Annotated in this window: 59 protein-coding genes (1 of these 59 only partly in view); 27 read left to right on the forward strand and 32 right to left on the reverse strand. The window is 68.7% G+C overall.

Annotated features, from left to right (window positions below):
* Positions 1-220: 220 nt before the first annotated feature.
* From D3218_RS00010 to rfbA, 4 genes are all read right to left on the reverse strand, one after another.
* A complete protein-coding gene (locus D3218_RS00010; protein ID WP_168990364.1) occupies positions 221-2,119 on the reverse strand; it encodes a glycosyltransferase family 2 protein in 1,899 nt (632 codons plus the stop codon).
* Positions 2,120-2,196: 77 nt separating this feature from the next.
* The gene (locus D3218_RS00015) at positions 2,197-2,949 is read right to left on the reverse strand and encodes an ABC transporter ATP-binding protein (RefSeq protein ID WP_119538432.1); all 753 of its coding nucleotides are present in this window, start codon (positions 2,947-2,949) and stop codon (positions 2,197-2,199) included.
* A gap of 5 nt (positions 2,950-2,954) precedes the next feature.
* Entirely contained in the window at positions 2,955-3,797 is an 843-nt protein-coding gene (locus D3218_RS00020; RefSeq protein WP_245414848.1) for an ABC transporter permease, read from the reverse strand.
* A gap of 152 nt (positions 3,798-3,949) precedes the next feature.
* Positions 3,950-4,825 carry a glucose-1-phosphate thymidylyltransferase RfbA gene (gene rfbA, locus D3218_RS00025; protein WP_119537862.1) on the reverse strand — a complete coding sequence of 292 codons (876 nt, stop codon included), beginning with the start codon at positions 4,823-4,825 and terminating at the stop codon, positions 3,950-3,952.
* 169 nt (positions 4,826-4,994) lie between these two features.
* Between rfbA and rfbC the strand changes: the two genes are divergently transcribed.
* Genes rfbC through D3218_RS00040 form a run of 3 tightly spaced genes read left to right on the forward strand, consistent with a single transcriptional unit; the run spans position 4,995 to position 7,595 of the window.
* Positions 4,995-5,570 carry a dTDP-4-dehydrorhamnose 3,5-epimerase gene (gene rfbC, locus D3218_RS00030; RefSeq protein WP_119537863.1) on the forward strand — a complete coding sequence of 192 codons (576 nt, stop codon included), beginning with the start codon at positions 4,995-4,997 and terminating at the stop codon, positions 5,568-5,570.
* On the forward strand, positions 5,567-6,628 hold the full coding sequence (rfbB, locus tag D3218_RS00035; RefSeq protein ID WP_119537864.1) for a dTDP-glucose 4,6-dehydratase: 1,062 nt from the start codon (positions 5,567-5,569) through the stop codon (positions 6,626-6,628). The genes rfbC and rfbB overlap by 4 nt, the downstream gene beginning before the upstream one ends.
* 49 nt (positions 6,629-6,677) lie before the next feature.
* The gene (locus tag D3218_RS00040; RefSeq protein ID WP_168990365.1) at positions 6,678-7,595 is read left to right on the forward strand and encodes a rhamnan synthesis F family protein; all 918 of its coding nucleotides are present in this window, start codon (positions 6,678-6,680) and stop codon (positions 7,593-7,595) included.
* On the opposite strand, the gene D3218_RS00045 is transcribed toward D3218_RS00040, so the two are convergent.
* The 7 genes from D3218_RS00045 to metC all read right to left on the reverse strand — a co-directional run bounded on the left by D3218_RS00045 (position 7,579) and on the right by metC (position 13,476).
* Entirely contained in the window at positions 7,579-8,658 is a 1,080-nt protein-coding gene (locus D3218_RS00045; protein WP_119537866.1) for a Gfo/Idh/MocA family protein, read from the reverse strand. The two genes, D3218_RS00040 and D3218_RS00045, sit on opposite strands and share 17 nt — an antisense overlap.
* A 16-nt stretch (positions 8,659-8,674) precedes the next feature.
* A complete protein-coding gene (locus D3218_RS00050) occupies positions 8,675-9,340 on the reverse strand; it encodes a DedA family protein (RefSeq protein WP_119537867.1) in 666 nt (221 codons plus the stop codon).
* A gap of 141 nt (positions 9,341-9,481) precedes the next feature.
* Positions 9,482-10,102, reverse strand: a complete 621-nt coding sequence (locus tag D3218_RS00055; protein WP_119537868.1) for a DUF2076 domain-containing protein — start codon at positions 10,100-10,102, stop codon at positions 9,482-9,484.
* Positions 10,103-10,152: 50 nt separating this feature from the next.
* Positions 10,153-10,875 (reverse strand): Bax inhibitor-1/YccA family protein, encoded by a 723-nt coding sequence (locus D3218_RS00060; RefSeq protein ID WP_119537869.1) that lies wholly within the window; start codon positions 10,873-10,875, stop codon positions 10,153-10,155.
* 26 nt (positions 10,876-10,901) lie between these two features.
* Complete coding sequence (locus D3218_RS00065) at positions 10,902-11,678, reverse strand: anti-sigma factor family protein (protein WP_119537870.1); 777 nt, start codon at positions 11,676-11,678, stop codon at positions 10,902-10,904.
* Positions 11,662-12,204 (reverse strand): sigma-70 family RNA polymerase sigma factor, encoded by a 543-nt coding sequence (locus D3218_RS00070; RefSeq protein ID WP_119537871.1) that lies wholly within the window; start codon positions 12,202-12,204, stop codon positions 11,662-11,664. Before D3218_RS00070 ends, D3218_RS00065 begins: the two co-directional genes overlap by 17 nt.
* A gap of 87 nt (positions 12,205-12,291) precedes the next feature.
* On the reverse strand, positions 12,292-13,476 hold the full coding sequence (gene metC / locus D3218_RS00075; RefSeq protein ID WP_119537872.1) for a cystathionine beta-lyase: 1,185 nt from the start codon (positions 13,474-13,476) through the stop codon (positions 12,292-12,294).
* A 212-nt stretch (positions 13,477-13,688) separates the two neighbouring features.
* On the opposite strand from metC, the gene D3218_RS00080 reads away from it, so the two are divergent.
* The 5 genes from D3218_RS00080 (at position 13,689) to D3218_RS00100 (ending at position 19,594) form a co-directional block, all read left to right on the forward strand.
* Positions 13,689-14,708 (forward strand): amino acid ABC transporter substrate-binding protein, encoded by a 1,020-nt coding sequence (locus tag D3218_RS00080; RefSeq protein ID WP_119537873.1) that lies wholly within the window; start codon positions 13,689-13,691, stop codon positions 14,706-14,708.
* Positions 14,709-14,787: 79 nt separating this feature from the next.
* Positions 14,788-15,978, forward strand: a complete 1,191-nt coding sequence (locus D3218_RS00085) for an amino acid ABC transporter permease (RefSeq protein ID WP_119537874.1) — start codon at positions 14,788-14,790, stop codon at positions 15,976-15,978.
* Positions 15,979-15,989: 11 nt separating this feature from the next.
* A complete protein-coding gene (locus D3218_RS00090; protein ID WP_119537875.1) occupies positions 15,990-17,489 on the forward strand; it encodes an amino acid ABC transporter permease in 1,500 nt (499 codons plus the stop codon).
* 123 nt (positions 17,490-17,612) lie between these two features.
* Positions 17,613-18,329, forward strand: a complete 717-nt coding sequence (locus D3218_RS00095; protein ID WP_210209624.1) for an amino acid ABC transporter ATP-binding protein — start codon at positions 17,613-17,615, stop codon at positions 18,327-18,329.
* Positions 18,330-18,430: 101 nt separating this feature from the next.
* Entirely contained in the window at positions 18,431-19,594 is a 1,164-nt protein-coding gene (locus D3218_RS00100) for an AI-2E family transporter (RefSeq protein ID WP_119537877.1), read from the forward strand.
* 60 nt (positions 19,595-19,654) lie between these two features.
* Here the strand turns inward: D3218_RS00100 and D3218_RS00105 are convergent, their stop codons facing one another.
* The 3 genes from D3218_RS00105 to D3218_RS00115 form a co-directional block, all read right to left on the reverse strand.
* Entirely contained in the window at positions 19,655-21,625 is a 1,971-nt protein-coding gene (locus D3218_RS00105) for an OmpA family protein (RefSeq protein ID WP_245414850.1), read from the reverse strand.
* Positions 21,626-21,864: 239 nt separating this feature from the next.
* Positions 21,865-22,989, reverse strand: coding sequence for an FAD-dependent monooxygenase (locus tag D3218_RS00110; RefSeq protein WP_119537878.1), 1,125 nt, complete (start codon positions 22,987-22,989; stop codon positions 21,865-21,867).
* Positions 22,990-23,002: 13 nt separating this feature from the next.
* Complete coding sequence (locus D3218_RS00115; protein ID WP_119537879.1) at positions 23,003-23,248, reverse strand: zinc-finger domain-containing protein; 246 nt, start codon at positions 23,246-23,248, stop codon at positions 23,003-23,005.
* A 132-nt stretch (positions 23,249-23,380) separates the two neighbouring features.
* Between D3218_RS00115 and D3218_RS00120 the strand changes: the two genes are divergently transcribed.
* From D3218_RS00120 to D3218_RS00130, 3 genes are all read left to right on the forward strand, one after another.
* A complete protein-coding gene (locus D3218_RS00120) occupies positions 23,381-24,154 on the forward strand; it encodes an alpha/beta fold hydrolase (RefSeq protein ID WP_119537880.1) in 774 nt (257 codons plus the stop codon).
* Positions 24,155-24,325: 171 nt separating this feature from the next.
* The gene (gene cysE, locus D3218_RS00125; RefSeq protein WP_119537881.1) at positions 24,326-25,147 is read left to right on the forward strand and encodes a serine O-acetyltransferase; all 822 of its coding nucleotides are present in this window, start codon (positions 24,326-24,328) and stop codon (positions 25,145-25,147) included.
* Between the two features lie 76 nt (positions 25,148-25,223).
* Positions 25,224-25,433 (forward strand): DUF3126 family protein, encoded by a 210-nt coding sequence (locus tag D3218_RS00130; RefSeq protein ID WP_119537882.1) that lies wholly within the window; start codon positions 25,224-25,226, stop codon positions 25,431-25,433.
* 82 nt (positions 25,434-25,515) lie between these two features.
* Here D3218_RS00130 and D3218_RS00135 read toward each other — a convergent pair whose 3' ends face one another.
* Positions 25,516-26,109 carry a transglutaminase-like cysteine peptidase gene (locus D3218_RS00135; protein ID WP_245414851.1) on the reverse strand — a complete coding sequence of 198 codons (594 nt, stop codon included), beginning with the start codon at positions 26,107-26,109 and terminating at the stop codon, positions 25,516-25,518.
* 439 nt (positions 26,110-26,548) lie between these two features.
* On the reverse strand, positions 26,549-27,154 hold the full coding sequence (locus tag D3218_RS00140) for a PilZ domain-containing protein (RefSeq protein WP_119537883.1): 606 nt from the start codon (positions 27,152-27,154) through the stop codon (positions 26,549-26,551).
* A 198-nt stretch (positions 27,155-27,352) separates the two neighbouring features.
* Here D3218_RS00140 and D3218_RS00145 point away from each other — a divergent pair, with 198 nt between their 5' ends.
* Positions 27,353-28,090 (forward strand): rhomboid family intramembrane serine protease, encoded by a 738-nt coding sequence (locus D3218_RS00145; RefSeq protein ID WP_245414852.1) that lies wholly within the window; start codon positions 27,353-27,355, stop codon positions 28,088-28,090.
* A 66-nt stretch (positions 28,091-28,156) separates the two neighbouring features.
* A complete protein-coding gene (locus D3218_RS00150; protein ID WP_119537885.1) occupies positions 28,157-28,594 on the forward strand; it encodes a CBS domain-containing protein in 438 nt (145 codons plus the stop codon).
* Between the two features lie 10 nt (positions 28,595-28,604).
* On the opposite strand, the gene D3218_RS00155 is transcribed toward D3218_RS00150, so the two are convergent.
* The 3 genes from D3218_RS00155 to folE form a co-directional block, all read right to left on the reverse strand.
* Positions 28,605-29,591, reverse strand: a complete 987-nt coding sequence (locus D3218_RS00155; RefSeq protein WP_425359280.1) for a patatin-like phospholipase family protein — start codon at positions 29,589-29,591, stop codon at positions 28,605-28,607.
* Positions 29,592-29,708: 117 nt separating this feature from the next.
* Positions 29,709-30,122, reverse strand: a complete 414-nt coding sequence (hisI, locus tag D3218_RS00160; RefSeq protein WP_119537887.1) for a phosphoribosyl-AMP cyclohydrolase — start codon at positions 30,120-30,122, stop codon at positions 29,709-29,711.
* Positions 30,119-30,739 carry a GTP cyclohydrolase I FolE gene (gene folE / locus D3218_RS00165; RefSeq protein ID WP_119537888.1) on the reverse strand — a complete coding sequence of 207 codons (621 nt, stop codon included), beginning with the start codon at positions 30,737-30,739 and terminating at the stop codon, positions 30,119-30,121. Before folE ends, hisI begins: the two co-directional genes overlap by 4 nt.
* Before the next feature lie 223 nt (positions 30,740-30,962).
* On the opposite strand from folE, the gene D3218_RS00170 reads away from it, so the two are divergent.
* From D3218_RS00170 to thrS, 3 genes are all read left to right on the forward strand, one after another.
* Positions 30,963-31,406, forward strand: coding sequence for an iron-sulfur cluster assembly scaffold protein (locus tag D3218_RS00170; protein WP_119537889.1), 444 nt, complete (start codon positions 30,963-30,965; stop codon positions 31,404-31,406).
* Complete coding sequence (gene yidD / locus D3218_RS00175; RefSeq protein ID WP_119537890.1) at positions 31,346-31,699, forward strand: membrane protein insertion efficiency factor YidD; 354 nt, start codon at positions 31,346-31,348, stop codon at positions 31,697-31,699. Before D3218_RS00170 ends, yidD begins: the two co-directional genes overlap by 61 nt.
* Before the next feature lie 135 nt (positions 31,700-31,834).
* Positions 31,835-33,796, forward strand: coding sequence for a threonine--tRNA ligase (gene thrS, locus D3218_RS00180; RefSeq protein ID WP_119537891.1), 1,962 nt, complete (start codon positions 31,835-31,837; stop codon positions 33,794-33,796).
* Between the two features lie 28 nt (positions 33,797-33,824).
* Here thrS and D3218_RS00185 read toward each other — a convergent pair whose 3' ends face one another.
* On the reverse strand, positions 33,825-34,937 hold the full coding sequence (locus D3218_RS00185) for a hypothetical protein (RefSeq protein ID WP_245414854.1): 1,113 nt from the start codon (positions 34,935-34,937) through the stop codon (positions 33,825-33,827).
* 152 nt (positions 34,938-35,089) lie between these two features.
* On the opposite strand from D3218_RS00185, the gene D3218_RS00190 reads away from it, so the two are divergent.
* From D3218_RS00190 to D3218_RS00200, 3 genes are all read left to right on the forward strand, one after another.
* The gene (locus tag D3218_RS00190; protein WP_119537892.1) at positions 35,090-35,671 is read left to right on the forward strand and encodes a nitroreductase family protein; all 582 of its coding nucleotides are present in this window, start codon (positions 35,090-35,092) and stop codon (positions 35,669-35,671) included.
* 2 nt (positions 35,672-35,673) lie between these two features.
* A complete protein-coding gene (locus D3218_RS00195; RefSeq protein ID WP_119538436.1) occupies positions 35,674-36,297 on the forward strand; it encodes a flavin reductase family protein in 624 nt (207 codons plus the stop codon).
* An 87-nt stretch (positions 36,298-36,384) separates the two neighbouring features.
* Positions 36,385-37,524, forward strand: coding sequence for a DUF2336 domain-containing protein (locus D3218_RS00200; RefSeq protein ID WP_168990366.1), 1,140 nt, complete (start codon positions 36,385-36,387; stop codon positions 37,522-37,524).
* 2 nt (positions 37,525-37,526) lie between these two features.
* On the opposite strand, the gene D3218_RS00205 is transcribed toward D3218_RS00200, so the two are convergent.
* The 3 genes from D3218_RS00205 to D3218_RS00215 form a co-directional block, all read right to left on the reverse strand.
* A complete protein-coding gene (locus D3218_RS00205; protein ID WP_119537894.1) occupies positions 37,527-38,300 on the reverse strand; it encodes an NAD kinase in 774 nt (257 codons plus the stop codon).
* 88 nt (positions 38,301-38,388) lie between these two features.
* Positions 38,389-39,528 carry a Gfo/Idh/MocA family protein gene (locus tag D3218_RS00210; RefSeq protein ID WP_119537895.1) on the reverse strand — a complete coding sequence of 380 codons (1,140 nt, stop codon included), beginning with the start codon at positions 39,526-39,528 and terminating at the stop codon, positions 38,389-38,391.
* An 83-nt stretch (positions 39,529-39,611) separates the two neighbouring features.
* Positions 39,612-40,958: an MFS transporter gene (locus tag D3218_RS00215; protein WP_245414855.1), complete on the reverse strand. Its 1,347-nt coding sequence runs from the start codon at positions 40,956-40,958 to the stop codon at positions 39,612-39,614.
* Between the two features lie 163 nt (positions 40,959-41,121).
* Between D3218_RS00215 and D3218_RS00220 the strand changes: the two genes are divergently transcribed.
* Entirely contained in the window at positions 41,122-41,805 is a 684-nt protein-coding gene (locus tag D3218_RS00220; RefSeq protein WP_119537897.1) for an SOS response-associated peptidase, read from the forward strand.
* A 3-nt stretch (positions 41,806-41,808) separates the two neighbouring features.
* On the opposite strand, the gene D3218_RS00225 is transcribed toward D3218_RS00220, so the two are convergent.
* Together D3218_RS00225 and D3218_RS00230 are read right to left on the reverse strand one after the other, a co-directional pair.
* Complete coding sequence (locus D3218_RS00225; RefSeq protein ID WP_119537898.1) at positions 41,809-42,147, reverse strand: hypothetical protein; 339 nt, start codon at positions 42,145-42,147, stop codon at positions 41,809-41,811.
* 23 nt (positions 42,148-42,170) lie between these two features.
* A complete protein-coding gene (locus tag D3218_RS00230) occupies positions 42,171-42,509 on the reverse strand; it encodes a DUF2934 domain-containing protein (RefSeq protein WP_119537899.1) in 339 nt (112 codons plus the stop codon).
* A 134-nt stretch (positions 42,510-42,643) separates the two neighbouring features.
* Here D3218_RS00230 and D3218_RS00235 point away from each other — a divergent pair, with 134 nt between their 5' ends.
* Positions 42,644-43,726, forward strand: a complete 1,083-nt coding sequence (locus D3218_RS00235) for an enoyl-CoA hydratase/isomerase family protein (protein ID WP_119537900.1) — start codon at positions 42,644-42,646, stop codon at positions 43,724-43,726.
* A gap of 10 nt (positions 43,727-43,736) precedes the next feature.
* Here the strand turns inward: D3218_RS00235 and D3218_RS00240 are convergent, their stop codons facing one another.
* On the reverse strand, positions 43,737-43,919 hold the full coding sequence (locus D3218_RS00240) for a hypothetical protein (protein ID WP_119537901.1): 183 nt from the start codon (positions 43,917-43,919) through the stop codon (positions 43,737-43,739).
* Between the two features lie 129 nt (positions 43,920-44,048).
* On the opposite strand from D3218_RS00240, the gene D3218_RS00245 reads away from it, so the two are divergent.
* The 3 genes from D3218_RS00245 (at position 44,049) to D3218_RS00255 (ending at position 46,598) form a co-directional block, all read left to right on the forward strand.
* Entirely contained in the window at positions 44,049-44,243 is a 195-nt protein-coding gene (locus D3218_RS00245; RefSeq protein WP_119537902.1) for a hypothetical protein, read from the forward strand.
* Positions 44,244-44,387: 144 nt separating this feature from the next.
* A complete protein-coding gene (locus D3218_RS00250; protein ID WP_119537903.1) occupies positions 44,388-45,587 on the forward strand; it encodes an MFS transporter in 1,200 nt (399 codons plus the stop codon).
* Between the two features lie 30 nt (positions 45,588-45,617).
* Entirely contained in the window at positions 45,618-46,598 is a 981-nt protein-coding gene (locus D3218_RS00255; protein ID WP_119537904.1) for an asparaginase, read from the forward strand.
* A gap of 7 nt (positions 46,599-46,605) precedes the next feature.
* Here the strand turns inward: D3218_RS00255 and D3218_RS00260 are convergent, their stop codons facing one another.
* Positions 46,606-47,355 (reverse strand): Crp/Fnr family transcriptional regulator, encoded by a 750-nt coding sequence (locus tag D3218_RS00260; protein WP_119537905.1) that lies wholly within the window; start codon positions 47,353-47,355, stop codon positions 46,606-46,608.
* A 372-nt stretch (positions 47,356-47,727) separates the two neighbouring features.
* Here D3218_RS00260 and D3218_RS00265 point away from each other — a divergent pair, with 372 nt between their 5' ends.
* The 3 genes from D3218_RS00265 (at position 47,728) to D3218_RS00275 (ending at position 50,302) form a co-directional block, all read left to right on the forward strand.
* On the forward strand, positions 47,728-48,669 hold the full coding sequence (locus D3218_RS00265) for an ABC transporter substrate-binding protein (RefSeq protein ID WP_119537906.1): 942 nt from the start codon (positions 47,728-47,730) through the stop codon (positions 48,667-48,669).
* Between the two features lie 74 nt (positions 48,670-48,743).
* Positions 48,744-49,520 (forward strand): ABC transporter permease, encoded by a 777-nt coding sequence (locus D3218_RS00270; RefSeq protein WP_168990367.1) that lies wholly within the window; start codon positions 48,744-48,746, stop codon positions 49,518-49,520.
* Entirely contained in the window at positions 49,517-50,302 is a 786-nt protein-coding gene (locus tag D3218_RS00275) for an ABC transporter ATP-binding protein (protein WP_119537907.1), read from the forward strand. Before D3218_RS00270 ends, D3218_RS00275 begins: the two co-directional genes overlap by 4 nt.
* A gap of 4 nt (positions 50,303-50,306) precedes the next feature.
* Here the strand turns inward: D3218_RS00275 and D3218_RS00280 are convergent, their stop codons facing one another.
* The 5 genes from D3218_RS00280 to D3218_RS00300 form a co-directional block, all read right to left on the reverse strand.
* Positions 50,307-51,008 carry a histidine utilization transcriptional repressor HutC gene (locus D3218_RS00280; protein WP_119537908.1) on the reverse strand — a complete coding sequence of 234 codons (702 nt, stop codon included), beginning with the start codon at positions 51,006-51,008 and terminating at the stop codon, positions 50,307-50,309.
* A gap of 171 nt (positions 51,009-51,179) precedes the next feature.
* Positions 51,180-52,091, reverse strand: a complete 912-nt coding sequence (locus D3218_RS00285; RefSeq protein WP_119537909.1) for a phosphorylase family protein — start codon at positions 52,089-52,091, stop codon at positions 51,180-51,182.
* 64 nt (positions 52,092-52,155) lie between these two features.
* Complete coding sequence (locus tag D3218_RS00290; RefSeq protein ID WP_119537910.1) at positions 52,156-52,947, reverse strand: ABC transporter permease; 792 nt, start codon at positions 52,945-52,947, stop codon at positions 52,156-52,158.
* A 4-nt stretch (positions 52,948-52,951) separates the two neighbouring features.
* A complete protein-coding gene (locus D3218_RS00295; RefSeq protein ID WP_245414856.1) occupies positions 52,952-53,860 on the reverse strand; it encodes an ABC transporter permease in 909 nt (302 codons plus the stop codon).
* A protein-coding gene (locus D3218_RS00300) for an ABC transporter ATP-binding protein (RefSeq protein ID WP_119537911.1) crosses the window boundary here: on the reverse strand, positions 53,857-54,657 show its 3' portion. It continues 243 nt past the right edge of the window; 801 of the gene's 1,044 nt are visible here — the last part of the coding sequence; its start codon lies off the right edge, out of view; it ends in the stop codon at positions 53,857-53,859. The genes D3218_RS00295 and D3218_RS00300 overlap by 4 nt, the downstream gene beginning before the upstream one ends.

Below are 54,657 nucleotides of genomic sequence, written 5' to 3' on the forward strand. Positions count from 1 at the left end.
GTTCGTCCACGTCAAGCTCGATACCGGCGAGACGATCACCGCCCGCTCGCCCGGCGACTTCCGCGTTCGGCATGGCGATCCCGTCTGGCTCACCCCGGAGGACGGTCGGATGCACAGATTCGACGCGAACGGTGCGGCGCTGCGATAGCAGCGCCCCGGGCGACGAGCCTTAGTGACACGCACCGACGCGTCCGCGAGTAGGGCCTACGGCCCCACCTTCTCAGGCGACACGGGCCACGTCCCGCGATGGCCTGTGGCGCCAGGGTTTGGTCATGGCGTCGCTATCGCGCAGTCGGAAGTTGCCGTTCTCGCGCGAGAAGTTTCCGTTGTAGAATGGATCGTTCCGTATCTGGGTCCGCCAGTTGCGGACCATGTACTCGCATTCGCGCCGGAAGCGAGCCGCCTTCTCGGGCGAGAAGTCGTCACCGCGTGACTGCGACTCGTAATGGTAGAGCTGCGCGAACGGCGTCCACAAGACCTTCAGGCCGCGCTCCCGTATGCGCAGGCACAGGTCCACGTCGTTGAACGCGACCGGAAGGTCGATCTCGTTCAACCCTCCGACCGAATCGAACGTTTCGCGACGCATCGCGAGGCAGGCGCCCGTCACGGCGGACATCTCGCGCGTCAGGATGTACTGGCCGAAATAGCCGTTGTCGTTCCGGTTGGCGGACATGCCTGCATGGCCCGCAATCCCGCCGTCCTCGTTGAACTGGCCGATACCCATGATGACGCCGGCATGCTGAACTTCGTCATTCGCGTAGAGAAGCTTGGCACCGACCGCGCCGACGTCGGGACGGATCGCGAGCGACACGAGCTCCGATAGCCAATCCGCACCGATGACGTCGATATCGTTGTTGAGAAGCACGATGATCTCGGAGCTGCATTCCGCAACCGCCAGGTTGTTCAATCGGGAGTAGTTGAACGGGCCCGGTATCTCCATGATGCGGACGTTCGCTGCCTGCCGAAGCTGGGCGAAAAGCTCGTGCGTTTCCGGCTCCCGGCTTTCGTTGTCGACGATGACGATCTCGAAATCGTCGTAGTCCGTCCGTTCCCGGAGTCCCCTGACGCACGTGGCGAGAAGGTCTGCGCGATCGCGCGTCGGTATCACGACCGAAACCGATGGCCGAGGAGAGGGCAGGGGCCAGAGGGTTCGCAGGCAATCCGGATTCAGCGGGTTGGTCACGACGCGCGGGGTCGGCGCCGGCCCCAACAGGCCCTTCAGGTGATCCTCGACGGCGCGCTTCCCTGCCACGCGACAGCGCTCGAGCTGTCGCTGCGAGAACGACTCACCGTCGATGCGCCGCCAATGGTACAGGACTGTGGGGATGTGGCGGATCGTACCCCGCGGTGCCGCAGCCACCGCGCGCAAGGCCAGATCGTGATCCTGGCTGCCTTCGAGCCCGGTCCGGAATCCGCCGATCTCGAGCACGAGGTCCCTGCGATAGACTCCGAGGTGGCTGATCACGTTGTGGCCGAGGAGGAGGTCGAGGTTCCAGTCCGGCTTGAAGTACGGCGTATGTCTGCGCCCCGAGCGGTCGATCTGGTCTTCGTCGGAATACACGATGCGAAGTTCGGGATCATGGACGATCTCGCGGGCGACCATGTAGAGCGCGTGTTCGGACAGGACGTCGTCGTGATCCATCAGCACCACGAAATCGCCCGTCGCGAGTTCGAGCGCGGTGTTGGATGAACGGGATATATTCCCGTTGACGGCGCGGACCTGCCATTTGATGCGAGGCTCCTCCGCCGCCAGCTTGCGCAACAGCTCCGGCACGTCCCCGTTCGGCGACGCGTCGTCCGCGATGCACAGCTCCCAGTCGGGATAGAGCTGGTTCCGAACGGAGCGGATCGCGAGTTCGAGAAGCTCGAGATCCGAATTGTAGGTCGGCATGACGATCGAGAATGTCGGCCGTGCGGAGAAGGCCGCGATGTCCTCCCGGATCGCCCGGCGATCGTCCGCATCCAGCGTGTCGTATTGCGCCACCCAGCTTTCGTAGGCGCTCGGTCCGATCGACCGCGCCGCCTTCCAAGCCCGGTATCGTTCCGGCATCTGGAAGGTCAGCGTCCAGAAGATGACCTTGGCCAGTCTCGGCAGGAACCTGCGGGGGAGGAGCGTCATGCGAACAGTCTTTCTCGGTCGGCGTATCGTCCCGATAGGGCAAACGATGATGGCTGGCCTATGTTGGACCCGACGGGTCAGGCCGAGACGGACGCCTGGTAGGCTTTCAGGACCTCGTCGATGTCGCCGTGCATGCGCATGCGTCCGTGCTCCATCCAGAGCGCGGTGGTGCACCATTGGCGCAGGAGGTCGTTGGAGTGCGAGGCGATCACCAAGAGGCCCGCCTCGCCGATGAAGCGCTGCATGCGCTCCTTCGCCTGCTGGAGGAACGCGGCGTCTCCCGCGCCGATACCCTCGTCGATCAGGAGGATGTCCGGCCGGATCGAGGTGGAGACGGCGAAGGCAAGGCGCGTCGCCATGCCGCTCGAATAGGTGCGCAGCGGCATGTCGAGGAAGGCGCCGAGATCGCTGACGGCCCCGATCTCGTCCATGCGCCGGCGGATCTCGGACTTAGAGAAGCCGAGGAGGCGACCGCGCAGGATGATGTTGTCCCAGCCCGTGGCGTCCGGATCCATGCCGAAGGCAAGGTCGAACATCGGCGCGACGTCGCCGTCCACCGCGACGCGTCCGCCCGTCGGGGTGTAGATGCCCGCCATCACGCGCAGCATCGTGGACTTGCCGGCGCCGTTGTGGCCGACCAGCCCGACGCGCGTCCCGTGCTCAAGGTTGAGCGTCAGCCCGTCGATCGCGCGCACGCTGATGCGCCGTGTGTCACGCGGCGAGATCTGGCCGCCGGTGGCTGCCGAGATGATGTTGTTCTTGAGCGAGCGATTGGTCGCGTTGAAGACCGGGATGTCGACGCTGACGTCGTGAAACGCGATGGAGGCCATGTCGATCAGGCCCAATACGCGATGCGGGCGCGATAGCGCGAGAAGAACAGAATCGCCACCGTCCCCATGACGATGGTCATGGCGATGCAGGCGATCCAGTTCATCGGCAGCGCCGGGTTGCCGAGGAGCGGATCGCGCAGGATCTCGATCAGGTGGTAGAACGGGTTGACCGCCAGCAGCACGGCCCGGTCGGGCAGCATGTGCGCGCTCCACAGGATCGGGGTCATAAAGAACACGACCTGGACGACGCTGGCGACGATGAGCGGGATGTCGCGGAAGCGGGCGCACAGGGGGCCGAGGATCATGCCGGCGAACACGCCGTTGAGGAGCAGGATCGCGAGCGCGGGAAAGAACAGGAGCCCGGTCACCCCCGGCCAGATGTCGAAGATGAACGCCACCAGGATGTAGATGACGAAGTTGTGGCCGAACGTCAGGAACTGGCGCCACACGAACTGGAAGATGTAGACGCTGAGCGGCATGCGGACCTGTCGCACCGACGCCGCTGCCGCTGAGTAGATGTCGCAGGCGCCGATGATGATGCCGGAGATCAGGCCCCACATGATGAAGCCGATGGCCAGGAACGGCAGGTAGGAGCTGATGTCCTGCCGGAAGATCTGCGAGTAGAGGACGCCGAGGCCCGCCACCATCACGCCCATCGAGAGCGTCAGCCAGAGCGGCCCGAGGATAGAGCGGCTGTAGTGCTTCTTCACGTCGCGCCAGCCGAGAAACAGCCAGAGCTCGTGCAGCCGCAGACCGGCCACGAAGTCTTCTCGGGCCGCGCGGAGCATCGCCGCGCGATCCTGATGACCGTCGGTGACCCAGGAGCGGGCGCTGATCGCTGCTTTCACTCTGTCCTGTCCTTCAACGTCGCATGGCTCGGCGAGCCGGCCGCGCGGATCTCCCGCGCAGTGCCGGCCAGCCTTCGCCGAGGCGGGTCCTGATACCTCGCGGGCCCGCCGGCGCACAAGCGGGATCGCATGAGGCGCCCCGCCGGCGCGACCTAGTCGCGCGACTGCTGCGCGAGCTTCTGGAGGTAGATGCCATAGGTGCTCTTGCCCAGCTCCCGGCCGAGGCGCTCGAGCTGGTCGGCGTCGATGAAGCCGAGGTTGAACGCGATCTCCTCCGGGCAGGCGATCTTGAAACCCTGGCGGTGCTCCAGCGTGCGCACGAACTCGGAGGCTTCGAGCAGCGAGTCCGGCGTGCCGGTGTCGAGCCAGGCAAAGCCTCGCCCCATGCACTGCACGCTGAGCGAACCTTCCTCCAGGTAGATCCGGTTCAGGTCCGTGATCTCGAGTTCGCCGCGCGGCGACGGCTTCAGCGTACGGGCGAGATCCGAGGCGCGCCCGTCATAGAAGTAGAGGCCGGTGACCGCCCAGTTGGACGCCGGATTGGACGGCTTTTCCTCGATCGTGGTGGCGCGCCCCTGCCGGTCGAAGGCGACGACTCCGTAACGCTCGGGATCGTTCACGTGGTAGGCGAAGACGCTGGCTCCGTCGCCTTTGGTCGCGGCGGCGCGCAGGAGTTCGGGCAGGCCGTGGCCGTAAAACAGGTTGTCGCCCAGCACCAGCGCCGAGGGCTCGCCCGCGACGAAGCCTTCACCGATCAGATAGGCCTGGGCAAGCCCGTCCGGGCTCGGCTGCTCGGCATAGGTGAAGGACACGCCCCAACGCTCCCCGGAGCCGAGCAGCGCCCGGAAGCGCGGCAGGTCGTGCGGCGTGGAGATGATGAGGATGTCGCGGATGCCCGCCAGCATCAGGGTCGACAGCGGATAGTAGATCATCGGCTTGTCGTAGACCGGCAGGAGCTGCTTGGAGGCCGTCAGCGTCATCGGATGCAGCCGCGTGCCGCTGCCACCTGCCAGGATGATTCCCTTCATCGCGGATTGCCTTCCTCGGGTGCGAACAGTCAAATCTCGTGCGGCTGTCTATCGCCTGCGGCGCGAACTTGCCAGTTCGTTCTCCGGTCGTGCCCGGTCGCGTCCCTTGCGGGCGGCTCTGCGATGACGCAAAAGCGTGCCGACCGAACCGACGCGTGAAGGGTGCGCCATGCTCGAAGTCCGCAAGCTGGACATTCCAGAGGTTCTCGAGATCACGCCGCGCAGGTTCGGCGACGACCGAGGCTTCTTCTCCGAGACCTTCAACCGAATGCGTCTCGCCGAGAACGACGTCGCCGTCGACTGGATGCAGGACAACCAGTCCTATTCGGCCGAGGCCTTCACCCTGCGCGGCCTGCACTATCAGGAGCCGCCCTTCGCGCAGGACAAGCTTGTACGCGTCCTGCGCGGGCGGATCTTGGACGTCGCGGTGGATATCCGCGCCGGGTCGCCGACCTTCCGCCGCTGGGTGGCGCTGGAGCTGTCGGCCGATGCCTTCAACCAGATCCTCGTGCCCGCCGGCTTCGCGCACGGCTTCCTGACCCTCGAGCCGCATACCGAGGTCTTCTACAAGGTGTCGGCACCCTATAGCGGCCAGCACGACCGTTCGATCCGTTTCGACGACCCGGACATCGCCATCGCGTGGCCGCTCGAAGGGCACACGCCGGTGCTTTCGGCCAAGGACGAGGCCGCGCCGCGCCTCGCCGACATTCAAACGCCCTTCGTCTTCGGGGAGACCGCAGCGTGAAGATTCTCGTCACCGGCGGCGCCGGCTTCATTGGTTCCGCCGTCTGCCGTCACCTGATCCGGGATACGGACCACAGCGTGGTCAATCTCGACAAGCTCACTTATGCGGCGAGCCTGTCCTCGCTCGCGTCCGTCGAGGACGACCCGCGCTACCGCTTCGTGAAAGGCGACATCCTCGACCGCGCCTTCGTCGCCGAGCTCCTGGCGAGCGAGGGGGTCGACGCGATCATGCATCTAGCCGCCGAGAGCCACGTCGACCGATCGATCGACGGGCCGGGCGACTTCATCCAGACCAACATCGTGGGCACCTACGAGCTCTTGGAGGCGGCGCGCGCCTACTGGTCGTCGCTGTCGGGCGAGAAGCGGGAGGGTTTCCGCTTCCACCACATCTCCACCGACGAGGTCTACGGAGACCTGCCGCTCGACGACGGCCTCTTCACCGAGGAGACGCCCTATGCGCCGTCCTCGCCCTATTCGGCGTCGAAGGCCGCGTCCGACCATCTGGCGATGGCTTGGTTCCACACCTACCACATGCCGGTGGTGCTCTCGAACTGCTCCAACAACTACGGGCCCTACCACTTCCCCGAGAAGCTGATCCCGCTGATCGTCCTGAACGGGCTGGAGGGCAAGCGGCTGCCGGTCTACGGCAAGGGCGAGAACGTGCGCGACTGGCTCTACGTGGACGACCACGCGCGGGCGCTCGCGCTCGTCGCGACGGAGGGCGAGCCCGGCCGGTCCTACAATATTGGCGGGCGCAACGAGCGCTCGAACCTCGCCGTCGTGGAGACGATCTGCGACACGTTGGATCGTCTGTCGCCGCTGCCGGACGGCCGCCCGCGCCGCGAACTGATCGACTTCGTCACCGATCGGCCGGGCCACGACCTGCGCTACGCGATCGATGCCTCGCGCATCGAGGGCGAGCTCGGCTGGCGGGCGCAGGAGACCTTCGAGACGGGCCTCGAGAAGACCATTCGCTGGTACCTCGACAATGCCGACTGGTGGCGCCCGATCCGCGAGAAGCGCTACGCCGGCCAGCGCCTCGGAGCGGCCAAGGGTTGAGCGACGTGCGCGCAGGACCCGCGCGGACCGCGAACGGCGTGGCCGAGGCATGAACGGCGTCCCCGTCGTCTTCGTCCACGTCCACCATCCCGACGTCTGGGCCGAGATGGCGCGCGACATCGCCGCCGCCCTCTCACGCCCCTTCGGCCTCGTCATCACGTGCCGCGACGCGGACATGGCGCTGGCTCCGGTCGAGAGCCCGCATCTCGTCTTCTCGCGTCGGCTCACGGTCGAGAACCGCGGGCGCGACGTCCTGCCCTTCATGAAGGCGCTGCGAGCCGAGGGCGACGGGTTCGAGATCGGCCTGAAGCTTCACACCAAGCGCTCGGTCCACCGGGCGGACGGCGACCAATGGCGCCGTTTCCTTACCGGGTCACTTCTGGCGGGGGAGGACGGAACGCCGGACGCGCTGGTTGCCATGGAGCGCGTGCCGACGCTCGGGCTCGTGGCGCCCGAGGCGCACCTCCTGGCGCTGCGCTCGCGGATCGTGCTGAACGGCCGCATCACGCGCCGCATGATCGAGGCGATGGGCCTCGGCCTGACCCTTGCCGAGTTGGAGGGGCGCCGCTTCGCGGCCGGGTCGATGTTCTGGTTCCGGCGCGAGGCCCTTACGTCCTTCGCCGACCCGGCGCTCGAACCCTTGTTCGCGCCCGAGCGCGGCCAACTCGACGGAACTGCGGCGCATGCGGCCGAGCGCCTATTCGCAGCGGTCGCCGAGCGGCAGGGCTTCGTCGCGGCCGGCGCCGAGGCGCTGCCCGCGCTGCGCGACGCCCCGCCGGACCGGATGGCGGCAGTCGCCGAGGCCGCCGCGGCCGAGGCGCGCAACCCGTTCGTGCTGCCGCTCGGCCAGTTCTGGCAACGCTATCCGGCGGCGCTGGTGGCAGCGCACTACCTCTATCTCTATTCGCCGCAGCCTGTCTGGCGCGCGGCGCGGGCGCTGTTCCGCCGCTTCACCGTGGATCGCTGAGCGTCTCCGAAAACCGATCGAGGATCGCCAGGATCTCGATCGACTGCGCGATCGGCATCACGTCGCTGTCCTGCTTTCCCGCCCCGAGAAGGTCGGCGAAGTGGTCGACTTGATACTGGAGGCCCGATCCCACGTAGAGCGTCGGGATCGGCCGTTCGCGCATGGGCCGAGCCAGCGCCTTGAGCGCGGGCAGGGCGCCACGGAGCCCTTTTCGCGCAAGGGGAATGGAAACGTCGTCCGGCTGGTCACCCGCCCGCACGGGCGGCGACGGGGCCCATGTCTTCAGGGACAGCGACGGTGGGCAGAGGAAGGGCGCGCGGAGCCGCAAGCGTCCGGCCGAGCCCGAGACGGCGGCGTCGTTGGGGCCTTCCGAGAGGAAGCCGAAGCCGAGGGTCGCCACCGCGCGCGGGTAGGCGAGCACCAGGCCGCCCGCGACCGGTACGCCGTTGGGGGCTCGAACGGCGGTCTGCGCCACTTCGCTCGGGCTGCCGAGGAGGTGGAATGCCAGCGACAGCGGATAGACGCCGAGATCGAGATGCGCGCCTCCGCCGAGGGCCGGGTCGAACAGCCGGCTCTTCGGGTCGAAGGCGTTGGGGTAGGACAGATGCGCGTCCAGGGCGCGAGGCTCGCCGATCCGGCCCCCGTCGATCAGGCGCTTCGCCGCGCGCAGGCCGGGGGTGAAGCGCATCCACATGGCTTCCATGCACAGGAGCCCGGCGCGGGCGGCCGCTTCCGCCATCTCCGTTGCCTCCCCTGCCGAAGCGGCGAGCGGCTTCTCCACCAGCACGGACTTGCCGGCCGCCAGCGCGGCCAGCGCATGCTCGCGGTGTCGTGCGGTGGGGCTGGCAACGTAGACGGCACGCACGGCCGGATCGGCCAGCACCGCGTCTAGAGTGTCGCCCTTGACGCCGGGGCCGACCGCGCCCGCGAGGCGCCGGGCTCGCGCCGCGTCGCGCGAGGCGACGGCGACCACGCGGCTGCCGCGCGAATGGCGCATGTCGGAGCAGAAGCGGCGAGCGATGGCGCCCGTCCCGACGACGGCCCAGGTGACGGGGTCGTTCACGCGCGGGAACGCCCGGTCAGGTCGGACTGCGCAGCGAGGCCCGACGTGCGCCGCGCTCTGCGCGGCGGTCGCGGCTGAAGTGCCGGCCGCCGATCACCGTCGCCACTGCCGTGACGCCCAGAACGGCAACGAGGATCAGCAACCCGTCCGTCGCCGACATGTGGGTGACGCCCTGCGCGCCCTTCATGCCGAGCCAGCCCGGCATGAACATCGCCGGCGCCCAGAGCACGGCGGACAGGACGTTGGCGATCTGGAACCGCTTCTGGTCCATCGCCATCATGCCGGCCACCAGCGGCACGGTGGAGCGGATCGGGCCGAGGAACCGGCCGATGAACACGGCCCAGAACCCGTAGCGCCGGAAGAACAGGCGCGTCTTGGCGACGGCATGCCGGTAGCGGCGCAGGGGCGGGCGATGCACGACCCCCGGACCGAGCCAGCGCCCGAGGAAATAGGAGATGATGTCGCCGACGATGGCTCCGACCGCGGCGGCCGCCAGCGTCACGAACGGATCGATGACGCCGGTTCCCATCAGCCCGCCGATCAGGAGCATCACGGCGGTCGCCGGAATCACCAGCCCGACCAGAACCAGCGACTCGCCCAGACAGATGGCGGCCACGATCAGGGCCGCCCATCCGGGGTTGGCTTGGATCAGTGCGCCGAGTTGGGAGAGATAGGCCTCCATCGCATGCCTGCCGTTCGCGAGTGCCGGGTGGGTGCCGCCGAACCATGCGGTCGCGGCGTGTAGAAAAGATGACGAGGCGCGACCCTACGACGGATCGCGCCTCGAAATCGTAAATGTTTCACACGGGGTTAGACAAAGCGGTCAGATTTCTTCGTCGAAGCCGCCGCCGTCGTCGAAGAAGCCGCCCTCGTCCGCGGTCTCCTCCATCGCCGGCTCGTCGGCCGGAGCTTCGGGTTCGGCGGCCTGGGCTTCACCGCCATCGAACATGCCGGCGATCGCGTTACCCAGGAGCACACCGCCCGCGACGCCCATCGCCGTCTGCGCCGCCCCGGCGAGGAAACCGCCCCCGCCGCGTCCGCCCGTCATGCCCGGCTGGCCCATCGGGGCGCCCGCGCGGCCCTGCGCGCCCCAGGGACCGGCAGCCGCGCCCGGCGCGCCCATGGCCGGGGCGGGACGCGAGCGGGGCGCCTCGCCGCCTCCGAACATGCGCGACAGGAAGCCGCCGCCGCTGCCCTGTGCGGCACCGCCGCCGGCGGGCGCCTGCGCCTGGGCGCGAACCGCTTCGAGCTCGCGCTGCTGGTTCTCGAGCGCCATCTGCTGCATCACGATGGTCTGAGCCATGTAGTAGGGCGAGCCGGGCTGACGGCCGACCTGCTCGGCGATGAAGCGATCGGCCTCGGCGTCGCGCTGGGGCATGTCGCGCTCCAGCGTGCCGAGCTTGCGGAACAGGTCCTCGATGGCCTGACGGTCGTTGGTGTCCATGGGTGTCGTCCTCGATATCGTAACGGGGGAACAGGCAGGCGGACCGCCGGCTATTCGCGCTCGCCCGTGAAGTTCAGAAGAAGCTGAAAGATGTTGATGAAGTTCAGGAACAGCGAGAGCGCGCCGAACACCGCCATCTTCTGGAGAGACTCCGAGCCGTGGTTCTCGGCATACTGCTCCTTGATGTTCTGCGTGTCCCAGGCGGTGAGGCCGACGAACACGATGATGCCGATCACCGAGATGGCGAACTGCAGAGCCGACGAGCCGATGAAGATGTTCACGATGCTCGCGATCACGACGCCGATCAGGCCCATGATGAGGAGCGAGCCGAACTGCGTGAGATCGCGCTTGGTCGTGTAGCCGTAGAGGCTGGTGGCGCCGAACATCGCCGCGGCGATGAAGAACGTGTTGGCGATGCTGGCGCCCGTGAACACCAGGAAGACCGACGACAGCGACAGGCCCATCACCGCGCAGAAGGCCCAGAACAGCGTCTGCGCCGTGGCGGCCGAGATGGCGTGGATGCGGAACGAGAGGAACAGCACGAAGCCAAGGGGCGCCAGCATCACCACCCATTTCAGCGGCGACTGGAAGATGGGCACGTAGAGCGCCGGCGTGTTGCCGACCACGAAGGCGACGAGGCCGGTGACCACGAGGCCGAGGCCCATGTAGTTGAAGACGCGCAGCATGTGCTGGCGCAGACCTTCGTCGAACAGGGCTTGGGACTGGTAGGTGCCGGCGTCGCGGACGCCGAACCCCCGGAAGGGCGTGTTCATGGATTGGGTCTCCGTTGGGATGGGGTTCAGTAGAGGGTGCGCGACAACCGCCCGGCCCATTGGCCGAGATCGGTGCGGTCGGTCCCCGTCGAGACGAGGGCGTAAGCGACCTCGCCGATCTGCCAGTAGGCCGTGTCGGCCTCACCGCCTGCGCCGAGCCGCGCCTCCACCACGTCGAACGTGCCGGGTCGTGCGGCGTAGAGCGACAGCGTGGCCCGGCCCTCGGTGCGCAGCGTCATCTCGACGCTGGACCCGTGCGTGGACGGGAACACCTGGACGTCGCTCACCGTCCAGCCGTCGGGAAGCGTCGGAAGCCGGATCGCGGTGGCCGACAGGATCTCCGCCGGATCGAAGCGCGAGGTCTCGGGCTGCGACGACATGCCGGCACGCAACTGGCTCGTCCGGTGCGCGCGCAACGCGTCCTCCACGAAGGGCGGCGGCTGGACGGAGGCGACGCTTTCGCGCACGCCGAGATGGCCGAGCTGCCCGTGCGCCGCCCATCCGGCCGCGACCAGGAGCCCGAGCGCAGCGACGCGTCCGAGCCGCGGGGCGAGGCGGCGGCGGAGCCGGCTGGCCTGCAACCGGCGCGCGGCGTGCGATACGCGCAGGCCCGCGCCGCCTTCGGGCAGGGGCATGGCGAGCCGCAGCTCGGTGTTGATCCGCAGCTCCGCCATCACCCGCGCAGCCTCGAGCGGGTGGTCGGCCAGGAAGGTCTCCACCGCGAGGCGCCGCGGGCCGGCAAGCTGGCCGTCCACATAGGCCGCGAGGTCGACCTCGGTGATCGGATCAGGATGCGGCGTCATCGAACCCTCCGCGAGCCTTGAAGCGCACGACGTTGGAGCCGTCGTCCTGGTCGATCGCGCGCAGCCGGGCGCGGGCACGCGACACGCGCGACACCAGCGTGCCGACGGGAATATCCAGCGCGGCGGCGGCTTCGTCGTAGGACAGGCCTTCGATCGCCACGAGGTGTAGCGCCTCCCGCTGCTCCTCGGGCAGGTCGAGAAAGGCCCGGCGCACGTCCTGCAGGCGCAGTGACGCGTCCTGCGGGGCCGGCATCGCGACGTCCGCGTCCGGTCGCGCGGCGCTCTCGACGCCGGCGCGCGCCACCTGGGCCCGGCGCCGGTCGACGAAGGTGTTGTGCAGGATGGAGAACAGCCAGGCGCGCGCGTCGCGGCCGGGCCGGAACTGGCGCTCCCGCTCGATCGCCTTCACCAACGCGTCGTGGACGAGGTCCTCGGCGTCGCCGCGATCGCGCGTCAGCGACAGGGCATAGCGTCGAAGCGGGGCAAGCTGTGCGAAGAGATCGTCGGTTCTGGGCGTATCGCGCATACCCGCATATACGGATCAGTCCGACGTTCCATCCGGCGGACTCGTCGGTTTCGCGATCACGAAACGGCGAGCCGCCGGACTGGAGCGTTATCGAAGAGCGCGAACCGCCGCGAAACCCCGCTCCAGGTCGGCCTGGAGATCGGCGACATCCTCCAACCCGACCTGAAGCCGGATCACCGGCCCTTCGGGCGGCGCCGTCGCCAGGCGCCTGTCGGACAGGTCGACCTCGACCGCCAGGCTCTCGAACCCGCCCCACGAATAGCCGAGGCCGAACAGCGACAGAGCATCGAGGAACGCCGCCGCTTCCGTCCGGCCCCCGCCGTCCAGCACGAAGCTGAAGAGGCCGGTGGAGCGACCGATCTGACGCCGCCACAGCTCATGGCCCGGAAAGGAGGGAAGGGCAGGGTGCAGGACGCGGGCGACGTCGGCCCGCTGCTCCAGCCACCGTGCCAGGGTCAGCGCCGAGGCCTCGTGCGCGTTGATGCGCAGGTCCATCGTCTTCAGGCCGCGAAACACCATGTAGGCGTCCTCGGCCGAGACGTTGATGCCGAGCTGCATCTGCGCATCGCGCAGCCGGCCGAAGGTCTCGCGCGTCGCCGAGACGCTTCCCATCAGAAGGTCGGAATGGCCGCCGGGATACTTGGTCAGGGCATGGATCGACAGGTCGACGCCGTGCTCCAACGGGCGGAAGTGGAGCGGCGTCGCCCAGGTGTTGTCGAGCATGCTCACCGCGCCTCCGGAGCGCGCGATGCTCGCCGCCTCGGCCACGTCCATCATCTCGAACGTATTGGAGCCGGGCGCTTCCAGGAACACGACCCGCGTGTTGGGCCGCATCAGGTTCGCCAGGCCCGGGCCGACCGCCGGATCGAAATACTCCGTCTCGATGCCCATGCGCTTCAGCATCGTGTCGCAGAAGAGACGCGTCGGCCCGTAGACGCTGTCCACCACGAGGCAATGGTCGCCGCTCGATAGGAAGGCGAGAAGCGGAAGCGACACGGCCGCAAGGCCGGAGGGCACGAGAACGGTGCCGTGCGAGCCCTCCATCTCGTCGATCACCTCCTCCAGGGCCGAGATCGTCGGCGTGCCGCGCAGGCCGTACGTATATTTTTGCGCGCGGCGACGCATGGTCGAGGTGTCGGGGAACAGGACCGTGGAGCCCCGCACGATCGGCGGGTTCACGAATCCTTGAGAGGAATCGGCGTCGTGGCCGGCATGGAGCCTGCGCGTCGAGGCACCTCGCGGCGATGAATTTTTGGGGTCTTGCGAAGTCAAATTCCGATCATCCTGTGGAATATGTGCCCAGTTGGCGAGCAAATGCCACGCGCGCGTTGGAAAAAAACGTCAGTCGCTTGACCTGCTCATTCCGATGGCATGTGATCCGCAACGAGGTTTCCTCGCGTGGGTCCCGGCATCGGACGGTTTTCGGAAAAGCGCCGTGTCCGACCCACTCATATCAGCAACCGGGCGAACTTGAAGGTAATCGGATGAAACTGAAGCTACTGACCGCCGCGCTCTGCCTTTCCGCGTTCGGCGCCGTGACGAGCCATGCCTCCGCCGCCACGCTGGACGACACCAAGGCCCGCGGCACGGTCCGCTGCGGCGTCAACACCGGCCTTCCGGGCTTCGGCTTCCAGAACGACCAGGGCCAGTGGGCCGGTCTCGACGTCGACTACTGCAAGGCCATCGCCGCCGCGATCTTCAACGACCCCTCCAAGGTCGTCTACTCGCCGCTCTCGGCGGTGCAGCGCTTCCCGGCGCTCCAGAACAGCGAGGTCGACGTCCTCGCGCGCAACACGACCTGGACCATGAGCCGCGACACCTCGCTGGGGCTGAAGTTCGCCGGTATCAACTACTACGACGGCCAGGGCTTCATGGTCCGCAAGGAGCTCAACGTGAACTCCGCGCTGCAGCTCTCGGGCGCCACCGTCTGCGTGCAGAGCGGCACCACGACCGAGCTGAACCTCGCCGACTACTTCGCCGCCAACAACATGCAGTACAACCCGGTGGTCATCGAGGCGCAGTCGGACGTCAACTCCGCCTACGACAGCGGCCGCTGCGACGTGCTCACCACCGACCAGTCGGGTCTCTACGCCTCGCGCCTCGAGCTCGCCACGCCGGACGATCACGTCGTGCTGCCCGAGATCATCTCCAAGGAGCCGCTCGGCCCCGCCGTGCGCCAGGGCGACGACCAGTGGTTCAACGTCGTGAAGTGGACGCATTTCGCGCTGCTCAACGCCGAGGAACTTGGCGTCACGCAGGCCAATGTCGAGGAGATGAAGACCTCCTCGAACCCCGAGATCCGCCGCCTCCTGGGCGTCGAGGGCACGTTCGGCGCCGATGCTGGCCTGACCAACGACTTCGTGGTGAACATCATCAAGGCCGTCGGCAACTACGGCGAGCTCTTCGAGCGCAACGTCGGCACCGGCTCGCCGCTCGGCATCGCGCGCGGCCAGAACGCGCTGTGGACCAAGGGCGGCCTCCAGTACGCGCCGCCGATCCGCTGATCCCGCAAGGCGCTAGACGCTCCCAGACCCGCCGCCAGTCCGGCGGCGGGTCTGAATCCCGATCGGAATAAGGACCTTCATGACGGTAAGCTCCGGCCCGACGCCCCAGGAATACACGCGGGATTCCGCGTTCACCAATCCTGCGGTGCGCAGCATCGTCATCCAGGTGACGCTGATCGTCGCCTTGGCCGCCTTCGCTTGGTGGATCGTCGGCAACACGGCGCAGAACCTTCAGCGGGCCAACATCGCGTCGGGCTTCGGCTTCCTCGACACGCGCGCCGGTTTCGACATCTCGCAGGTGCCGATCGCCTACACCAACAACGCTCCCTATGGGCGCGCCATCATGGTGGGTATCGTCAACACGCTGATCGTCGCGGGCACGGGCATCGTCGCCGCCACGATCTTCGGCTTCCTGGTCGGCATCGGTCGCCTGTCGCACAACTTCCTCGTGCGCGGCCTGTGCACGGTCTACGTCGAGACGTTCCGCAACATCCCGACCCTCCTCGTCATCCTGTTCTGGTATTTCGGCGTGCTTTCGGTGCTGCCGCTGCCGCGCAACGCGATCGAGCTGCCCTTCGACTCCTACATCTCCAACCGCGGTCTGCAGACGCCGAAGGCCATCTTCGAGCCGGCCGCCTGGGCGACCTTCTGGGCGTTCGTGATCGGTATCGTGGCGACGGTCGTCCTCGCCCGCGTTTTCGCGGCGCGCCAGCGCGCGACCGGCCACCGTCCCGGCCTGCTCCTGCCGGCGCTCGGCCTGATCGTCGGGCTCCCCATCGTGGTGTTCGCGCTGTCCGGCTTCCCCGCGACGCTCGACGTGCCGACGCTCGGCACCTTCAACCTGTCCGGCGGCTTCCAGATCCGCCCGGAATTCCTGGCGATCTTCCTGGCGCTGTCCGTCTACACGGCGGCCTTCATCGCCGAGATCGTGCGCGCGGGCATCATGTCGGTCTCCAAGGGCCAGAACGAGGCGGCCGCCGCGCTCGGCCTGCGGCGCGGCCAGGCGCTGCGGCTGGTGATCGTGCCCCAGGCCTTCCGGGTCATCATCCCGCCGCTGACCTCGCAGTACCTCAACCTCATCAAGAACTCCTCGCTCGGGCTGGCCATCGGCTATCCCGACCTCGTCGCCGTCGGCTCCACCGTGCTCAACCAGTCCGGCCAGTCGATCGAAGTCGTGGTGATCTGGATGAGCGTCTATCTCGGCATCAGCGTGACGATCTCGATCCTGATGAACTGGTTCAATCGCCGCATGAAGCTGGTCGAGCGCTGAGGGGCCGGACGATGGAAGAGCAGGTTTCCCGTTTCGTCGCCCGCGGCCAGATCGAGCCGCTTCCGCCCCCGGCCAGCGAGACCGGCGTGTTCGGCACGGTGCGCAAGCACCTGTTCGCCACGCCGTTCGACGCGGTCCTGACCATCGTCTGCGGTCTTCTGGTCGCCTACGTGATCAGCGGGCTCGTGCAGTGGGGCATCGTGAACGCCGTCTTCGACGGTGCGGACCGGACGGCCTGCCTGTCCACCGAGGGGCGGGAGGTCGGCGCGTGCTGGGCCTTCATCGGCGCGAAGTTCGACCAGTTCCTCTATGGCACCTATCCGCTGGACCAGCGCTGGCGGGTCGACCTCGTCTTCTTCCTCCTGGTCGCGCTGATCGTCCCGATCGCCATTCCCAAGGTGCCGTTCAAGCGCCTCAACGCGGCGCTGCTCCTGCTGCTCTTCCCGCTGACCGCCCTGGTCCTCCTGACCGGCGGGCGCTTCGCGATGTCCGGCTCGGCGATCGGCGTCGTCTTCGCCCTCGCGGCGGGCGCCACGATCTTCCTGGCGACCGGACGCAGCACGACCGTGATGCGCGCGCCGCTGATGCGGATCGCGCTGTGGCTGGCCGTGGCCGCCTTCCTCGTGTCGTTCCTGTCGTTCTACGTGAACAGCGGTCGGACCCTGTTCCTGTCGTTCCGCTTCGATACTCTCAGCCTCGTCGCGTTCTTCGCGGCGCTCGCCTCCAGCGTTCTGGCGGTGATCGCCACGGTGCGCACGGCGGAAGCCGGCGCGAGCCTCGTCGGCATCTTTCTGCCGACGGTCGCCGCGCTCGCCTTCGTGCTCATCCTGACCAGCAACTTCGGCCTCCAGTTCGTGCCCACCAATCTGTGGGGCGGCCTGCTGATCACCCTGGTCGTCGCGCTGACGGGCATCACGGCCTCGCTGCCGCTCGGCATCCTCCTGGCGCTCGGACGCATGTCCAAGATGCCGGCGGTTCGCCTCCTGTGCGTGGTGTTCATCGAGTTCTGGCGCGGCGTGCCCCTGATCACCGTGTTGTTCATGGCGAACTTCATGCTGCCGCTGTTCCTGCCGAGCGGGGTGAGCTTCAACCAGCTCCTGCGCGTGCTGGTCGGCGTCTCGCTGTTCGCGGCCGCCTACATGGCGGAGGTGATCCGCGGCGGCCTGCAGGCCATTCCGAAGGGCCAGTACGAGGGCGCCGACGCCATGGCGCTCACCTATTGGCAGAAGATGCGGATGATCATCCTGCCGCAGGCCCTGACGCTGGTGATCCCGGGCATCGTGAACACCTTCATCGGACTCTTCAAGGACACCAGCCTCGTCTACATCATCGGTCTCGCCGATCTCCTGGGCACCATCCGCCGCGGCTTCGGCGATCCGATCTGGATCACGCCGTCGACGCCGGCCACAGGCCTCGTGTTCGGTGCCTTCTGCTTCTGGGTCTTCTGCTTCGGCATGTCGCGCTATTCGCTCTTCATCGAGCGGCGCCTCTCGCGGGGGCACAAGCGTTGACCCGTCCCGTTTCCAGCCCGTCCGCCCGTTCGGCCGGCGTCCCGTCCTTCCAGCGCGCAGGAACCTGACATGAGCTCCGTTTCCGCAACTTCGGTTCCCCAGGCGTCCGGGCCGGCCATCGAAATGTCGGCCGTCAACAAGTGGTACGGCGAGTTCCACGTCCTGCGCGACATCAACCTGCGGGTGCGCCGCGGCGAGAAGATCGTCGTCTGCGGCCCGTCGGGTTCCGGCAAGTCGACCATGATCCGCTGCATCAACCGGCTGGAAGAGCACCAGAAGGGCAAGATCGTCGTGGACGGCGTAGAGCTGACCAACGACCTCAAGAAGATCGACCTGGTGCGCCAGGAGGTCGGCATGGTGTTCCAGCACTTCAACCTCTTCCCGCACCTGACCATCCTCGAGAACTGCACGCTGGCACCGATCTGGGTGCGCAAGATGCCGAAGAAGAAGGCGGAGGAGGTCGCCATGCACTTCCTCAGCCGCGTCCGCATTCCCGAGCAGGCGAACAAGTATCCGGGCCAGCTTTCGGGCGGCCAGCAGCAGCGCGTGGCCATCGCCCGCGCGCTGTGCATGCGCCCGAAGGTCATGCTGTTCGACGAGCCGACCTCGGCGCTCGACCCGGAGATGGTCAAGGAAGTGCTCGACACCATGGTCTCGCTCGCCGAGGAGGGCATGACCATGATCTGCGTCACCCACGAGATGGGCTTCGCGCGGCAGGTCGCAGACCGCGTGATCTTCATGGACGCCGGGCAGATCGTAGAGGAGAACGAGCCGAACGCCTTCTTCTCCAACCCGCAGCACGAGCGCACCAAGCTGTTCCTCAGCCAGATCCTCCACTGACGGATCGCGGATCGCGATCGAGGCCGGCCCTTCCGCATCCGCGCGGCGGAACGTCGCGTCCTGCGCGGCGTTGCAACCGCAGGGCATGCCGGAAGCGATCGATGAACGAGACGAAGCAAGACCCCAGGGAGCCTGCGATCGTCGCGCCGGCGATCGGCCTGGTGAACCGTCAGACGTTCCAGGCCGCGCCGCGACGGGCGATCACCGGCATCTTCCTGATCCTTCTGTTCGGCGCGCTCTACCTTGCGGCGAGCTTCGTGCTGCCGGTGGTCTTCGCGCTCCTGTTCATGCTGGTGCTGAGCCCGGTGGTCCGCTTCGCGCAGCGCAAGTTGCACATCTGGCCGCCGCTCACCGCCGCCGCCTTGGTGTTCGGCACGTTCCTGGTCATCATCGGCGGCTTCTCCTTCCTGACCGGCCCGCTCACCGACCTCGCTTCCAACGTGCCGCGCTACATCGCCGCCGTGAACGAGGAGGTGGAAGCGGTGCGCGAACGGTTGGGCACCCTTCGCGGCGCCCGAATCGAGGCATCGCAGGCCGTGCGCAGCGAAGCCGCGCCACAGGGGCCGCAAAGCGTAATCCTGGACGGGCCCCGGCTTCTCAACAGCGCCGCGCTCCTGGTGCCGCAGATCGCGGCGAGCATCGCCTTCGCGCTGATCTTCCTGTTCTTCCTGCTGTCGTCGGGCAGCCTCTTCTACCAGAAGCTGATCGAATCGCTGCCGAAGCTCTCGGACAAGAAGCTGGCGCTGACCATCGCCCACGAGATCGAGACCGAGCTCTCGCGGTACCTTTTCACGATCACGCTCATCAACGCGGGGCTCGGCGTGGTCATCGGCACCCTGATGTGGGCGATCGACCTGCCGATGGCGCCGGTCTTCGGCGTGCTCGCCTTCGCGCTGAACTTCATCCCCTATCTCGGCGCGATCGCCGGCATGATGCTGGTCGGGCTGGTGGGGCTGGCCGAGCACGGCGAAGTTTCGGGCGCCTTGCTTCCGGTTCTTCTCTATCTGGCGGCTACCACGGTCGAGGGACAGTTCCTGACCCCGATCCTCGTCGGCCGGCGGCTCGCCATGAACGCCGCCGCGATCTTTCTCGCCGTCGCTTTCTGGGGCTGGATCTGGGGCGTGGTGGGCATGTTCCTGGCGGTGCCGATCATGGTCGGCCTGCGCATCGTCGCGGGCTATGTCGACGGCTTGAAGCCGTTGGCGAACTTCCTGTCGGCCGAGCGCCACCCGTCAGAAGGCCACGACGACGCCGAGACCGAATGACGGTGCGACCCGCGAGCCGAAGGCCGGGGTGCGCTGGCACCCCGGCCTTCGGTGGTTTCGTCAGTTGGCCTGCGAGGTTTCCACCGGCTTCACCAGCGCGGTGATGCGGCGCAGCGTGACGCGCCGGTTCTCGCGGTTGGCTTCTTGGGTATCCACCTTCAGGTCTTCCTCGCCGTAGCCCTGGGTCACGAGATTCTCGGGCGGGATCTCGAAATACTCCGTGAGGGCGGAGGCGACGGCTTCGGCACGGCGGTCCGACAGGGCAAGGTTCGCCACGTTGCTGCCCACGGCGTCCGTGTGGCCCTCCAGAAGGAAGACCTCGCCGGGGTTCCTGTCGACAACGCGTTTCACCGCGTCCGCCAGGGCCTGGAGGTTGTCGACTTCGCCCTGCTCGATCTCGGCCGACCCGAAGGCGAAGTTGATCGTGTTGAGGTCGATCCGGCGCACCTTGTCGCGGATGCGCGGGCTGCGGCGAACCTCGTTGAGCGAGTAGATCCGCTCCACCGTCTCGACCGGCGGGGCCACGAGCGTGTCGTAGTAGAGCTGCTCGTCGGGCGCCGAGACGTCGACGATGTAGCGGTCCCGGGGGATCTCCAGCCGGAGGGGCGGCAGATCCGCACCGGCGTCGTAGTAGTAGTCCGGCCGCTGGTCGTCCTCCGCATAGGGGTCGTAGAACAGGACCGTCTCGCGGCCGTCCGGCGCGATCCGCGAACGCTGGATCACGTCGCCGTACTCGTTCTCGATCGTGACGACCTGAACGCCGTTGGGACGGGTGATGACCTGACGCGTCAGCCCCCGCGGAAGCTGCTCGTAGTAGACCTCGCGCGAATTGCCCACCAGCCGGTCGCTGTCGTCCGAACGGATGAAGTAGGCCGCCGCGGCACCGGCCGCCGCGCCCGCGATGCCGGCGCCGACCAGCGAGAGGATATCGCGGTCACCGACGCGCTGGACCACTTCCACGTTGTTGGGCAGCACCGCCTGCGGGGCCGCCTCGAGACGCTGTCCCCGCTCGGAGGTGATCGGGCGAACCTCGACCGGCGCGGCAAGCTGCTGGACGCGCGCGTCGCTGGACGCCACGCCGCCCTCGGGCACGGGCGCGGTCTGGATGTCGGCCGCGACCGGTTGCGGGGTCTCGGCCGGCGGGGGCGCCACGGCGCCCGACTGCTGGGCCGGGGCTGCGCCGGGAGCGGGCTGCTCCGGTGCCGTACCCGGTGGCGGCGTCGGAACCGCACCGGCCGGAGCGGGCGGGGAGGGCGGCGTGCCGGGTGCCACGGGAGCGCCGCCCGGCGCGCGCAGGGCCGGGTCGGTCGGCGCCGTGGGCGGGGCGGTGGGTGCGGCCGGGGTTCCGCCGGGTGCCGGAGGCTCGGCTCCGGGAGCGGGTGGCGTCGCCGGTGCGGCATCGGGCGCCGGCGCGGGGGGCGCGGCGGGCGTCTCGCCGGCTCCGGCCGGAGGCTCCGGCGGCGTCGCGGCGGCAGGCGGGGCCGGAGGCGGCTCCGCGGCCGGGGCGGTCGGAGCCGCGGGCGCTTCCGGCGCGGTCTCTCCGGCGGCGGGCGAACTCGAGCCGTTCGACAGGTCGTTCTGCGTGCCGGCGTCTTCCGGCAGCTCGGCGGGGTTGCCCTCCGGGGCGTCGACCGGCGGGCCGCTGTCCGGCGCGGCCTGCACCGGTGCGGCGGGCGGTTCGGGCGCAGGCGCAGGCGCGGGTTCCGGAGCCGGGGCGGGCGGCGGCGCCTCAGGTTCGGGCGCCGGTGCCGGCTCGGGCGCGGCGGCGGGAGGCTCGGCCGGCGCTTCGGGCTCCGGGGCCGGCGCAGGGGCGGCTTCCGGCTCCGGCGCGGGGGCCGCCTCCGGTTCCGGGGCGGGCGGTGCTTCGGGCGCGGGCGCGCGCTCGGCCGGAACCTCCGGCGGCGCGTCCTGGATCAGCGGCGGCGGGGTGTCCGATTCCTGCGCAAGGGCGGACAGCGGACCCGTCATCGCCGTGGAGGCGGCAAGCGCCGTCACCGTCAGCAGGCGTCCCGTTCGCTTCAGATTCATCATCGATCGGCCTTCTCGTTGCGTCCCTTGCCTTTGCCGGCCGGCCGACGTCCCAGAACGACGCTGGGACGAGCGGAGCCGTAGAGCGGCAAACTAGGCCGGGTCGCGCGCAAGGGAATGAAGTCGGTCGCGCGCAAACGGTAAGAACCGATAAGTGATGGGTTCCGGATTCGCAGCCAAGGCGCTCGTTTCGCTCGCCGATCCGGCGAAGGCTGGCCTAGGTCGATCGGAGAAGGCGTCGTTCAGACGAGGCCGCCGGGCTGCGCGCCGTCCTGCGCGCGCCAGTCGTAGAGCCAGGCGAGATCGCGACGAAGCGAGGCGGGCGAGCGCGCCGCAAGGGCGAGGTCGCGGGCGTAGGAAAGCGGGCGCGGCAGGTGGTAGACGCGGCGATGGAACGCCACGCGGCTCAGCACCCGGCGCAGGCGCGGCGCCCGCAGCGCCTCGTATCGTTCCAGCGCCGCCCCCCGGTCGCCCGCGCCGGCGAGGCAGGCCGCCAGCACGAAGGCGTCCTCGATCGCCATCGCGGCGCCCTGCGCGGCGTAGGGAAGCATGGCATGCGCGGCATCGCCGACGAAGGCGACGGGAAGGGCCGAGCCCGCCCGCCAACGCGGCTCCACCTCGAGAAGCGGCCATGAGCCGAGAGGGCGGCCTTCGGCAAGGCAGGACACCAGGCGCGGATCCCAGCGCGCGACCGGTCCCAGCGTCGGATCGCCGTCCGGCACGATCACCACGAGGTTCTGCGCGCCCGCCGCGTCGATCCGGTAGCGCACGGCATGGCGCCGCGATCCGAGCCAAGCCTCGATCGCGGCCGTCGGCGGATCGGCCGTTGCGGCAAAGCGCAGCGCCGTCGCGCCGGCGGCCTTGGGCGGAGGAAAGCCGAGGAGCCTCGCGGTCTCGGAGCGCACGCCGTCGGCCGCGACCAGGAGCTCGGCCTCGTCCTGGATGGGGCCGGCGAACTCTGCGCGAACGCGCGTCGGCTCTCCCGAGAGGGCGACGAGCGGCTGGCCGAGATGGAGCGAGACCGCCGGCACCGCCTCCACGGCGTCCAGGAGCACGCGCTGGAGGGCGGCCCGGTGAAGCACACGGTAGCCCCGTCCGTCCGAGCTCGACACCGGCACGGAGGCGATCCGTCGGCCGGTCGGTCCGTCGCGCAGCAGCACGCTGTCGGCCGAGACGCCGACGTTGCCCACCGCGACGCCGAGCCGATCCAGGACGTCGAGGGCATTGGGCGAAAGCTGGATGCCGGCGCCCACCGTTTCGAGGCGCGCCGCGCGCTCGTGGATGCGGACCGTCCAGCCGCGACGCGCCAGAGCCAGCGCGGCGGTCAGCCCCGCGATGCCCGCGCCTGCAACGATGGCGCTCGGCACGCCTGCGGTCGGATCAGGCCGCGCGGGTGCGGTAGAGGCAGCCCGGCGGCACGCTCTCGTCGCGCTTCAGCGCGGTGTTCAGCTTGTAGAGCGTCGAGCAGTAGGGGCAGACCTTCTCGCCCTCGTCGCCCATGTCGAGGAACACGTGCGGGTGGTCGTAGGGAGGCGTCGCGCCCACGCACATGAACTCGGCGACGCCGATCTCGATCACCGCATGGCCCCCGTCGTTCTGGAAGTGGGGGGTTCCGTAGTCGGCCATCCTGCCGTCTCCATTCGCTCAACTCGAAGCGGGCGGAACTTATCGACCCTCGGTCAAAAAGAACAGGGTGGTTCTGGCGCCCGACTTCGCGCTATCGGGGACCCGATGTCCCCAAGCGGAGCGGCGTGCCCGATGCCCGAGTTCCAGAACGATGGCCTGCGCCTCGACTACCTCGACGAAGGGGAGGCGTCGGCGCCCGCCATCGTGCTGGTGCACGGCTTCGCTTCCAACATGCGGGTGAACTGGATCGACCCGGGCTGGGTCGACACGCTGACGCGCGCTGGCTACCGCGTGCTCGCCTTCGACCACCGCGGCCATGGCGGCAGCGACAAGCCGCACGACGCGGCCGCCTACACGCCCGAAGCCATGGTGGGAGATCTCGTGGCCCTGATGGACTGGCTCGAAGTCGAGCGCGCTGCCCTCTTCGGCTATTCCATGGGGGCGCGCGTGTCCGCCTTCGCGGGACGTCTTCATCCCGAACGGTTTCCGCTCCTCGTGTTCGGCGGGCTCGGGATCGGCCTGGTGGAGGGCGTCGGTGACTGGGATCCGATCGCCGAGGCGCTTCTCGCGCCCTCGCTGGATGACGTGACGCACGAGCGCGGCCGCATGTTCCGCAGCTTCGCGGACCGGACCGGCAGCGACCGGCTCGCGCTGGCCGCCTGCATCGCCACCTCGCGCCGCGAGCTGACCGAGGCGCAGGTCGGCACCCTCGCCCAGCCGACGCTGATCGGCGTCGGCACGCGCGACGACATCGCCGGCTCGCCCGAGCGGCTCGGCGCGTTGATGCGCGATGCGGAGGTCTTCGAGATCGTGAACCGCGACCACATGCTGGCCGTCGGCGATCGGACCTTCAAGGCCGCCGTTCTCGACTTCCTCGCCCGGCACCGGGATGCCCTGGCCGGCTGAGGTCTTTCGGGGAGCATTTGCAAACCCGGCGCGTTCGGCTAGACGCTGCGGCGACCCTTCGGTCCGATCGCGGAGCGGGGGAGCCTTTCACAGGGCGGGCTGGTGAAGCGCGTCGACGTGCTTATGTTTCACCGAAGGCGCGGAACCCGAGCGAACGAAGGCAGGATCACCATGACCGTCTTGATGAAGGCCGCGACCGAGCGCGTGCAGGCGGTGGACCCGATCTGGGCCCGCGCGCGAGACGAGGCGCTGACCGCCAGCGAGCGCGAGCCCGCGCTCAGCGGCTTCCTCTATGCTGCGGTGCTCAACCACCGCACGCTGGAGGCGGCGATCGCCCATCGGATCGGCCAGCGGCTCGACCATGCCGACCTGCCTGCCTGCCACATCGAGCAGGCCTTCGCCGAGATGAACGCCTCGCGGCCCGAATGGGGAGGGATCGTGCGCACCGATCTCCAGGCCGTGTTCGACCGCGACCCCGCCTGCGAGCGGATGATCGAGCCCCTCCTGTACTTCAAGGGCTTCCACGCCATCCAGACCCACCGGCTGGCCCACTGGCTCTGGAACGAGGGGCGGCGCGACTTCGCACTCTACCTCCAGTCGCGCTCCTCGTCCGTGTTCCAGACCGACATCCATCCCGCCTCGCGCATGGGACGGGGCATCTTCCTCGACCACGCCACCGGGCTGGTGGTCGGCTTCACGGCGACGATCGGCGACAATGTCTCGATCCTGCAGGACGTGACGCTCGGCGGCACCGGCAAGGAGTTCGGCGACCGGCATCCCAAGATCGGCAACGGCGTCCTGATTGGCGCTGGGGCGAAGATCCTCGGCAACATCAAGGTCGGCGACTGCTCCAAGATCGCCTCCGGCTCCGTGGTGCTCGCCGAAGTCCCGCCCAACTCGACGGTTGCGGGCGTTCCAGCGCGCATCGTCGGCAGTTCCGGTTGCGCCGAACCGGCGCGTGCCATGGACCAGAACTTTTCCCGCGACGACTGAGCGCGGACCATCCGTTCGGCCGTCCCGGCCGTTGTACCCCCTCGACGCGCAGGACGCGCCCAAGGAGACTGACCTCGTGAAGCCCGACGAAATCCGCAAGCTCGAAGCCTACCTGAACCGCACCTTCAAGACGTCCGGCGTCCAAGTGAAGGCGATGCCGCGCAAGAAGGATACGGCCGAGGTCTATGTCGGCGAGGACTTCATCGGAACGGTCGGCAAGGATACGGAGGAGGGCGAGACCTCCTACCACGTCACCATCACGGTGCTCGACATCGACCTCGACTGACATTGGCCGAACGGCGGCCATCCCGACGCGAACGAAGAAGGCCGGCTCGAAGCCGGCCTTTTTCGTTCGGAGGCTTGGGCGATCAGCGCACGCTGCCGACCAGCATGTCCCGTCCGTCCTCGATCGCCACCCACTTGGCGGAATTCTGCTCGGACTGGCGCTTCAGAAACTTGTAGGGCGTCAGGGTCCAGTCGAGGGCGCGCTTGTCGAGATTGTCGAGGACGATGTCGCCGCGATCCGTGCGCACGGTCAGCACCGCGTGACCCTCGCCGTTCGGCTGGCGTACCACGGTCATGAGCAGCGCCGAGCGCGGGAAACCCTCGCGCTCCAGCATGTACTGCTTCAGCAGCGCGAAATCCTCGCAGTCGCCCTCGATCGACGGATAGGACCAGAGTTCGGCGACGCCGTGCATCTCCATGTCGGTGCGCGGGATGATGCCCTCGTTCACCGTGTTGTTGACCTCCACGATCGCCTGCCACGTTCGGTCCGAGATCTGGATGATCCCGACGCTCGCGTTGGGGCCGCAGGTGTCCGGGTAGGACTTGCAGAACTCGAAGTGCCCGATCGGCTGGGACGTCGGGCCGCGCAGCCTCATCCCGGCATCGGCCGCGCCTGCATAGAACAGGCCGAGGGTCAGGATAGTGACGACGGAGAGGAGGCGGTTGCTGAGCTGCACTTTCGGTCTCCAGCGGTGACGCACGCACAGTCGCAGACCGGATTTACTTGAAATCCAAACGCCGGATATGAATTTTCTTAAACTGATCCTCGAATTGTTCAGATCTCTTGCTTGCGCGGATCTGAAGAATTGCCCTTAAAATGTCGTTCCACCGGGCAATGCTTCGGTAAGCATGGCCGGCGAGCGTCCACGAAGGTGAAGGCGGAAGGGGGCGGCGGCCCGCCGCGCGGGGCGCGGGGCAGCCAGGCGTTAACGCCGCGGCGGCCGAAAGGTTAAGGCCGGGGAGGGGGCTCGATCGAAGGGTACGGAACACGCTTGCCACACTCCTTAAGAAAGGATGAGCAAGACCCTAACGGCGGCGCGCATAGGCGCCGCGGGGCCGTCGAGAACGGTCCCCGTTATCCACAGGTTTGTGATGGTCGAGAGTGGGCGCCGGCGGTCAGCCGAGGTGATCGAGCAGCGATTCGCTGGTCTGGAGCGCGGAGAACTCGATCGCGACGCCGTCCTCGAGCTGGCGCACAACCCGGCCGGACATGGTCCCGAGCGTGAGCCGGGAGCCGATCGCCGGGCGTACGGCGCACACGACGGCGGCGCCGGAAAGCGACAGGTCGTTGATGCGGACCTCGTAGCCGCGCCCGTCCTCCAGCACCATGCGGATGATCGGGTTGCGCGGCTGGATGCGCTCGTGCCGGCGATCTTCGGGCAGCGACAGCTCGGCGCGGTTGGCCATCCACATGAGCTGCGCCGCCAGCTTCTCCCGCTTGCGTTCCGTCGCATTGAGCACGAGGGCGAAGCCGCCGGCGAAACGGCGGGCGACGGTGCCTTCGAGGCGGCCGACCTGATCGGCGTAGAGGATCACGCGCTCGCCGCTGGCAGGCTCGACCGGCGACACCACGGCGACGTCGCCCGGCGACATGTTGTCGATGCGGCAGGGGTATTCGCGCTGGTCCTCGAGCATGAACCGCCCGAGAAGGTCGATCGAGACGCGCTTGAAGTGGCGGCGGTCTTCCGTCACGGCAGGGGTCTTGGGCAGGGTGTTGAGCATGATGTCGGCCCGCGTCTCTCGTTTCCAACTGATAAGCGATGAGGCTTAACAAGCGGTTGTACCGGGCGCGGCCGTGAAAGCCCTCGGGAACCATTCGGGGCGACCCGCGAGATCTTTCCCACGCGCGCCGACGGGGAAGGGATGCATTGCCCCGGCCGCCGCGAGCGATACAACGGCACTGCCATATGGAGTTCAGCCGTGTCCCTCGACCATCGCCCGCCGCCCTCCGATCTCCCGCCGCCGCGCCAGCCTGCCTTCAACGTGCCGGGCATCGTGCTCGGGCTGCTGGCGGCGCTCGCTTTCGCACACTGGGTGCGGGTGGACTGGCTGGACGACTGGCAGGGCGGTTGGGCGCTGCTGAACCTGTCCTTCCTGGCGGGCTGCTACGGCTCCTCGGACGAGGTGTGCCTTCTGCGCGCGCCGTTCGCGCCCTGGACCTCGCCCGTCACGCACGCCTTCCTGCACGGCGACTGGATGCATCTGGCGACCAACGCGATGTGGCTCTTGGCCTTCGGCACCCCGGTCGCGCGGCGGCTGGGGCCCGGGCGCTTCCTGATCTTCTGCGCGGCGGGCGCGGTGGCCGGCGCGGCGATGTTCTACGTCATGAACACCCACCTCATCCAGCCGATGATCGGGGCGTCGGGCGTGGTGTCGGCGCTGATGGGCGGGGCGGCGCGTTTCGCGCTCGGTTCGATGGGGCGGGGCGACATCGCCTATGCGCCGTTGCTGTCTATCCCGAGAAGCCTGTCCGATCGGACCGTCGTGTTCTTCGTGATCGTCTTCTTCGCCACCAACCTCGCGCTCGGCTCGGGGGCCGGGATGGTGTTCGGCGCTGGCGGCGCGATCGCCTGGGAAGCGCATGTCGGCGGCTTCCTGTTCGGCTTCCTGTGCTTCTCGGCCTTCGACCCGCGGCGACAGCATCCCGTCGGCGTCTGAGACCCGGTTGCGAAGCCGCCGGCTTCGTCGCACCATGATCGCGGACAACGGTGGAAGGAGGCCATCATGACCGTGCGGCGCATTCTCGAATCCAAGGGGCGGGACGTGGTGACCATCGAGCCGGGGACCACCGTCACCGACGCGGTACGGCTCCTGGCGGAACGGCGGATCGGCGTCCTCGTCGTCACCGGCCCCGACGGCGACCTCCTGGGCATCCTGTCCGAGCGCGACGTGGTGCGCCTCGTCGCGGGCGGCGGGATGGACGCGCTGTCGGGCGAGGTCGCGGGCGTCATGACCCGCGAGGTGACCACGGCCGGCGAGGAGACCACGGTCGACGAGGCGATGGAGATCATGACCCGTCGCCGCTTCCGCCACCTGCCGGTCTGCGAGGACGGCCGCCTCGTCGGCATCGTGTCGATCGGCGACGTGGTGAAGCGGCGCATCGAGGCTGCCGAGCAGGAGGCCGAGGAGATGCGCAGCTACATTCACGCGGCGGCGGGTTGATCGCTCCGGCTCAGGTCGTCGGAAGGCATTCCTGCAGCCGGCGGATCTCGTTCATCGAACGCATCGTCTCCTCGTAGCCGAAGGCGATGCATTCCTCGGCGCGGAAGAACTCCGACAGGCCGATGTCGCGCACGCGCGGATGGACCGAGAGGTCCGGCGGGTCGCCGGCCAGGCGCGAGCGCGAGATGCGGTCCTGGATGATGTTGAACGCATCCACCACGGAGCGGGCGAAGCCGATCCGGTCGCGGCGGTTGGCCGGCCGCGTCCGCGTCATCAGTATCGGGTCGATCGGGTTCTCGATGGCGGCCCCGTGGGTGTCCGTCCCCTCCGCGCGCATGCGCAGCACGGCGGCGCGGCCGAACAGGTCGTAGTGCAGGTTCACGGCCACCACGAGCGGCTGCTCGTAGGCCCGGCAGACCGAGACGGGCACGGGGTTCACGAGCGCCCCGTCCGAGAGGCGCCGCCCCCCGCACTCCACGGGCTGGAAGATGCCGGGCACCGCGTAGGATGCCCGCATCGCCAGCACCAGCGAGCCCGAATCCAGCCAGACCTCGTGGCCGTTGCGCGCTTCCGTCGCCACGGCCACGAACGGCCGGTCGAGGTCCTCGATGCGCAGATCCTTGAGCGTGCTGGTCAGCCGGGCGTTGAGACGCATGCCGCCGAGCAGGCCGTCGCCGCCAAAGCGCAGGTCGAGCAGGCCCATCAGCCCGCGGCGGGTGAGGGACCGGGCGAAGGCTTCCAGATCGTCCAGCCGCCCGGCGAGATAGCAGCCGCCCACCAGCGCGCCGATCGAGGTGCCGGCGATCATGGAAACGGGAACGCCCGCCTCGTCCAGCGCGCGCAGCACCCCGATATGCGCCCAGCCGCGCGCGGCGCCCCCGCCGAGCGCCAGGGCCACGCCCCGGCGTTCGTGACGGCGCGCCCGCGTCGACGTGCCGCCGTCGCTCCGGTCGGCCGGCGAGGCGCGTTCGGCCTGTCTGAAAATGCGATCCAGCATCATGTCCCACGCCCTTCGGCTGGTCCCCTCGCCAAAGGATGGGTCGCGATGCTTTCGGCTCCATGCACGATCAGCGTTAACGCGGACACAAGATGTTGTGCGCTGCGATGAAAAGTGTCACCCGGCGGTCAGACGGCCGCCATCCGGCCCCATCGCGACGGTGCGGTAGAAGCAGGTGTCCCGGTGCGTGTGGCAGGTGTCCTCGGGCTTGGCGACCGACACCTTCAGCCACACGGCATCCTGGTCGCAGTCGACGCGGATCTCCCGCACGCTCTGGAGCGCCCCGGACGTCTCCCCCTTCTTCCAGAGGCTTCCGCGCGACCGGCTCCAGTAGTGCGCGATGCCCGTACGGATCGTGAGATCCAGGGCTTCGGCGTTCATGTGCGCGACCATCAGCAGGCCGCCGCGCTCGGCGTCCGTGACCACGGCCGTCACCAGCCCAGTGGCATCGAAGCGCGGGGTCAGTGCAGAGCCTTCCTCCAGTTCGGCCTTGGAGCCGGGCGCGGGGAAGCGCCGCGCGGCTTCGCTCATCGCCGGCCCACCATCGCCAGGAAGCGCGTCTGCTCCTCCCGGTCGTCACGGAACACGCCGTAGAAGCTGGTGGTGACCGTGGTGGAGCCGTGCGTGCGGATGCCGCGCATGGACATGCACATGTGTTCGGCCTCCAGCATCACCGCGACGCCCTTCGGCGTCAGCGCGCCGTCGATCACGGCGGCGACCTGCTCGGTCAGCTTCTCCTGCGTCTGGAGGCGACGGGCGAAGATCTCGACCACGCGGGGGATCTTCGACAGGCCGAGCACGCGCCCGTCCGGCACGTAGGCCACGTGGGCCTTGCCGATGATGGGCACCATGTGGTGCTCGCAATGCGAGGTGAAGGGGATGTCGCGCAGCAGCACCATCTCCTGGTAGCCGGCGACTTCCTCGAAGGTGCGGGTCAGCACGTCGGCCGGCTGCTGGCCGTAGCCGCCGTAGAGTTCCTCGTAGGCCTTCACGACGCGCCGGGGCGTATCCACCAGGCCCTCGCGGGCGGGATCTTCGCCGATCCAGCGCAGCAGCGTCTCGACGGCGGCTTCCGCCTCCTCGCGCGACGGGCGGCTGACCGGTTCGGCCGCGGCGGCCGGGGCGAGCTTTCTGATCGTGGCGTCCATGCTGAACCCTGAGCCGAGGCGTCTGCGCCGAAAGGATCGCGGCCGGTGCCGCGTTCCGATCCGAAGGCCCGTTGATGTTATAGTATACCACGCCCGTCAAGTCGCCGGGCGCGGCCGCATCGCGCGGGCGCCTTTCGGCCTTCCGCGACCACCCCTATATAGACGTCCGACACGGCGCTTCACAGGACCGCCGTCGCGCGACGCAGCGTCCACGGGACACGCCATGATCGACGACCTCTACAACGACAGAATCCTCGACCTGGCCGGCAACATTCCCCGGATCGGACGCCTCGACGCGCCGCACGGCACCGCCAAGGCCCATTCCAAGCTCTGCGGGTCCACCGTGACGGTGGATCTCGCGCTGGAGAACGGCGTGGTGTCGGATTTCGCCCACGAGGTGCGCGCCTGCGCGCTGGGGCAGGCCTCCTCGTCGGTGATGGCGCGCCACATCGTCGGGGCGACACCGCTCGAACTGCGCGAGCTGCGCGCGGCGATGGAGCGGATGCTGAAGGCGGGCGGGCCCCCGCCCGAAGGCCGCTTCGCCGAGCTTCGCTACCTCGAGCCGGTGCGCGAGCATAAGGCGCGCCACGCCTCGACCATGCTGACATTCGACGCCGTGGTGGAGGCGCTGGACAAGGCCGAGGCGCGGGACGGCCTGGCCGCTTGAGCGGCCGCCTGCCAAAGGCCGCCGGTCGGAACTATGCCGGCCCTTGGCGCCGCACGCCCGGCCGCCTGCTCGGCACGGCGCTGGTGCGGCTCTATCAGGTCAGCTTCTCGCCGCTGGTGGGTGGGCACTGCCGCCACGTCCCGACCTGTTCGGAATACGCCTACGAGGCGGTCGCGCGCCACGGGCTTTGGCGCGGCGGCTGGCTGGCGGCACGCCGGGTCGCGCGCTGCGGGCCGTTCGGGGCGGGCGGGCTCGATCCCGTTCCCGACGACGAGAACCCTGCGGGGCGCTGACCTCGCGCCGTCGCGGCAGCTTGCGCCTCCGCGTCGCGGTGCTAGAAGTCGCGCCTTCGCAACGGAGGCCGAGCGCCTCCGATCGATCCAGCTTTCCCGCATGGTAGGCGGGGGTGAGCACACGAGGACATCGCCATGATCGACCTGACCTTTCCCGACCAGTCCGTCCGCTCCTACGAGCCTTCCGCCACCGGCGCAGAGATCGCCGCCGGCATCTCGAAGTCGCTCGCCAAGAAGGCGGTGGCCTACGCGCTCGACGGCGAGGTGCGCGACCTGTCGGATCCGGTCGGGCGCGGCGGAAGCCTGGAGATCCTGACGCGGGACGACCCGCGCGCGCTGGAGCTCATCCGTCACGACACGGCCCACGTCCTGGCCGAGGCGGTGCAGGAACTGTGGCCGGGCACGCAGGTGACGATCGGCCCGGTGATCGAGAACGGCTTCTACTACGACTTCGCCAGGGACACGCCGTTCACGCCGGAAGACCTCCCGGTGATCGAGAAGAAGATGGCGGAGATCATCCGCCGCAACGCGTCCTTCACCAAGGAGGTCTGGTCGCGCGAGGAGGCGCGCCGCGTGTTCGGCGAGCGCGGCGAGACCTACAAGGTCCAGCTTGTGGACGCGATCCCGGAAGGGCAGGACCTCAAGATCTACCGTCAGGGAGACTGGTTCGACCTCTGCCGCGGGCCGCACATGGCCTCCACCGGACAGATCGGCGAGGCGTTCAAGCTGATGAAGGTCGCAGGCGCCTATTGGCGCGGCGATTCCAACAACCCGATGCTGACGCGCATCTACGGCACCGCGTGGGCAACGCCGGAGCAGCTCAAGTCCTATCTCCACATGCTGGAGGAGGCCGAGAAGCGCGACCATCGCCGGCTCGGGCGCGAGATGGACCTGTTCCACTTCCAGGAGGAGGGGCCGGGCGTCGTGTTCTGGCATCCCAAGGGCTGGTCGCTGTTCCAGGATCTCGTGGCGTACATGCGGCGCCGTCTGCGGGGCGACTATGCCGAGGTGAACGCGCCGCAGGTGCTCGACAAGTCGCTCTGGGAAACGTCCGGCCACTGGGGCTGGTACCGCGAGAACATGTTCCAGGTGCAGTCGGCCGGCGACGAGGCGGAGGACAAGCGCGTCTTCGCCCTGAAGCCGATGAACTGCCCGGGCCACGTGATGATCTTCAAGCACGGCCTGAAGTCCTATCGCGAACTGCCGATCCGCTATGCCGAATTCGGGCTGGTGCACCGCTACGAGCCGTCGGGCGCCATGCACGGGCTGATGCGCGTGCGCGGCTTCACGCAGGACGACGCCCACATCTTCTGCACCGACGAGCAGATGGAGGCCGAGTGCCTCAAGATCAACGACCTGATCCTGTCGGTCTATCGCGACTTCGGATTCGAGGAGATCGTGGTCAAGCTGTCGACGCGCCCCGAGAAGCGTGTGGGCACCGACGCGATGTGGGATCGCGCGGAGAGCGTCATGCGCGAGGTGCTGAAGACCATCGAGGCGCAGTCGGGCGGGCGGATCAAGACCGGGATCAACGAGGGCGAGGGCGCCTTCTACGGTCCGAAGTTCGAGTACACGCTGCGCGACGCGATCGGGCGCGAGTGGCAGTGCGGCACGACGCAGGTCGACTTCAACCTGCCCGAGCGGTTCGGCGCCTTCTACATCGATTCCAACTCCGACAAGGTGCCGCCGGTGATGATCCACCGGGCCATCTGCGGCTCGCTGGAGCGCTTCCTCGGCATCCTGATCGAGAACTTCGCGGGCCATTTCCCGCTCTGGCTGGCGCCGACGCAGGTGGTCGTGGCGACGATCACCTCCGAGGCCGACGAATACGCGAGCGAGGTGGCCGCCGAGCTGAAGGCGGCGGGCATGCGCGTCGAGACGGACCTGCGCAACGAGAAGATCAACTACAAGGTCCGCGAGCACTCGCTCGCCAAGGTCCCGGTGATCCTCGTGTGCGGCAAGCGCGAGGCGGAGGAGCGGTCGGTCAACCTGCGCCGTCTCGGCTCGCGCGATCAGGAGGCCATGAGCCTGGCGGACGCGCAGGCGCTGCTGCGCGACGAGGCCGTGGCGCCGGACCTGCGCACGCGCGCCGGCTGATCTCGCGGTGCCGGCGGCCGGGCTTGCCCTAGTCGCCGGTGCCCACCTCCGGGTTGTTGGGGTCGACGAGGTCGCTGGTGAGCACCTCGACCTCCTCGTCGGCGCCGGGCCGCACCGCGATCTGCCGTTGGAAGATCCGGTCCTTGTTGCGCGCGACGAGCAGATAGTCGCCTTCCGTCAGCACCATGGACGCGAAGGCGCCGACGCTCTCGCGGATGATGTCGCCCTGGTCCGAGGAGACCGACCACGCCGTGTCGGCCAGGGCCTCGCCGCCCTTCTCGCGTACGAGCTTCATGGTCACCTCGGCCGCCCGGTGGTGCAGCGTCGCGTCGGTGATCTTGCCCGCCTCGATATGGATGTCGGCGCGCGTCACCGCGTTCACCGAGCCGTAGCGCGACACCACGTGGTAGTCCCCGGCGTTGAGGCGCAGGACGCTGCCGGGCTTCACGTCCGGGGCCAGCAGGCGCCGGTCGCGCCCGTCGGCGCCGCCGGCATAGACGTCGAAGGTCACCTTGTCGTCCGGCAGCGCGTTGCCGTCCAGGATGTCGGCATGAAGGCGAAGCCCGCCCGCGTCGAGCGCCACGGTCTCCTGCGTCTCCTCTCCCGAGAAGTCGACGCGCTTGGTCATGCCCGCGCGACCGAAGCCGACATGCAGCAGATAGTTGCCGGCAGGAACCTCGAACGCGGCCTGTCCACCCTTGGCCATCGCCACCACCGGCAGCTTGCCGTCCGGGCCCGGCAGCGGCGAGAACAGGCGCCAGACGAGATCGGAGGGGATCTCCGGCCCGTCCTTGCCGAGCGTCGCCTTCAGCCGGAGGCTCCGGTTCGGCCGCACGATATCGAGATGGGGCGCGGGCTGCGGCGCGAAGGCGGGCAGCGGCGGCAGATCGAGTTCGGGCGACAGGGCGTCCGGCCGCTCGGGCAGGGCGATCGGCTCCAGCCTCTTCAGCCCGACGGACGGGGCGATGCCGATGTCGCGGCTTCGCAGGTCCTGCGGAATGGCGGAGGGCGACGCATAGGCGCCCGGCCGGTCCGCGCCGCCCCCGCCGGGGCCCGGCGGTGCGTCCTGCGCGACGGCCGCTGCGTGCGGGGCCAGGAGGGCCGCAAGGGTCAAGGCGAAGCCGGGCGCGCGCTTGATCAACCTCTATCCTCCATAGGCCTGCCGTCGGAACGACCCATCAATGCCATCTCGTGGTCCATTTCAAGGCAACTCCGTCGCGGGGCGCATCTCGCCGGTTGGCCGGCGGGCGCAGTTCGGCTAGCACGGCGGTCGGAACGCAGAAGGATTTCCCGATGATCGACGCCAAGACATTGCTGGCCACGCGCCGTTCGGTCTCCATCCCCGCACTGCGGGCGCCGGGCCCCTCCGACGGGGAACTGCGGGACATCCTCGTTGCCGCGTCGCGCGTGCCCGATCACGGCAAGCTGACGCCCTGGCGCTTCGTGCTGTTCCGCGGCGAGGCCGCCGCCGCCACGGGCCGTGCGCTGGCCGCGCTCGCCGAGCGCCGCGAGGGCCCGTTGAGCGAGGGGCGCCGCGCCTACGAGGAGGCGCGCTTCACCCGCGCGCCCCTGGTGATCGGCGTGGTCTCCACCGCCCGGCCGCACTTCAAGATCCCCGAATGGGAGCAGGTCCTGTCGGCCGGCGCGGCGACGATGAACCTCATCCACGCGGCGCACGCCCACGGCTTCGCCGCCAACTGGATCACCGAATGGGTGGCCTATGACGAGGAGGCCAAGATCCTGATGGGCATCGGCCCGGAGGAGAAGGTCGTCGGCTTCGTCTATGTCGGCACGCCGTCCGAAGTGCCGAGCGACCGTCCGCGTCCCGAACTCTCGGCCGTCGTGTCGGACGCGCCGATGCCCCCGGAGGCGTGATGCTGTTCTACGAGACCGCGACCAACGACCACGGGCTCGCGCACGACCCGTTCAAGGCGATCGTCGCCCCGCGCCCCATCGGCTGGATCTCGACGCGCGCACGCGACGGCAGCACGAACCTGGCACCCTACAGCTTCTTCAACGCGCTGTCGGATCGCCCGAAGCTCGTGATGTTCTGCTCCACCGGCATGAAGCATTCGGCGGGCATCGCGATCGAGACGGGCGAGTTCGTGGTCAACCTCGCCACGCGCGAGCTCGCCGAGGCCGTCAACCTGTCGTCCGCGCCGGCTTCGGCCGGCGACAGCGAGTTCGCACTGACGGGGCTGAGCGAGGCGCCTTGCCGCCTCGTGGCCGCGCCGCGCGTCGCCGAGGCGCCGGCCGCCCTGGAATGCCGCCTGACGCAGTGGTTCCGCCCGGTGGGGCTGGACGGTGCCGAGGGGGAGGCGGTGATGGTGATCGGCCAGGTGGTCGGCATCCACATCGACGAGCGCATCCTGCGCGACGGGCGGATCGCACTGGACCTCGCCCGCCCGCTCTCGCGCCTCGGCTATCTCGACTTCGCCTCCACCGACGAGGCGTTCGAGATGCGGCGTCCGAAGATCGCGGAGGCGAAGGGGCAAGGTTAAGCAAGTGCGACCGGATTTGGTGAACGCTTTCTTAAAGGTTTGAGCCGCACCATGGGACGCATCGAGTCTGATGCGGATCATGGGCACATGCTGGCACAGCAATTCGTCTTCTGGTGCGAGACAGCGAGTTCCGCCGAGCGTTGCGCGGCGGTGGAGATGCTGGCCAACGCCGTGGTGAACCGCAAGTTCCTGCCCGGAGACCTGCGAGAGGCGGAGGCCGCCCTGGTGATCGCCGCCGAGGATCCGTCGCCGCGCGTGCGGCGCGCGATCGCCGACGGCGTGGCCGATGCCGACAACGTCTCCCGCCAGCTCGTGCGCATCCTCTCGCAGGACGTGGACGACGTCGCGCTTCCCGTGGCGCTCCTGTCGCCCATGCTCACCGCGGAGGACCTCTGCGAGCTCGTTCGCGGTGGACGGCTCGCGCTGTGCGTCGCGATCGCGCGGCGCGCGGATCTTCCGGCCGCCGTGGCGGCGGCCATCGCGGAAGGGGCCGAGCCGAGGGCCCGCGTCGAACTGGCCCGAAACCGCTCCGCGTCGCTGGAAGGCGCGGCGATCGCTCGGCTGGTCGAAGCGGCCGCGGAGACGGCGGAGCTGCGCTTTGCCCTCCTACAGCGCGACGACCTGCCGGCGGGCCTGCGCCACGCGCTTCTCTCGGCGCTGGGCGACGCCCTGTGCGCCTCGCCCCTCGTCGCCAACGTCGTCGGGCTGCCGCGCGCCGCGCGGCTGCGCGACGAGCTGCACGAGCAGGCCACCGCCTCGCTGATCGACACGATCCGATCCGACGAGATCGCGGCCTTCGTGGAGCAGCTTCGCGGCGCGAGCCAGCTCAACGCCGCCGTCCTGGTCCGTGCCGTGTGCATGGGGCGGATCGACCTCTTCGCCGCCTCGCTGTCGCGGCTCACCGGGCTGCCCGACGCCCGGGTGCGCGCCATCGTCGCCGAGGCGCGCGAGCCTGCCTTCGCCGCGCTCGCCGCCGCCGCCGGCCTGCCGAAGAGCGTGGTGCCGCTCCTGCTTTCCGCGATTCGGGTCTGGAAGGACATGGCGGGCGACGACCGCTTCGATCCCGCCGACGCCGCATCCACCGTGATGGACCGGCTCGCCGTCGCGTTTCGCGGCGAGGCGCGCGGCGCGGAGGCGGAGGACGTCTCGCGCCTCCTCCACCGCATGTCCTGCGAGGTGCAGCAGAGCACCGCGCGTCGCCGGGCCGAACGCTACCTCGCGGCCTGACCTCAGTAGCGGAACATCTCGGCCAGGATTCGCTCGTCCCAGGAATGCTCGGCGTCGAACAGGATCAGGCTGCGCAGCTCCGACGATTCGCGGATGCGGATCGACTGGACCGACTTCACCTCGCGATGGTCGGCCACCGCATTGACCGGGCGCTTCTGCGCTTCCAGCACCTCGATGTCGACGATCTGGTGGCGCGACAGGAGCGCCCCGCGCCAGCGTCGCGGGCGGAAGGCGCTCACGGGCGTCAGCGCGAGAAGCGGCGCGCTGATCGGCAGGATCGGGCCCTGGACCGAAAGGTTGTAGGCCGTGGACCCGGTGGGCGTCGCGACCAGCACGCCGTCGCAGACCAGCTCGTCCAGCCGCGCCGTGCCGTCGATGCTGATCTTGAGCCGGGCGGCCTGGTAGGACTGGCGGAACAGCGCCACCTCGTTGATCGCAAGCGCCGAATGGGGCAGGCCGTCGCCGTCCACCGCGGTCATCTCCAGCGGATGGATCACCGTCTCGGCCGCGCGCTCCAGGCGTTCGGACAGGCCCTCTTCCCGATACTCGTTCATCAGGAAGCCGACGGTGCCCTTGTTCATGCCGTAGATCGGCTTGCCCGTGTCCATGAAGCGATGGAGGACGTGGAGCATGAAGCCGTCGCCGCCCAGCGCGACGATGACGTCGGCCTCCTCGGGCTCCACCGTCCGGTAGAGCGCCGACAGGCGCTCGGCCGCCTCCAGAGCTTCGGGCGCGTCGCTGGCGAGAATGGCTATGGGGCGTGACGTGCTCAGCATGATGGTCCGATGGAGACGGTCTGGCCGCCGACGCTGGTGCCGAACCTAACCGCAACGCACCGGCAGGCAAGCCCCACGATGCCCATGTTCAGAAGGTGGAGCGTGGGCGATAGGGCATCGCGAAGCGTTCGGCGCTCTGGGCGACGATCGACAGTTCGGTGACGTGGAGCGCGAAGGCGCCGGCGAGCGGCGGCTGCGAGCCGTCGCGAATCGCCTCGGCCAACCTCGCCGGGCCGCGCATGAAATCCATGCGCGACGAGGTGTCGGGCACCACCGCCTCGCTGCGCGGCACGGCCACCCGCTTGCCGAACCAATGCTTGAGCGGCCGACCGCGTTCCAGACGCCGCAGCACCTTGCCGAGGATGCCGGCTCGGGGGCGCCAGTGGCCGGCCGGATCGCGAAGGTAGAGCGGCGAGCGCGCGTTCCAGCCGTCCGTCACCGACAGGACGCCCTGCGTGCCGACGATGTGCAGCGAACGGTCGCTCGGCGCGGCGAGGCCGCAGGTGAGCCGGGCCACCGCGCCGCTTCGGAAGCGCAGGCAGGCGACGGAGAAGTCGTTGGCGATCTCGTGCGGCGCCTGCCCCGTGCCTTTGTCGGGAAACAGCTTGGCCGAAAAGGCGGTCAGCTCCTCCACCGGGCCGAAGAACTCGCACAGCCAGGTGAGATAGTAGCCGGCATGCTCCAGCGTGCAGCCCACGGCGAACTCGTCTTCCGCCGGCCAGGGCGCGCCGGAGAGGCTGCGCCAGGAGTGGTAGTTCTCGCGGAAGACCATTGAATCCTCCATCTCGGCATAGGCGAGGCGAACCTCGCCGAGCGTCCCGTCGTCGATCGCGCGGCGCGCGGTCTGCGCAGCCTCGCCGAGGACGGAGGAGGGGGCGGACGCGATCTGCAGTCCCCGTTCGCTCGCCAGCGCGACGAGATGCTCGGCCTCGCCGATCTCCATCGCGAGCGGCTTCTCGGAATAGACGTGCCGCCCGGACTCGAGGCAGGCGCGCGAGACCGCGTAGTGGCTTGCCGGATTGGTGAGGTTCAGGACGAGTTCGATCGAGGGATCGGCCAGGAGCTCGTCCAGCGTGTCGAAGATGCGGGCCCCGTGGAAGGCCGCGAAGCGCTTGGCCGCCCAGATGTCGCGATCATGGACGCCGACCAGCCGGAGGCCCGGATGGTTCGGCAGGGTGGTCGTGTAGTAGTCGGCCACGAAGCCGCAGCCGACGATCGCGATGTTCATGGCGGCCTCCGGTCGTCACGGGCTCCAAGCTCTGCCACCGGACGCCATAAGAAATCGCCAACGGGCCGGGGGTGGGAGCCGCGTCAGCCGCCGGACGCCATCTCCTCGGCCCGCGCCGCCTCGTCCATCGGCGCGGCCGGCCGCGCCTCGTAGCGGCGCAGGAGGCTGGGCACGACGCCCGCCGCCGCCAGCACCGCCGCGAGCGCCAGCGCCGCCCGCAACGGCTCGGCCGCGACGAGGCCGAGGATCACCGCGACCAGCGCGACGCCGAGCGACTGCCCGACGAGGCGCGCGGTGGACTGGATTCCGCTCGCCCCGCCGCTTCGCTCGCGCGGGGCGCTGGTGATGAGGATCTTGTTGTTGGGCGTCTGGAACAGGCCGAAGCCGAAGCCGGCCAGCGCCAGGCGCCAGACGAGATCGAGATCGCCGGCGCCTGCGGGCAGGAACACCAGCGCAACGAGGCCGGCGGAGAACAGCACGAGCCCCAGGGCGCTCAGGCGCGCCGGATCGAACCGATCTGCCAGCCGGCCGGAGATGGCCGCCGCGATCGCCGTGGCGATCGGCCAGGGCGTCAGCAGGAGGCCGGTCTCGGCGGCCGAGCGCCCGAGTTCGTCGTGCAGCAGGAAGGGTAGGGACACGAAGGCGATGCCCTGCGCGCCGAATGAGCAGACCGAGGTCGCCGCCGAAAGCGCGAAGATCGGCCGGCGCAGGAGATCGACGGGCAGGATCGGCTCGTCCATCCGAAGCTGCATCCGCACGAAGACGACGCCGATGGCGAGCCCGCCCACCAGCAGTCCGAGCGAGGCCGGCAGCCCTTCCGAGTGACCGATCCCGTTGACGCCCGAGATGACCATGCCGAACGTCGCGGCGCTCAGGAGCGCGCTCGTGAGATGGAACGGGCGGGTCGATCTCGGCGTGTCGGGCAGGGTCCGCGACCCGGCGAGAAGCGCCAGGACGCCGACCGGCACGTTGATCAGGAACAGCGCCTGCCAGGACGTGACGGAGAGGATCGCGCCGGCCAGCGAAGGCCCGGCGGCGGACGACACGCCCACCACGATGGCGACGCGCCCGACCGCGCGGCCGAGCCGCGCCGCCGGGAAGATGAAGCGGATCAGCGCGATGTTCACGCTCATGATGCCCGCCGCGCCCATGCCTTGGATCACGCGCGCGGCGATCAGCACGTCGAGCGAGGGCGAAAGGGCGCAGGCGAGGGAGGCCAAGGTGAAGACGCCGAGACCGGCGAGATAGACCCGCCGGTAGCCCAGGATCTCGCCGAGCCGCGCCAGCGGCAGGAGCAGGACCGTGACGGCGAGCTGGTAGCCGTTGACCACCCAGATCGCTTCCACCGGCGAGACGCCCAGATCGCGGGTGATCGGCGGAAGGGCGACGTTGGCCACCGTCCCGTCGAGAACGGCGACGAAGAGCGTCATGGCGATGGTCGCGAAAGCGAGCCGGCGGCGAAGGGGGGGCAACCCATCCTGGTGCATGCGAGACCGATCGTGGTTTCGGGCCGGCGCGAACGGGCCTTGGGACAGTCTGGTCCCGGTGCGGTCGCGGGCTAGGTGTGACGCGTAGCAGCACAGGCGTCCGTGCATGGCAAGCCTTGCGCTCGCAGGGGAGGCGGCGATCTGCAACCTGTATTCTCTCACCACGCCGCAGACGGCGCTGCTGGCCGCCATGCGCGCGACCCGCGATCGCGCGGGCAATCTTCCCGCGATGCCGGCCGTGTTTCCGGATGGACGCGCGCCGATCGTGCGCCTCGCCGAAGGGGAGCGCGAGCTGGCGCTCGCCCGGTGGGGCATGCCCTCGCCGCAGTTCGCGCTGAACGGCCGCAGCACCGACCCCGGCGTCACCAACATCCGCAACACGGCGAGCCCGCACTGGCGTCGCTGGCTGTCGCCGGCGCATCGCTGCCTCGTGCCCTTCAATGCGTTCTGCGAGTACGAGACGGGCGCCGACGGGAAGAAGGTGCCGGTCTGGTTCGCCGCGTCCGAGGATCGCCCGCCTCTGGCCTTCGCGGGCATCTGGACCGCGTGGACCAGCACACGGCGCAAGGCCGAGGGCGAGGTGACGGTGGATGCATTCGGCTTCCTGACGACGACCCCCAACGCGGTGGTCGCGCCGATCCATCCGAAGGCGATGCCGGTCGTCCTCACGCGAGGGGAGGACATGGACCTGTGGCTTGAAGCGCCCTGGGAGGAGGCCAGGGCGCTTCAGCGTCCGCTGCCGGACGACGCGCTGCGCATCGTCGCGAAAGGCGAGCGCAGCGACGGCTAGGCGTCAGGCCTTGAAGTCGAGCTCCGCCGGGCTCCCCGCCACACGGTCCTCCGCCTGGCTGCGAACGGCCTCGTCCTGGTTGGCCAACCCGTCCTCGGTCTCGTCGTATCCGGTGCCCGGCATCGCTGCGGTGATCTCGCTACGCGGCTCCGCTCGCACGTCGATCCTCGTCGCGTCGTCGTCGGCCGGCGTGTCGGAGCGCCGGTCGGCTTCGTCGCGCAACGCCTCGGCGGTGGCGCTTTCGAGAAGCGCGCGGTCGGCCTGGTCGAGCTGAGCCGTCTCCGCGAATTCGCTGTGCTGCCGGTCGTTGGGCATGCGCTGCTCGGGAAAGTCCTTGGTCATGTCGTGTCGCTCCTTCGCGCCGGTCAGGCGCGTGTGCCCTGCGAGGGCACCGTGTTGTCGGGATCGGCGTCGTCCTCGTCCGTCGTTGCGCGCGCCGCCTGCCAACTCGGGCCGCGTGCGCCGTCGCCCATGTCCGTGAGACCCGGGAACTCCCCCTGATTCTCGAAGGCGACGGCCGGCTCGGCCTCCTGCTCCAGCGAATTCGCCACAGGCGTGAGGGTCGAGCCGTAGCTGTCCTTCAAGGCCACGATCTCGCGTGCCTGCTGCCAGTGACTGTCGGATCGCCCGTCCGGCCGTCCCTCGGACTCCCAGATCTCGTGGGCCTTCCGGCGAACCCTGTCTTCGTCCAGCGTCGTGCTCATCGCGATGTCCCGTTCTCGTGCGTGGTGACCGGACTACGCGCGACGGGATCGCCGGTTGCATCGCCCGACGACGCTCGACCGTGACAGGCGACGGTTTTGCCGTCAGGCTGACGCGGGATGCAGGAGGAGGACGCATGAGCGAGGACCAGGGCACGATCGTCGCGAGCCGGGAGGGTGGGGCAGGCATCGTCCGGCTGAACCGCCCCCGGGCGCTGAACGCGCTGGACCTCGGCATGGTCCGGGCGATGCGGTCCGCGCTCCGCGATTTCCTGGCCGATCCGGCCGTGGCGCTCGTGATTCTCGAGGCCGAGGGCGAGCGGGCCTTCTGCGCCGGCGGCGACATCCGCGCGGTGGCGGCCAGCGGCCGGGCCCGCGACGGCATCGCAGAGGCCTTCTGGCGCGAGGAGTACGAGCTGATCGCCCATCTTGCCCGCGCGCCCAAGCCCGTGGTGGCGCTGGCCGACGGGATCGTGATGGGCGGCGGCGCGGGGCTGGTCATGCACCTGCGACACCGCGTCGCGACGGAGCGCGTGCGCTTCGCCATGCCGGAGGTCGGCATCGGCTTCCTGCCCGACGTCGGCGCCACGTACCGACTTCCCCGACTCGGAGGGGCCTTCGGGTGCTACCTCGGCCTGACCGGCGAAACGGTGGAGGCGGGGGACGCGCTCGCCGCCGGGCTGTTCGACCGTTGCGTCCCCTCGGACCGGACGGCCGCCTTGCGCGCCGCGCTGGTCGCGGTGGAGCCCGGCGCCGACGGTGCGGCCGTGGACGAGGTGATCGCGGCGTATGCCGCGCCGCTCGGCGCGCCCCTCCAAGAGCGCCATGGCGAAGCGATCGCCGCGGCGTTCGGGCGCGAGGACCCATGCGCGATCGAAGCGGCACTCTCGGCCATGACGGACGACGCGAACCACGGCGACTTCGCCGCGCGGACGCTGGCCGCCATGCGCGCGCGCTCACCCTGGTCGATGGGCCTGACCAATGCCCTTCTGAAAGCGGGCGCAGACAGCGGGACGCTCGAGGAATGCCTGGTTCGCGAGTTCCGGGCCGCGTGCCACTGCCTCCGCGTCGCGGATTTCCACGAGGGCGTCCGGGCCGCCGTGATCGACAAGGATCGCAATCCGATCTGGCCGTCGCGAGAGGCCGACTGGCGGGCGCCGCCTCTGTCGGACGTCCTGGCCGAGCATCCCGGCCGGCCCGATCCCGTGTTCGGCGGCTGAGGGGTTCGGCTCAGCCCTCGGCCGCGGCTTTGTTGTCCAGGATGCGAGCGAGCTCCACGGCCGTGCCGGAAAAGGTCTTGCCGCGCTCGGGATCGCGGAAGCACTTCCACAGCCCCGTCTTCTTGTCCCGCTTCCAGCCGGCCTTGGCGATGCGGGCCTCGGCGGCGGTCTCGTGCGGCGTCTTGAAGGCCATGGCTCGCGTCCTTTCGTGCTGGCCGCTCTCATACCCGCCGGCGGGCGCGTCCCGGAAGCCCGTGGAGGCGACAATCCGCCCACGTGCGCCATATCGCCGCCAGAGGGACGCGCGCGACGGAGCAAGATTTTGGCCAAGTTCGACAAGCCCGCCAATCGCACGAGAGGCTCTCTCTGGGCGGTGATCACGGCGGTGTTCGTGGTCGCGGTGCTCTATTTCATGTTTTTCTCGAGCCGCGAAGGCGAGCGGCCCGCCACCACCGCCGGCGGCACGGTGACGACGGGTGCCGCGCCCGCGACGGGGGCGGCGCCTCCCGCGCAGTGACGACGCGACAGTTTCGCCCCCTCGGGTCGTCGGCGGTAGCGACAACGTGATGGCATCATGCTAGAGCCCGTCGCAATCCGTTCGCACGCCTTACGATATCGCGCCGAAACGGGGAACGGGTGACCGGATCGGGGTTCGTTCAGCATGTCGTCCATCATCGCCGCTGCGGGGCCGATGCGCCGCAAGACAACGCTCTCCGTCCTCCTGGCGATGAGCGGCTGCCACATGCTCAACGACGTGATGCAGTCGCTCCTGGCGTCGCTCTATCCGCTTCTGAAGGCGAACTACGCGCTGGATTTCGTCGAGATCGGGTTGCTGACGATGACGTTCCAGGTCACGGCGTCGCTTCTGCAGCCCGGTGTCGGGATCGTCACCGATCGCTGGCCGATGCCCTATTCGCTGCCGGTGGGCATGGCATCGACCCTGGTCGGGCTGCTGCTCCTCTCGTCCGCCGCCAGCTTTCCGATGCTGCTCCTGGCCGCCAGCCTGATCGGCTTCGGCTCCGCCGTGTTCCACCCCGAGGCCTCGCGCGTCGCCCGCGCCGCGTCGGGCGGGCGGCACGGCTTCGCGCAGTCGCTGTTCCAGCTCGGCGGCAACGCCGGCACGGCGCTGGGTCCGCTGCTTGCCGCCTTCGTCGTGCTGCCCAACGGCCAGCGCAGCATCGCCTGGTTCGCCGGCATCGCGCTGCTGGGCATCTCTGTCCTGACCTGGGCAGGCAACTGGTACGTGGGCCATAGCCGGGCGCAGGTGGGTCGCGAGCCGCCGAGCCGGGCGTTGCCGCTGCCGCGCAACACCGTGCTGTGGGCGATCGCCATCCTGGTGCTGCTCACGGCGACCAAGAACGTCTACATGGCCAGCTTCTCCAGCTACTACACGTTCTACGTCATCGACCGCTTCGCGCTGACGGTGCGCGAGGCGCAGCTCATGCTGTTCCTGTTCCTGGGATCGGCCGCGGCGGGAACGTTCCTGGGCGGCCCGATCGGCGATCGCTACGGCGCCCGCTTCGTGATCTGGTTCTCGATCCTCGGCGTGATCCCGTTCGCGCTGGCACTTCCCTATGCCAACCTGCCGCTCACGGCCGCGCTCACCGTGGTGATCGGCTTCGTGCTGGCCTCGGCCTTTCCGGCGATCGTCGTCTTCGCGCAGGAACTGCTGCCGGGTCGGGTCGGGCTGGTGGCGGGCATGTTCTTCGGCTTCGCCTTCGGCGCAGGCGGCTTCGGGGCGGCCTTCCTCGGCGATTTCGCCGATACGTCGGGCATCGAGTTCGTGTATCGGACGGTTTCCTTCCTGCCGCTTCTCGGCCTCGCCACGATCCTGCTGCCCCGGTTGCCGACACTGCGCTGACGGGGCGGTCCCTCAGAAAAAGGACCCGTCATGCCGCGCATCCAGCTCGTCACCACCGGCGGCACCATCGCCTCCAGAGCCGAGACCACGGCGGCGAACGCCGATGTCGTCGCCTCGGTGCGCGGCGAGGCGCTGCGCGCGGGGCTGCACGACCGGCTGGAGGGGATCGAGATCGCCGTGGACGATTTCTGCAGCGTCAACTCGTTCTCGATCGACCTGCCGTTGGCGTTCGAGCTTGCCCGGCGCGTGGGCGCGCATCTCGCCGATCCGTCCTGCGACGGCGTCGTGGTCACGCACGGCACCGACACGATGGAGGAAAGCGCCTATCTCGCGGACCTCGTGGTGTCTTCCAAGAAGCCCGTGGTGTTCACCGGCGCGCAGCGTAGCGCAGACGCGCCGGACACGGACGGCCCGCGCAACATCTCCGAGGCGGTTCGGCTGGCGACGAGCCCCGATGCGGTGGGGCTTGGCGCCATGATCCTGTTCGAGGGCGACTTCCACGCCGCGCGCGACGTGACCAAGACCCACACCGCTCGCACGGACACGTTCCGCTCGGGCGAGCATGGCAAGCTCGGCGAGGTGGACGGGTCGATCGTGCGCGTCCATCGCCGGCCCGTGCTGCGCCGGACCTTCGTGCCGACCCGGATCGAGACCGGTGTGGAACTCGTGCGCATGGCCATGGGCGCGTCGGATCGCGTGCTGCGCTTTCTGGTGGGCGAGGGCGCGCGGGCGATCGTCCTCGAAGGGTTCGGGCGCGGCAACACGCCGCCGGTCGTCACGGCGGCGGCGGCCGAGATCATCGCCGGCGGCATCCCGGTGATCGTCGCTTCCCGCTGCCCGGAGGGGCGCGTGAAGCCGGTCTACGGAAACGGCGGAGGCCGGGACCTCGAGCGGGCCGGTGCCATCTTCGCGGGCGACCTCACCGGCGCCAAGGCCCGGATTCTCGCGGCCGTCGCGCTCGGCTGCGAGGGAACCGACCTCCGGGCCGTCTTCGCGGACCTCGGTGGCTGACGGTCGATCAGGGGGCGCGCTTCCCCGGGTCCGCGGGGAGGGACGGGGCGCCGATCAGGCGCTCGTACTCGTCCTCGGGAATGCCGTAGCAACCGGCGGCGATCTTCTCCAGGCCTCGGCGGTCGAGGATGTGGATGCGCCCGCGGGTCGCCTTGATGAGCCGGGCGCCCTCCAGGACGTGGACCTCGTTGGTCACGCCCGACCGGCGCACGCCGAGCATGAGCGACAGGAACTCGTGTGTCAGCGGCAGGCTGTCGCTTCCCAGCCGATCCTGCGACATCAGCAGCCAGCGCGCGAGCCGCTCGTTGATGTTGTAGCGCCCGTTGGCCAGCGCCGAATACGAGAGCTGGATCTCGTAGCAGTGAACGTAGCGCAGGAGGATCCGGCGCAGCGGCTCGTCGGACGCGGCGATCTTGGTCAGCACCGCGGCCGGAGTGCGCAGCGCGGCGCCGCCGGTCTGCATGAACGTCCGGTGCGGCGTGTGGTCGACGCCGTGCAGGACGTGGAAGCCCGTCATGCCCTCGCGGCCGATGTGGCCGACCTCGATCTCCTCGGCTCCGTGCCGGCTCGTCGCCACCATGGAGGCCAGCCCGGATTCCAGGAAATGCACGTCACGGAGCGGCACCCGGTCTTCGACCAGGAGTTGTCTGGCCGAAAGCTCAACCGACGTCAGATGCGGCGCAAGACACGCGAAGCTCTCCGCAGGGATTGCGGCGAGCAAGCGGTTGCGCACGCGGGACTGCATGTCGGTGGGCATCGACCGATCGCTTCCTCCAAACAACAGCCCGTTCCGGTCTTGCCTGCCGGGTTTGAACTCGAAGCCGATCAATAGCTTATGCTGCAAGGATTCGAATTGCTCCATAAGCCTTCGTGCATGGTACGATTTTGACGCTTTCCGCCCCCATGCGTCACGCGCACGGATCACGCTTGGAGCAGTTGCGGGTCACGCGGCGACGATGTGGCGGGAGATTGGGCTCAACTGCTGCGAGGCCGCTCGCCGCTCACCTCTACGCGCGTGGCGCGAACTGAAGGCGACGGTGGATTGGGCAGAATCCTTCGCTGTCTAACTCTTGACCAGAAAGGGCGGATCGCTAAGCTCCCTTATGTTTATACAAATCGGGGCCTGGCCATGGATGTGAAGACGACGCTCGGGGCGCTGGCCCTTCTGGTTGCGGGCACCGCCCATGGGCACGCGACCGACATCAATCTCGGCTATTCCGGCTGGACGGGCTTCGCGCCGCTCACGCTGGCGCGCGACGCCGGGATCTTCGAGAGGAACGGTCTCAACGTCACCCTCTCCAAGATCCCGCAGGCGAGCCGGCATCTCGCCATCGCCTCGGGCGACATCCAGTGCGCGGCGACCACGGTGGAGACTTGGATCGCCTGGAACGCCAATGGTGTCGCCACCACGCAGATCTTCCAGCTCGACAAGAGCTACGGCGCCGACGGGATCGCGGTGCGCGAGGGCGTGAAAAGCTTCGAGGACCTGCGGGGCAAGACCGTCGCCGCGTCCGCGCCCGGCACCTCTCCCTACTTCCTTCTCGCCTGGATGCTGCACCAGAACGGCATGACGATGAAGGACGTGCGCGTCGTGAACCTCGAGCCCGGCCCGGCCGCGCAGGCCTTCGTGGCCGGCCAGAACGACGCGGCGATGAGCTACGAGCCGTATCTGACCACCGTGCGCGACGCGCCGGAGGCCGGCAAGATCCTCGCCACCACGCTCGACTATCCGGCGGTGATGGACACGGTGGGCTGCACGCCGGACTTCCTGGAGAAGAACCCGGATGCCGCCCGCGCCCTCGCCAAGAGCTATTTCGAGGCGCTGGAGATGATCGCGGCCGAGCCGGACCGGTCCTACGAGATCATGGGCCGCGACGTGAACCAGACCGCGGAGCAGTTCAAGGCGTCCGCCTCCAACCTGCGCTGGCAGGACAAGGAGGCCAACAAGACCTTCTTCGCCGGCGAATGGAGCGACTTCTCGAACGCGGCCGCCGACCTCCTTCTGGAGATCGGCGTGATCCGGCAGAAGCCCGAGATCGCCCCGCTCGCGAACGCGAGCTTCATCGACTGAGGCGACGCCTCGCATGACGGGGGCGCCCCGCGCGCCTCCGTCGCCCGTCGACCCTGCCGGACCGAAACCTCCCTATGATCCGACCCTTTCAGCCCGTGAGCGCGAGAACGCGCGTGCTTCTCGGAATCTCCTTCTTCGTCCTGTTCGTCGCGGTCTGGTCGATCGCCACCTTCGGCGGCCTCGTCTCGCGAACCTTCCTGGCCGATCCGCTGACCATGCTCGCCGACGGCTGGTACCTCCTGACCCGGCAGAACTTCCTCGGCGACATCGGCATGACGATCTGGCGCGTGGTCGGCGGTTTCGCGATCGCGGCCGCGTTGGCCGTGCCGATCGGCATCCTGATGGGTGCCTACAAGCCGGTGGAGGCGCTGCTCGAACCCTTCGTGTCCTTCGCGCGCTACCTTCCTGCCTCCGCCTTCGTGCCGCTCCTGATTCTCTGGGCGGGCATCGGCGAGACGCAGAAGCTGCTGGTGATCTTCATCGGCTCCTTCTTCCAGATCGTCCTGATGGTCGCCGGCATCGTCGGGGGCACGCGCCAGGACCTCGTGGAGGCGGCCTACACGCTGGGCGCCAAGGACAGGGGCATCGTCGCCCGCGTCCTGATCCCCTCCGCGGCGCCCGACATCGCCGAGGTGCTGCGGCTCGTCCTGGGCTGGGCCTGGACCTATGTCATCGTCGCCGAACTGATCGGCGCCTCCTCCGGCATCGGCTACATGATCATCAACAGCCAGGCGCTGCTGGCCACCGGCCAGATCATCTTCGGCATCATCGTGATCGGCCTCATCGGCCTCGTCTCCGACTTCCTGTTCAAGTCGCTGAACCGACGCGTCTTCGCCTGGAGGCTCGCATGAGCGCGCTTCTCGTCTCCGGCGTCGGGCGCATCTTCCCGGGTGTGAAGGGCGGGCCGCCCGTCACCGCGCTCCAGCCGACCGACCTCGAGGTGCCGTCCGACGACTTCGTCACCATTCTCGGCCCCTCGGGCTGCGGGAAGTCGACGCTGCTGCGCATCATCGCCGGGCTCGACCGGCCGACGAGCGGCGTGGTGACGCTCGATGGAAAGCCGATCGAAGGGCCGGGTCCCGACCGGGGCATGGTGTTCCAGTCCTACACGCTGTTCCCGTGGCTGAACGTCGAGGACAACATCGCCTTCGGCCTTCGCGAGAAGGGGGCCTCGGCCGCCGAGACGCGCGAGCGCGTCGGCTTCTTCATCGACCAGGTGGGGCTTCGCGGCTTCGAGAAGCACTGGCCCAAGCAGCTCTCGGGCGGCATGCAGCAGCGCACGGCGATCGCGCGCGCGCTCGCAAACGATCCGAAGATCCTGCTCCTCGACGAACCGTTCGGCGCGCTCGACAACCAGACCCGCGGCCTGATGCAGGAACTGCTGCTCGGCATCTGGGAGCGGCAGCACAAGATGGTGCTGTTCGTCACGCACGATATCGAGGAGGCGATCTTCGTCGGCTCGCGCATCGTGACGATGACGGCGCGTCCGGGGCGCATCAAGTCGATCATCCCGGTGGACCTGCCGCACCCGCGCCACTACACGGTGAAGTCGAGCCCCGAGTTCAGCGCGCTGCGCGCCCGGCTGACGGAGGAGATCCGCTCCGAGGCGATCCGCGCGGACGCCGGCCACTGAGGCGTCACAGAAGGCTGGTCAGGCGGTGCGTGCGCGGGTGCACCATGCGCACGAAGGTGACCGGACGGCTGCCGAGCCAGGTGCGGCGCTCGCCGACCAGAACCGGTTCGGCGGCGCCGACACCCAGATGGTGCGCCTCGTCCCGCGTCGGCCGATCCGCGAAGAAGGTGAACTCGCCGCGCGAGAAGGGCGCGGCCGAGACCAGCCATTCGTTCGGGCCGATCGCGTCGAAACGCTCGGCGAGGGCACGGGGCGCGACCTCGGGATTGATGAGCCGATCCTCGACCTGATAGGGCCGCCCGTCCGCCAGATGCAGGCAGAGAAGGTGGAGCACCGTATCGCCCGGCGCCACCGCGAAACGTTCCGCATCCTCCGCCGTGGCGGGGCGCTCCCGCCGCGCCAGGAGGCGATACTCGTAGGAGGCGCCGGACGCGCGGATCTCGCTGGCGACCAGCGGGATGGCGAAGCGGGCCTCGCGCGGCGGGTGCAGCGCGACCCGCGTGCCAACCCGGCGCTTTCGCTCCACCAGTCCGGCGCGGGCCAGTTCCTGGAGCGCGCGGTTCACCGTCGCGCGCGCGGCGCCGAACTCGGCTGCGAGCTGTTCCTCGCCCGGGATCAAGCTGCCCGGCCGCCATTCACGCTCGCCGATGCGCCGCGCGATCTCGTTCTGGATATCTCGAAAGGAGGAGCGCGGTGCTGTGCTCATGCGGAACGGGTATCCTCGACGGTGCCCGTCCTGCCTAGCGCCCCCTCCGCTCAGCGGAAAGGGCGATCGCGATGGTGGAAGCCACGCATCGCTTTCGGACGAGCCCGCGGCGAGGCCGCGTTCCTCGCGCGTTCAGCAACCTAGGAACGGTTCGTGATCCGGCACGGCGTTTCAGAAGCGCGATGCACGAATTTCGGGCTGGGGGGATTTCAACGAGTTGCAGTCGCAGTCGTCGAGCGTTGCAATGGCGACGAGCGCCTCCAGCGCGACGCGCGAGCTCGTTTGGGCAAGTCCGGCAAGCACGTCGTCGTGCAGGAGACCGCCGCGCTCACGGTCGAGATAGTCGTTCATTCCTGCCGTGACGTAGGCGCACGGAACGAAACAGGCACCGATTTCCCGCGAAAGAGTGGCTTCCGGCGCGATCGAATGATTGATCAGATCGGCGCCCAGCATCCGAAATGCCATCGCTTCGGCGGGAGAGGTCAGGCGTGGGCCGTAGGCGTGGGCTGCCACGAGCCCCTCCTCGATGCGGTGGACGCGGGCGGAAGACGGCCAATGCCGAGTGGCTGTCTCGGCCAGCGTGGCCGCGCAGGAAGGGCATACGAGACGTTTCCCCGAGCAATCGAAGCTTTGCCGCCCCGGCAGGAGGGAAAACGGCGTCTGCGTCATCTCGATGATGTCGGCATTGATCACGAAGTCGCCGGGCAGCACCGCGCGGTTCACCGAACCCACCGTGGAACAGGCGAGTACGCGCTTGACGCCGGCTTCCTGAAGCACGGCAAACGCGCGCCGGTGGCAGGAATGATCGATCGCACCGCGTGGATTGCCATGGGAGTACATGCACAAGGCGCGCCGCGCCGCCCGATCGGGGAAGAGATCGGCTGACAGTTCCAAGATCTTCCAGTTGTCGCTCGTTCCATAGGGGGTATCGAACGAAACGTCCCGCTCCAGGACGGTGACGCCCGGCATGTCGACGTCCTCGGGAAAGGCAAGACCCCAGTTTGCCGAGCCGGTGATCACGGCGAGCGATACCTGCGGGATTGTCTTCGCGATCCCGTGCGGACGATGGGGGACGTGCTTCATGAATGTCTCGAACATGCGATGGAGATAGGTGGGATGCCCGTGCCGAACGGGGGCGCCCGGATCGTCAGACCGGGCGGCGTAGTCCGATCGCCAGCACCACGATTACGACGAGAGCGCTCCAGAGGACTGAGATGGCTGCGATGGTGGGATCGATCTGATCGCGCAGGGAAAGAAACATGACCTTCGTCAGCGTGCTGTTCGCGCCGCCGGAGACGAAGATCGAGATCACTGCCTCGTCGAGTGAGGTGAGAAAGGCGAGCAGGGCCGCGGCCACCAGCGTGAAGCCCATCTGCGGCAGGACGACGTCCTTGATCGAGCGCATCCATCCCGCCCCGAGGCTGCGGGCTGCCTGCACCTGGTTCCAGTCGAAGCGCCGTACGGCCGGCATCAGAACGATGGCCGCAACGGGGATCGCCAGCGCGACATGCCCAAGCAGGACACCAAAGAGCGTTCCAATCAGCCCGAGCCGGGCCAGCACGAAGTAGATGCCGATCGCCAAAAGGATGCCGGGCACGAAGGACGGCATGAGCACGAAGGCGAACATCGGGCCTGTGAAACGGCGACCGAGCCTATCCATCCCGATGCATGCGGAGAAACTGACGGGAACCGCCAGAACGGCCGTGAGCCCTCCGAGAAGAAGGCTCGTCCGGAGAGCTTCCATCCAGGTCGCGGACCCGAAGAAGTTTTCGTACCACCGTAGCGAGAACGCTCTCGGAGGGAACTCCATCAGGTTGGACGCGGAGAAGGAGATCGGCACGACCACGAGCGTCGGCAGAATGAGGAAGGCGAGAACAAGGGCCGCGACGCACCGGAGCGCGAGAAAGCTCAGGCGAGAGTCTTCATAGGCATCGAGCATGGCGTCAGGCTCCGGCCGGTTGGCGGCGCAACAGCCGGCGGACGCCCGAAAGCGCCGTCGCGACGATAGCCACGAGAAGGAGAAGAAGAACGCCGAGCGCGCTTGCTGCGCCCCAGTCTTGAAAGGTGGAAAGATTGCGCTCGATACGGATCGCGATCGGCGTTACGCGTCCACCGCCGAGAATGGCAGGCGTGATGAAGAACCCGAGCGTGTAGACGAAGACGATCATCGACCCCGACGCGATGCCACCCGAGGCAAGCGGGAGGACGACCGAACGCAGCGTTCGCCAGAAGCTCGCTCCGAGACTGGCCGAGGCACGGATCGCGTTGCGGTCGATGTCCCGAAAGGCGGCGTAGACCGGCAGGACGAAGAGCGGCAGCATGAAATGGACCATGCCGACGAGCGTTCCGGTGAAATTATAGACGAGCGCCAATGGCGCGTCGACCAAACCAGAGCCGACCAGCACGTCGTTCGCCAAGCCATCCCGGCCGAGGATCACAAGCCAACCGTAGGTTCGAACGAGGATTGATGTCCACAGGGGCAGCATCACCAGGATCAGTAGGCGATTGGCGGTTCGCGGAGAGGCGGCCGCAAGGACGAGCGCGAGTGGCAGGCCGAGCAGCATGCACAGCGCGAGAGTGGCGGCGGATAGGAGCAACGTCGTTTCGAACGTGGCGAGCGTCAGCGAACTACCGAAGAGGCGCTCGTAGTTGGCGAAGGTGACATCGCCTCCTATCGAAAGAAAGGACTGACGAACGATCCACAGGACGGGCAGAAGTGCGCAGAGTCCGACGATCAGCAGGGCCGGCAGCGCAAGGCCCAGGAACAACGTGCGCTCACGCCGTGCCTCGCGCGCCAGCGCAGTTCGTGATTCACCGGAGAAGGCGCCGGCAGGCAGACTGATGTGGCTCAAGCGCCCGCCCTCCGGTTGAGCGGATGCACGTCGCTTCGGTTCACATAGGCAGTGATGGGATCGCCTGGCGCCAGTTCCTCGCAGGTGCGCCCTTCGAAGGCCGGGATGCTGAGCGTGAGAAGCCGCTGTTCTTTCATCGCGACCTGGAGCATCCAGTTTTCGCCGCGGAACGCTTTGGCCGCGAGCGAGCCGTGGAGGCGAAGAGCGCCGGGGGCAACGGCGTCGGCAGAAAGGCGCAGGTTTTCGGCGCGCACCATCAGCGTCTCGCCATCGGGCATCGCGCCGATATCGGCAGCGTCGAAGCTGCATCGCTGCAGAATGTTGGCTTCGCCCAGAAACGTGGCGACGAAGTCGGTCTGCGGGCGATCGTAGAGGAGGCGCGGCGTCTCGACCTGGCGGATGCTCCCGCTTTCCATGACCGCGATGCGATCCGACATCGTCAGCGCCTCGCGCTGATCGTGCGTGACGTAGACGGTGGTGATGCCCACCTCGTCGTGGATGCGCCGGATCTCGAACTGCATCTGCTCGCGCAGGTTCTTGTCGAGCGCCGAGAGCGGCTCGTCCATCAGCATGATGCGCGGCTCGAACACCATGGCACGAGCAAGAGCCACGCGCTGGCGCTGGCCGCCCGACAAAGCGGCGATATCGCGCCCTTCGAACCCTTCCAGCCGCACCCGAGCGAGTGCGATGCGCGCCCGCTCGCTCGCTTCGCGGCGGGGCACTTTGCGAAGCTTCAGAGGATACTCGACGTTGGCGAGGACGCTCATATGCGGGAACAGGGCGTAATTCTGGAAGAC

The organism is Aureimonas flava (assembly GCF_003583935.1).
Classification (GTDB): Bacteria; Pseudomonadota; Alphaproteobacteria; order Rhizobiales; family Rhizobiaceae; genus Aureimonas; species Aureimonas flava.

Excerpts from the sequence above, each read along its gene's own strand:
- thrS (WP_119537891.1), top strand. The coding sequence starts at position 31,835 with ATGATCGACCTGACCTTTCCCGACCAGTCCGTCCGCTCCTACGAGCCT.
- D3218_RS00275 (WP_119537907.1), top strand. The coding sequence starts at position 49,517 with ATGAGCGCGCTTCTCGTCTCCGGCGTCGGGCGCATCTTCCCGGGTGTG.
- D3218_RS00070 (WP_119537871.1), bottom strand. The coding sequence starts at position 12,204 with ATGCGCGATACGCCCAGAACCGACGATCTCTTCGCACAGCTTGCCCCG.
- D3218_RS00190 (WP_119537892.1), top strand. The coding sequence starts at position 35,090 with ATGATCGACGCCAAGACATTGCTGGCCACGCGCCGTTCGGTCTCCATC.
- D3218_RS00015 (WP_119538432.1), bottom strand. The coding sequence starts at position 2,949 with ATGGCCTCCATCGCGTTTCACGACGTCAGCGTCGACATCCCGGTCTTC.
- D3218_RS00235 (WP_119537900.1), top strand. The coding sequence starts at position 42,644 with ATGAGCGAGGACCAGGGCACGATCGTCGCGAGCCGGGAGGGTGGGGCA.
- D3218_RS00040 (WP_168990365.1), top strand. The coding sequence starts at position 6,678 with ATGAACGGCGTCCCCGTCGTCTTCGTCCACGTCCACCATCCCGACGTC.
- D3218_RS00270 (WP_168990367.1), top strand. The coding sequence starts at position 48,744 with ATGATCCGACCCTTTCAGCCCGTGAGCGCGAGAACGCGCGTGCTTCTC.
- D3218_RS00055 (WP_119537868.1), bottom strand. The coding sequence starts at position 10,102 with ATGGACACCAACGACCGTCAGGCCATCGAGGACCTGTTCCGCAAGCTC.
- D3218_RS00255 (WP_119537904.1), top strand. The coding sequence starts at position 45,618 with ATGCCGCGCATCCAGCTCGTCACCACCGGCGGCACCATCGCCTCCAGA.
- D3218_RS00010 (WP_168990364.1), bottom strand. The coding sequence starts at position 2,119 with ATGACGCTCCTCCCCCGCAGGTTCCTGCCGAGACTGGCCAAGGTCATC.
- D3218_RS00260 (WP_119537905.1), bottom strand. The coding sequence starts at position 47,355 with ATGCCCACCGACATGCAGTCCCGCGTGCGCAACCGCTTGCTCGCCGCA.
- D3218_RS00200 (WP_168990366.1), top strand. The coding sequence starts at position 36,385 with ATGCTGGCACAGCAATTCGTCTTCTGGTGCGAGACAGCGAGTTCCGCC.
- D3218_RS00150 (WP_119537885.1), top strand. The coding sequence starts at position 28,157 with ATGACCGTGCGGCGCATTCTCGAATCCAAGGGGCGGGACGTGGTGACC.
- D3218_RS00240 (WP_119537901.1), bottom strand. The coding sequence starts at position 43,919 with ATGGCCTTCAAGACGCCGCACGAGACCGCCGCCGAGGCCCGCATCGCC.
- D3218_RS00090 (WP_119537875.1), top strand. The coding sequence starts at position 15,990 with ATGGAAGAGCAGGTTTCCCGTTTCGTCGCCCGCGGCCAGATCGAGCCG.
- D3218_RS00170 (WP_119537889.1), top strand. The coding sequence starts at position 30,963 with ATGATCGACGACCTCTACAACGACAGAATCCTCGACCTGGCCGGCAAC.
- D3218_RS00085 (WP_119537874.1), top strand. The coding sequence starts at position 14,788 with ATGACGGTAAGCTCCGGCCCGACGCCCCAGGAATACACGCGGGATTCC.
- D3218_RS00210 (WP_119537895.1), bottom strand. The coding sequence starts at position 39,528 with ATGAACATCGCGATCGTCGGCTGCGGCTTCGTGGCCGACTACTACACG.
- D3218_RS00115 (WP_119537879.1), bottom strand. The coding sequence starts at position 23,248 with ATGGCCGACTACGGAACCCCCCACTTCCAGAACGACGGGGGCCATGCG.
- D3218_RS00225 (WP_119537898.1), bottom strand. The coding sequence starts at position 42,147 with ATGACCAAGGACTTTCCCGAGCAGCGCATGCCCAACGACCGGCAGCAC.
- D3218_RS00220 (WP_119537897.1), top strand. The coding sequence starts at position 41,122 with ATGGCAAGCCTTGCGCTCGCAGGGGAGGCGGCGATCTGCAACCTGTAT.
- rfbA (WP_119537862.1), bottom strand. The coding sequence starts at position 4,825 with ATGAAGGGAATCATCCTGGCAGGTGGCAGCGGCACGCGGCTGCATCCG.
- rfbC (WP_119537863.1), top strand. The coding sequence starts at position 4,995 with ATGCTCGAAGTCCGCAAGCTGGACATTCCAGAGGTTCTCGAGATCACG.
- D3218_RS00155 (WP_425359280.1), bottom strand. The coding sequence starts at position 29,591 with ATGCTGGATCGCATTTTCAGACAGGCCGAACGCGCCTCGCCGGCCGAC.
- D3218_RS00095 (WP_210209624.1), top strand. The coding sequence starts at position 17,613 with ATGTCGGCCGTCAACAAGTGGTACGGCGAGTTCCACGTCCTGCGCGAC.
- hisI (WP_119537887.1), bottom strand. The coding sequence starts at position 30,122 with ATGAGCGAAGCCGCGCGGCGCTTCCCCGCGCCCGGCTCCAAGGCCGAA.
- cysE (WP_119537881.1), top strand. The coding sequence starts at position 24,326 with ATGACCGTCTTGATGAAGGCCGCGACCGAGCGCGTGCAGGCGGTGGAC.
- D3218_RS00215 (WP_245414855.1), bottom strand. The coding sequence starts at position 40,958 with ATGACGCTCTTCGTCGCCGTTCTCGACGGGACGGTGGCCAACGTCGCC.
- D3218_RS00050 (WP_119537867.1), bottom strand. The coding sequence starts at position 9,340 with ATGGAGGCCTATCTCTCCCAACTCGGCGCACTGATCCAAGCCAACCCC.
- D3218_RS00265 (WP_119537906.1), top strand. The coding sequence starts at position 47,728 with ATGGATGTGAAGACGACGCTCGGGGCGCTGGCCCTTCTGGTTGCGGGC.
- D3218_RS00100 (WP_119537877.1), top strand. The coding sequence starts at position 18,431 with ATGAACGAGACGAAGCAAGACCCCAGGGAGCCTGCGATCGTCGCGCCG.
- D3218_RS00250 (WP_119537903.1), top strand. The coding sequence starts at position 44,388 with ATGTCGTCCATCATCGCCGCTGCGGGGCCGATGCGCCGCAAGACAACG.
- D3218_RS00080 (WP_119537873.1), top strand. The coding sequence starts at position 13,689 with ATGAAACTGAAGCTACTGACCGCCGCGCTCTGCCTTTCCGCGTTCGGC.
- D3218_RS00290 (WP_119537910.1), bottom strand. The coding sequence starts at position 52,947 with ATGCTCGATGCCTATGAAGACTCTCGCCTGAGCTTTCTCGCGCTCCGG.
- D3218_RS00105 (WP_245414850.1), bottom strand. The coding sequence starts at position 21,625 with ATGATGAATCTGAAGCGAACGGGACGCCTGCTGACGGTGACGGCGCTT.
- D3218_RS00060 (WP_119537869.1), bottom strand. The coding sequence starts at position 10,875 with ATGAACACGCCCTTCCGGGGGTTCGGCGTCCGCGACGCCGGCACCTAC.
- D3218_RS00120 (WP_119537880.1), top strand. The coding sequence starts at position 23,381 with ATGCCCGAGTTCCAGAACGATGGCCTGCGCCTCGACTACCTCGACGAA.
- D3218_RS00205 (WP_119537894.1), bottom strand. The coding sequence starts at position 38,300 with ATGCTGAGCACGTCACGCCCCATAGCCATTCTCGCCAGCGACGCGCCC.
- D3218_RS00065 (WP_119537870.1), bottom strand. The coding sequence starts at position 11,678 with ATGACGCCGCATCCTGATCCGATCACCGAGGTCGACCTCGCGGCCTAT.
- D3218_RS00280 (WP_119537908.1), bottom strand. The coding sequence starts at position 51,008 with ATGAGCACAGCACCGCGCTCCTCCTTTCGAGATATCCAGAACGAGATC.
- D3218_RS00285 (WP_119537909.1), bottom strand. The coding sequence starts at position 52,091 with ATGAAGCACGTCCCCCATCGTCCGCACGGGATCGCGAAGACAATCCCG.
- D3218_RS00140 (WP_119537883.1), bottom strand. The coding sequence starts at position 27,154 with ATGCTCAACACCCTGCCCAAGACCCCTGCCGTGACGGAAGACCGCCGC.
- folE (WP_119537888.1), bottom strand. The coding sequence starts at position 30,739 with ATGGACGCCACGATCAGAAAGCTCGCCCCGGCCGCCGCGGCCGAACCG.
- D3218_RS00230 (WP_119537899.1), bottom strand. The coding sequence starts at position 42,509 with ATGAGCACGACGCTGGACGAAGACAGGGTTCGCCGGAAGGCCCACGAG.